This is a genomic window from Streptomyces populi, from assembly GCF_002911015.1.
Lineage (GTDB): Bacteria > Actinomycetota > Actinomycetes > Streptomycetales > Streptomycetaceae > Streptomyces > Streptomyces populi.
The window spans coordinates 1-57,094 of record NZ_KZ626853.1; the positions used below are offsets into that span (position 1 = coordinate 1).

Consider the following 57,094-nt stretch of genomic DNA (forward strand, 5'->3'; position numbering starts at 1 on the left):
GGCGCCGGCGCACCTCGTCGAGGAGTTCCGGAACAAGAGCCGCTTCATCCTGACGTAGGCGCGCGGACTCCCCGTACCGCCCCGCCCCGTGTCCCGGGAGCCCTCAGGGAGTCCAGGTGAAGCGCGGCTGCCTGCGCTCGAGGAAGGCGGCGACCCCCTCCGCGGTGTCGCCGCCGGTGCGCGCCGCCCGGGCCCAGTGGGCGTCGCGGTCGGTGCGCCCGTTCACGAACTCCTTCGCCGCCGCCTGCGTCAGCAGGGAGCGCGCGGCCAGGACGCGGGTGAACTCCGCGACACGTTTGTCGAGTTCGCCCTCGGGCAGCACCTCGTCCACCAGACCGGTGCGCAGCGCGCGCTCGGTGTCGATCAACTCGCCCGAGAACAGCAGGTACTTGGCGGCTGACGGCCCCACCAGCGCCGTCAGCCTCCGGGTGGAGGAAGCCGGATAGACGATGCCGAGCTTCGCCGGGGTCACCCCGAACAGCGAGCCCTCCTGGGCGAACCGCAGGTCGCAGGCGGCCGCGAGCTGGGACCCGCCGCCCACGCAGTAGCCCCGGATCGCGGCCAGCGTCGGCTTCGGGAACGCGGCGAGCGCCTCCTCGGCGAGCACGGCGAGGCTCTGCGCCTCGCCCGGCGACTCCCGCAGCGTCGAGATGTCGGCCCCGGCGCAGAACGTGCCGCCCTCGCCGGTGAGCACGAGCGCGTGCACGTCGGCGCGCGCTCCCAACGCCTCCAGCAGGGGCGGCAGCGCCCGCCACATCGGCGTCGTCATGGCGTTCCGCTTGGCGGGGTGGTGGATGACGACGGTGGCGACCCCGTCGCCGACGTGGTGCAACAGCTGCGGCTCCATACGCCGGATGCTATCCGCACCGCGGGCCGGATTCCGATCATGGTCCGGGGCGGCCTCGCGGGCGAGGGAGCCGCGCGGAGCGAATCGGTTCAGCAGGTGGGGCAAACCCGTACAACCCGAATAGTTTCGGAAGGCGATGCGAAAGCGACGGGAGTTGTCGTAGAAACGACTTTATTTGGCATCGGTGATCAGAAATCGGCGATAATTGCTGACTTCTGTTCAGTCAACCGGTACGGACCGGCGCATTACCAACACTCGACGTGTGGTGACAATCGAGCGCAAGGGCGGCGACCGGACGATGGAGAACCTCGGGCGGGGGTCCGACCCGAGCTCCGAAGCCGGAGTCGTGACTCCCGACGTCAGATCGCCGGGACCGCTGCCGTACGAGGGGGTGTGGCGGTTCACCGCCGCCGCCGTCGACGCCTCGGTGCCGCAGGCGCGGCACGCCGTCCGTGATCTGCTGGTCCGCCAGGCGGTGCCGGTCTCGGGCGATGTCGTTCAGGGACTGCTGTTGATCGTCTCCGAACTGGTCACGAACGCCGTCAAGCACGCGGCGCTTCTGTCGCCGATGCTCGCCGTGGAGGTCGCGGTCGGCGCCGACTGGGTGCGGGTGTCCGTCGAGGACGACCACCCCTACCGTCCGACCGCGCTGGAGGCCGATCACGGGCAGACCGGCGGCCGGGGCCTGCTGCTGGTGCGCGAGATCACCAGGGAGTTCGGCGGAGGCTGTGACGTCGAGTACACCGCGGGCGGCGGCAAGGTGATCTGGGCCGCCCTGCCGCTCGCCCCGGGCCTCTGAGCTTCCGGCGGACCGGCTACCAGCCCGCGGACGGACCCGTCAGCTCCCGCATCGCCGGACGGGCCGCGTCCAGCACCGTCATGAACCATGCCGAGAAGGGGTCCTTCGCGTGCCGCTCCGCCAGCTCGGCGGCGGTCACGAAGGCCGTCGAGCCGACCTCCTCCGGGTCGGGCCGCGGCGCGGACTGCACCATCCCGACGAACAGGTGGTTGTACTCCTGCTCCACCAGGCCCGAGTCCGGGTCCGGGTGGTTGTAGCGGACCGTGCCCGCCTCGGCGAGCAGCGTCGGCGACACCCCGAGCTCCTCGTACGTCCGCCGGGCCGCCGCCGCGAAGGGGGCCTCGCCCGGGTAGGGGTGGCCGCAGCAGGTGTTCGACCAGACGCCGGGGGAGTGGTACTTGCCGAGCGCGCGCTGCTGGAGCAGCAGCCGGCCGTGCTCGTCGAAGAGGAACACCGAGAACGCCCTGTGCAGCTGTCCCGGGGCCTGATGGGCCGCGAGCTTCTCCGCCGTGCCGATCGTGTTGCCGTCCTCGTCGACCAGCTCCAGCAAGATCGCTTCAGCGGTGCCGTTCGACGAACTGTGCGTCGCGGTGGCAGGTGTGATCGGCATGCCCATCCTTCGCATCGGTTTTCCAGCCCCAAGTCTGCCGTACGAAACCGGCACTCCCGGCACTTCGTGACTCTCCGCATGTCCCGCCCCGGATCCCGGGGCGGGACACGCGGTCGGCATGGGTCAGACGCCGAAAGCGGCCGGATACCTGATCGTGCCCGGAGCCACCGGCGCGGAACCGTCGAGGACGAGGGCCATCAGGTGTTGGGGCGGCACGTCGAAACCGGCCCGGATGCCGTGGTCGGCCGCGGGCCCGAAGCCGAACCTCGGGTAGTACCCGGGATGCCCGAGCACGAGGACGAGCCCCTCGCCCCGCGCGCGTGCCGCCTCCAGCACCGCGCGCACGACGGCCGATCCGGCGCCTTTGCGGTGCAGGTCGGGACGGACGGCCACCGGCGCCAGCGCGGCCGCCGGTACGTCGTCGACATGACAGCGGGTGATCAGGGCGTACGCCGCGATCGTGCCGTCCGGTGCCTCGGCGACGTACGACAGGCCGGGCAGCCACGCGCCGGGATCGGCGCGCAGCGCGTCCACCAGATCGGCCTCCTCCGCCCGGTCGAAGGCGGCGGCGGTCACGGCGTGCACCTCGGCGGCGTCGGCGGAGGTCTCCTGGCGGGTGTGCCAGGCGGTGCTGTGTGCTGTGTGGTCGGTCACTGTGGAAACCCTCGGATGTGATGGGCCCGGCCGACGCGTCGAAGGGAACGGCGGGTCAGCCCCGGGCCCGGGAGACGGGGACGCTGAAGTCGCTGCGCACGGCAGCGCCGGCCACGGCCGTCATCAACCCACCTCCTGGGATCCCCCGCCACGCCGGCAGCGCCCGTCCGGCGCCGCCTCCGGATTCACCGGCGCCGGCCGCGCCCGGCGCCGGGCGCGGCGGACCGTCAGTGGCAGAGCTTCGCCTCGTGCTCCGCGTGGCCGCTCGGCTCCAGCTGGAACGTGCAGTGCTCGACGTCGAAGTGGACCCCCAGGCAGCCCTGGAGCTCGTGCAGGACCTTCTCGTGGCCGATCGCGTTCAGGACGTCGGAGCTGACGACCACGTGCGCGGAGAGCACCGGCATGCCGGAGGTGATGGTCCAGGCGTGCAGGTCGTGGATGTCCTCGACGCCGTCGAGGGCCAGGATGTGGGCGCGCACCTCCGCCATGTCGACCCCCTTGGGCGCCGCCTCCAGGAGCACGTCGAGCGTCTCCTGGAGCAGCTTCCAGGCGCGCGGGACGATCATCAGCGCGATGGCGATCGAGGCGATCGGGTCGGCGGCCTGCCAGCCGGTGGTCATGATCACCACGGCGGCGGCGATGACCGCCACCGAGCCCAGCGCGTCCGCCGCGACCTCCAGGAAGGCGCCGCGCACGTTCAGGCTCTCCTTCTGCCCGCGCATCAGCAGCGTCAGCGAGACGGTGTTGGCGACCAGGCCGAACACGCCGAACGCGATCGTCAGCCCGCCGTGGGTGTCCGCGGGCGTGATGAAGCGCCGGCCGGCCTCGATCAGCACGTAGCCGCCGACGACGAACAGCAGCAGGCAGTTGGCGAGCGCGGCGAGGATCTCGGCCCGCGCGTAGCCGAAGGTGCGCTTCTCGCTCGGCGGGCGCGCCGCGAAGTGGATCGCGAGCAGGGCCATGCCCAGCCCCAGCGCGTCCGTCGCCATGTGCGCCGCGTCCGCGACGAGCGCGAGCGAATCGGCGAGGAGACCGCCGAAGATCTCGACGACCATGACGGTGAGCGTGATCGCCAGCGCGACCCGCAGCCTCCCGCGGTACGCGGCCGTCGCCGTACCGGCCGGGGCAGCGCCGTGCGCATGCCCGTGGTCGTGCCCAGCCCCCATGGAAGCAGCCTCCTGTGTTCCGCTCGGTCGTGTCAGTCAACTACGGGCGGGGGGTATCGGGCAACGCGGCACTGAACACCGTTGTCATATGCTCTGACCTGCGGAAACGATCCGCAGGTCAGAGCGTCGGGTCAGGCGCCGGTGATCTCCGGGTGGTGCAGCAGCCAGCCCCGCCAGGCCGACTCCACCATCTCGCGCACCTCTCGGCGCGCGCTCCAGCCCAGCTCGTCGGCGGCCAGGGCGGCCGAGGCGACCGCGCGGGGGGCGTCGCCGGGGCGGCGCGGTTCGACGAGGGGCCGCACGGTGTTTCCGGTGACCTCGGCGATGAGCGTCATGAGCTCCCGTACGGAGACGCCCTCGCTCCGGCCGATGTTCACCGTCAGGTCGCCGCTCGCCCCGTCCGTCAGCCGCCGGGCCGCCGCGAGGTGCGCCTCGGCGAGGTCGGCGACATGGATGTAGTCGCGTACGCAGGTGCCGTCCGGCGTCGGGTAGTCGTCGCCGAAGATCCGCGGGGCCTCGCCGCGGGTGAGGCGGTCGAACACCATGGGGACGATGTTGAAGATCCCGGTGTCGGCGAGTTCCGGCGAGGCCGCGCCCGCCACGTTGAAGTAGCGCAGGCACACCGTGGCGATGCCGTGCGCCCGGCCCGCCGCCCGCACCAGCCACTCGCCGGCGAGCTTCGTCTCGCCGTAGGGGCTCATCGGGGCACAGGGGGTGTCCTCCGTGATGAGGTCCACATCGGGGTTGCCGTAGACGGCCGCCGACGAGGAGAAGACGAACCGCTCGACGCCCGCTCCGGCCACCGCCGCCAGGAGCGTCGCGAGGCCGCCCACGTTCTCCTGGTAGTAGCGCGTCGGATCGGCCACGGACTCGCCGACCTGCTTGCGGGCGGCGAGGTGCACCACACCCGTGATCCCGTACTCCGCCAGGACCCGCTTGAGCAGATCACCGTCCAGCGACGACCCCTGGACGAGGGGAATGCTCTCCGGGAGCCGGTCCGGCATCCCGGCCGACAGGTCGTCGAGGGCGACGACGCGCTCCCCGGCCTCCGCCATCGCCCGTGCCACGTGTGCCCCGATGTATCCGGCTCCGCCTGTGATCAGCCATGTCATGGACGCTCACCCTATGCGGGGCCGGCGCCGGGTCCGGCCCGCCCCGCTCCCGTGGCGGGCGGAGTGCCGTACGTCATGCCGGGAATGTTCCGGTCCGTGGAGCCGCGCTTGTGACCCGGGCCCGGGATCCCCGATGATGACCGCGGCACCCGCCGGACAAAATCGGCTGATCGGGCCGTGAACGGGTGGTGAACACCCGCTTCCGTTCATCGGATAGCCTCTGCCGACATGCCGCCGGGGCCGCCGCCGTGGGCCGGGGGCCATCCCATCACGCACACGCCGGACGCCAGGTCGCGCCGGCACCCAGGGAGTGAGTTCGCTGCCGACCGCCATTCTCACCGGCCAGCCGGTTCCCGGATCGTCGCTCGACGGCGATCTGCGGTCGCTCGGCTTCGACGTGCGTCTCGCGTCCGACGCGGGCGAGACCGAGACGCTGCTCGCCGCCGTGCCGGCGAACGAGCGGGTCGCCGTCGTGGACGCCCGTTTCGTCGGGCACGTGCACGCCCTGCGTCTCGGTCTGACCGACCCCCGCTTCGCGGCCTCCGCCCTTCCCGGTGCCGTGTGCGTGCAGCCCGAGGCCCGGCGGGCCCTGACCCGCGCCGTGACCCGGGAGAGCGTGGCCGCCGGCAACGCCGCCGCAGCTCCGGAGGACCTCGTCGAGCGTCTCGGCGAGGCGCTCGACGAGGACGGCCTCACCGTGTACCGCCCCGAGCTCGGCACCCTCGTCGCCGCGGTCCCCGCCGACCCGCAGGAGCGCAACGGCGTCCGGCAGTCCGTCCTGGCCGTCGACGACGAGGCGGTACGGCTGCGCAGCGCGGTCAAGGCCCGCGACGGCTTCTTCACCACGTACTGCATCAGCCCCTACTCGCGCTACATCGCCCGCTGGTGCGCCCGCCGCGGCCTGACCCCGAACCAGGTCACCACCGCGTCGCTGATCACCGCGCTGATCGCCGCGGGCTGCGCCGCCACCGGCACCCGCGCCGGCTTCGTCGCGGCCGGTCTGCTGCTGCTGTTCTCCTTCGTCCTGGACTGCACGGACGGGCAGCTCGCCCGCTACTCCCTGCAGTACTCGACGCTCGGCGCCTGGCTGGACGCGACCTTCGACCGCGCCAAGGAGTACGCCTACTACGCGGGACTCGCGCTCGGCGCGGCCCGCGGCGGCGACGACGTGTGGGCGCTCGCGCTCGGCGCGATGATCCTCCAGACCTGCCGGCACGTCGTGGACTTCTCCTTCAACGAGGCCAACCACGACGCCACGGCCAACACCAGCCCCACCGCGGCCCTCTCGGACAAGCTCGACAGCGTCGGCTGGACGGTCTGGGTGCGCCGGATGATAGTCCTGCCCATCGGTGAACGATGGGCGATGATCGCCGTCCTGACGGCGCTGACGACCCCCCGTATCACCTTCTACGCGCTGCTCGCCGGCTGTGCCTTCGCGGCCACCTACACCACGGCGGGCCGGGTGCTGCGCTCGCTCACCCGCAAGGCCGGCCGTACGGACCGTGCCGCCGGGGCGCTGGTGGACCTCACCGACTCCGGCGCCCTCGCCGAGTACCTGACCCGCTTCGCGGGCCGCCTCCCGCGCACCGCCCCGGCCGTGGTCGCCCTCGTCGCCGGCGCCGTCGTCGTGACATGCGCCGCACTCGCCCCGTACGGCGGCTGGCTGCCCGTGCTCGGCGCCGTCGTGTACGTCCTGCTGTCGCCGGCGGCCCTGCTCAGGCCCCTCAAGGGCGCCCTGGACTGGCTGGTCCCGCCGTTCTACCGCGCGGCCGAGTACCTCACCGTCCTGGCCCTGGCGGTCAACGCCGGGATGAACGGCGTGCTTCCGGCGGCTTTCGGCCTGGTGGCCGCCGTCGCCTACCATCACTACGACACGGTGTACCGCATTCGCGGAAACGCCGGAGCCCCCCCGCACTGGCTGGTGCGGGCGATCGGCGGGCACGAAGGCAGGACGCTGCTGGTCACCGTTCTGGCCGCGCTGCTCACCGCCGCACAGTTCAAGGTCGCGCTCACGGCGCTCGCCGTGGCCGTGGCGCTGCTGGTGCTCATCGAGAGCATCCGCTTCTGGGTGTCCTCCGGGGCACCCGCCGTACACGACGAAGGAGAACCTGCATGATCGGCCTTGTGCTGGCGGCCGGCGCCGGACGGCGTCTGCGTCCCTACACCGACACCCTTCCCAAGGCGCTCGTGCCGGTCGGCCCCGAGGGCGCGGAGGACTCCCTCACGGTCCTGGACCTGACCTTGGGCAACTTCGCCGAGATCGGTCTGACCGAGGTCGGCATCATCGTCGGCTACCGCAAGGAAGCCGTCTACGACCGCAAGGCGGCCCTCGAGGAGAAGTACGGCCTCAAGATCACCCTGATCGACAACGACAAGGCCGAGGAGTGGAACAACGCCTACTCCCTGTGGTGCGGACGTGACGCCCTCAAGGACGGCGTGATACTCGCCAACGGCGACACCGTGCACCCGGTCTCCGTCGAGCGGACGCTGCTCGCCGCCCGCGGCGAGGGCAAGAAGATCATCCTCGCCCTCGACACGGTGAAGAAGCTCGCCGACGAGGAGATGAAGGTCGTCGTGGACCCCGAGAAGGGCGTCCAGAAGATCACCAAGCTCATGGACCCGGCCGAGGCCACCGGTGAGTACATCGGCGTGACCCTCATCGAGGGCGCCGCCGCCGACGAGCTCGCCGACGCCCTGAAGACCGTGTGGGAGACCGACCCGCAGCAGTTCTACGAGCACGGCTACCAGGAGCTCGTCAACCGCGGTTTCAAGATCGACGTCGCGCCCATCGGCGACGTCAAGTGGGTCGAGATCGACAACCACGACGACCTCGCCAAGGGACGTGAGATCGCGTGCCAGTACTGACGAGGCTCATCCCCTCGCCGGTCGTCGTCGACATCCGTCCGGGTGCCCTGGACGATCTGGCGAGCGTGCTCAGCGACGAGCGCGTCTCGCACTCGGGCAAGCTGGCCATAGCGGTCAGCAACGGCTCCGGGGCCCGGCTGCGCGAGCGGCTCGCCCCGGCGCTGCCGGGCGCCACCTGGTACGAGGTCGGCGGCGGCACGCTCGACGACGCGATCCGGCTGGCCGGTGACATGAAGTCCGGGCACTACGACGCGGTCGTGGGGCTCGGCGGAGGCAAGATCATCGACTGCGCGAAGTTCGCCGCGGCGCGGGTCGGGCTTCCCCTGGTCGCGGTGCCCACGAACCTCGCGCACGACGGTCTGTGCTCGCCGGTCGCCACCCTCGACAACGACGCGGGCCGCGGCTCGTACGGCGTGCCGAACCCGATCGCCGTGGTCATCGACCTCGACGTGATCCGTGACGCGCCGGTCCGGTTCGTCCGGGCGGGCATCGGCGACGCGATCTCCAACATCAACGCGATCGCCGACTGGGAGCTGGCCAACCGCGTCACCGGCGAGAAGATCGACGGACTGGCCGCCGCCATGGCGCGCCAGGCGGGCGAGGCCGTGCTCAGGCACCCCGGGGGTGTCGGCGACAACGACTTCCTCCAGGTCCTCGCCGAGGCGCTCGTCCTCACCGGCATCGCGATGTCGATCTCGGGCGACTCTCGGCCGGCCTCCGGCTCCTGCCACGAGATCAACCACGCCTTCGACATCCTCTTCCCCCAGCGCGCGGCGAGCCACGGCGAGCAGTGCGGTCTGGGCGCGGCCTTCGCGATGTACCTGCGCGGAGCCCACGAGGACGCGGCGTTCATGGCCGAGGTGCTGCGGCGGCACGGGCTGCCGGTGCTGCCCGAGGAGATCGGTTTCACCGTGGACGAGTTCGTGCAGGTCGTGGAGTTCGCTCCGCGGACCCGGCCCGGCCGCTACACGATCCTCGAACACCTCGACCTGAAAACCCACCAGATCAAGGACATCTACTCCGACTATGCCAAGGCCATCGGTAGCTGAACTCCGCCCCGTCGTTCATCCCCCAGGGGTGAAGGACCGGCGCAGCGGTGAGCACTGGGCGGGACGCCTGTACATGCGAGAGATCTCGCTGCGCTGCGACCGCTACCTGGTGAACACCAGGATCACGCCCAACCAGCTCACGTACCTGATGACCCTCTGCGGCGTGCTCGCGGCCCCGGCCCTGCTGGTGCCGGGGATCGCGGGCGCGGTGCTCGGTGTGGTGATGGTCCAGCTCTATCTGCTGCTCGACTGCGTCGACGGCGAGATAGCGCGCTGGAAGAAGCAGTACTCGCTCGGCGGGGTCTACCTCGACCGCGTCGGTGCCTACCTCACCGACGCGGCCGTCCTCGTCGGCCTCGGCCTGCGTGCCGCGGACCTGTGGGGCGGCGGGCGCGTCGACTGGCTGTGGGCCTTCCTCGGCACGCTGGCCGCCCTCGGGGCGATCCTGGTCAAGGCGGAGACCGACCTCGTCGGCGTCGCCCGCCACCAGGGCGGGCTGCCGCCGGTGAAGGAGTCCGCGTCCGAGCCCCGTTCGTCGGGGGTGGCGCTGGCCCGCAGGGCCGCGGCGGCGCTCAAGTTCCACCGGCTGATCCTCGGCATCGAGGCGTCCCTGCTGATCCTGCTCCTGGCCGTCGTGGACCAGATCAGGGGCGACCTGTTCTTCACCAGGCTCGGCACCGCCGTGCTCGCCGGCATCGCGCTCCTGCAGACCGTGCTGCACCTGGTGTCCATCCTCGCCTCGAGCAGGCTCAAATGAGTACGGCGACCAGGGTCGGCGCGGTGATCATCACCATGGGCAACCGCCCCGACGAGCTCAGGGCCCTGCTCGACTCCGTCGCCAAGCAGGACGGCGACCGCGTCGAGGTGGTCGTGGTCGGCAACGGGTCGCCCGTCCCGGACGTCCCCGCGGGTGTCCGGACGGTCGAGCTGCCGGAGAACCTCGGCATCCCCGGCGGCCGCAACGTGGGCATCGAGGCCTTCGGCCCCGGCGGCACCGACGTGGACGTCCTCCTCTTCCTGGACGACGACGGCCTGCTGGCCCACCACGACACGGCGGAGCTGTGCCGCCGGGCCTTCGCCGACGACCCCGAGCTCGGCATCATCAGCTTCCGCATCGCCGACCCCGACACCGGTGAGACCCAGCGCCGCCACGTCCCGAGGCTGCGCGCCTCCGACCCGATGCGCTCCTCGCGGGTCACCACGTTCCTCGGCGGCGCCAACGCGGTCCGCACGAAGGTCCTCGCCGAGGTCGGCGGGCTCCCGGACGCCTTCTTCTACGCCCATGAGGAGACCGACCTCGCCTGGCGGGCCCTCGACGCCGGCTGGATGATCGACTACCGCTCCGACATGGTGCTGTACCACCCGACGACCGCCCCCTCGCGGCACGCGGTGTACCACCGGATGGTGGCCCGCAACCGCGTCTGGCTCGCCCGCCGGAACCTCCCCGCGCCGCTCGTCCCGGTCTACCTCGGCGTCTGGATGCTCCTGACGCTGCTGCGCCGCCCCTCGCGGGCCGCTCTGCGGGCCTGGTTCGGCGGATTCGGGGAAGGCTGGAGGAGTCCGTGCGGACCGAGGCGCCCCATGAGGTGGCGCACGGTGTGGCGGCTGACCCGACTGGGCCGGCCTCCGGTCATCTGACAAGCTCGATCCTGAGAGCACCCGGACACAACCCGGTCCCGGCTCATGCCGGTGCCCGGCCGGCCGTGCGCCTCTCGAAGACGAAGGTTCCCCTTGTGAGTACGACGCATGACGGCGGCATCGCGGTGAGCGACCGACCTACGCCCGGCGACGGGCTGTCCGCGGCCGACCTGGCCGCCAAGTACGGCCTCGCGGTCAGCGGCGCCCGGCCCGGACTGATCCAGTACGTCCGTCAGCTCTGGGGCCGGCGGCACTTCATCCTCGCGTTCTCGCAGGCGAAGCTCACCGCCCAGTACAGCCAGGCCAAGCTGGGCCAGCTCTGGCAGGTGGTGACGCCGCTGCTCAACGCGGCCGTCTACTACCTGATCTTCGGGCTGATCCTGCAGGCCAACAAGGGTTTGTCGCACGACGTGTACATCCCCTTCCTGGTGACCGGCGTCTTCGTGTTCACCTTCACGCAGAGCTCGGTCATGGCGGGTGTGCGGGCGATCTCGGGCAACCTGGGACTGGTGCGCGCGCTGCACTTCCCGCGCGCCTCGCTGCCGGTCTCGTTCGCGCTCCAGCAGCTCCAGCAACTGCTCTTCTCGATGATCGTGCTGTTCGTCGTGGCGATCGGCTTCGGCAGCTATCCGGGCCTGTCCTGGCTGCTGATCGTCCCGGTGCTGTTCCTCCAGTTCCTGTTCAACACCGGCCTGGCGCTGATCGTGGCGCGGATGGGCGCCAAGACGCCCGACCTCGCCCAGCTGATGCCGTTCATCATGCGCACCTGGATGTACGCCTCCGGTGTCATGTTCTCCATCAGCACCATGCTCGCCGGCCGCCCCGAGTGGATCGCCCGGGTGCTCCAGGCGAACCCGGCCGCCGTCTACATGGACCTGATGCGCTTCGCGCTCATCGACGGCTACGGCGCCTCCAACCTGCCCCCGCACGTGTGGGCCATCGCCGTCTTCTGGGCCGTGGCCACGGCCCTGGGCGGTTTCGTCTACTTCTGGAAGGCTGAGGAGAGGTACGGCCGTGGCTGAGCTCGACAAGGGGTCGCGGATCCCGACCGTCATCGCGGACGAACTGCACATCGTCTACCGCGTGAACGGCGCCAAGACCGGCAAGGGCAGCGCCACCGCCGCCCTCAGCCGCATCCTCAAGCGCGGCGAGGAACGCGGTGTGCGCAAGGTGCACGCCGTCAGGGGTGTCTCCTTCACCGCCTACCGCGGCGAGGCCATCGGTCTGATCGGTTCGAACGGCTCCGGCAAGTCCACGCTCCTGAGGGCCATCGCCGGTCTGCTCCCCGCCGAGAAGGGCAAGGTCTACACCGACGGCCAGCCCTCGCTGCTCGGCGTGAACGCGGCCCTGATGAACGACCTCACCGGCGAGCGGAACGTCATCCTGGGCGGCCTCGCGATGGGCATGTCCCGCGAGCAGATCAAGGAGCGCTACCAGGAGATCGTCGACTTCTCGGGCATCAACGAGAAGGGCGACTTCATCACCCTGCCGATGCGGACCTACTCCTCCGGCATGGCGGCCCGGCTGCGCTTCTCCATCGCGGCGGCCAAGGACCACGACGTCCTCATGATCGACGAGGCCCTCGCCACCGGCGACCGCTCCTTCCAGAAGCGGTCCGAGGCGCGCATCCGCGAGCTGCGCAAGAGCGCGGGCACGGTGTTCCTGGTCAGCCACAACAACAAGTCGATCCGTGACACCTGCGACCGCGTGCTGTGGCTGGAGCGCGGCGAACTGCGCATGGACGGCCAGACCGAGGACGTCCTCAAGGAATACGAGAAGTTCACGGGCAAGTAGCCCGATCCGCCCAGGGCCCCGCCGGAACTCTCCGGCGGGGCCCTGCGTCTGCAAAGGAAACGCCAACTCCCGTTGGCATGAGGAATCTTGACGCCAATCGGTGTGTTGTTGTGATGTGCAGGACACCCCGGCGGAGTGTGCCGCGTTGTACAACGTAAGCTGTACCGGTGCCGAATCGCGTCAAGTAGGGCGATAATACGCGACACCCGGCACCGTCACGCCGAGCGGATCTATGGGCGGCGTGTCCGAAATGGGCAGGGTTGGGTCGGCAGTGTAGAACGGGAGATGTGACGGCAATGGCTACGGTGACTCTCCAGCTCCGCGATGCGTGCGCCGTCCTCGCGGCGGGCGGCGAGCGGTGACCCAAGCCGGGACGGCCCGCACCGGCGATCCGGAGCGCGGCACCCTCGACAAGGCCGCGGACGAGAACTTCCCCGTGGCCCCCTTCTTCCTGCCCAGGGCCTGGCGCGACGACCTCATGGCCGTGTACGGCTTCGCCCGTCTCGTGGACGACATCGGTGACGGCGATCTCGCCCCCGGCGGCGCCGACGCCCGTCTCCTCGGCGTGCCGTCCGCGGACGCCGACGACCGTCTGCTCCTGCTCGACGCCCTCGAAGCCGATCTTCACCGCGTGTTCGACTCGACCCCGCGCCACCCCCTGATGCGCCGGCTCCAGCCCACGGTCCGCCGCGCGGGCCTGACCCCCGAGCCCTTCCTCGGCCTGATCGCGGCCAACCGTCAGGACCAGCTCGTCAAGCGGTACGAGACCTGGGACGACCTGCTCGCCTACTGCGAACTGTCCGCGAACCCCGTCGGCCGCCTGGTCCTCTCCGTCACCGGGACGTCCACGCCCGAGCGGGTCCGCCGCTCCGACGCGGTGTGCACGGCGCTGCAGATCGTCGAGCACCTCCAGGACGTGGCCGAGGACCTCGGCCGTGACCGCGTCTACCTGCCCGCGGAGGACATGAAACGCTTCCATGTCGTCGAAGCGGATCTCGCCGTTCCCACGGCGGGCGCATCGGTGCGAGCGCTGGTTGCATACGAAGCAGAACGCGCCTCGAACCTCCTGAATGAAGGCACCCCCCTCGTGGGTAGCGTCCACGGCAGGCTGAAACTGCTGCTCGCGGGGTTCGTCGCGGGGGGGAAGGCGGCGGTCCGCGCGATCGCCGCCGCCGAATACGACGTACTTCCCGGCCCGCCCAAGCCCGGCAAGCTCCAGCTGCTGCGCGAGGTGGGAGTGACTCTGCGAGGAGAGGGGTGATCCGGACCGTGGAGTCGGAACAGCACGTGTCCGCACCGGTACTCGCCGCGTACAGCTACTGCGAGGCGGTGACCGGTCAGCAGGCCCGTAATTTCGCGTACGGCATCAGGCTCCTGCCGACGTCCAAGCGTCGTGCGATGTCGGCGCTCTACGCGTTCTCCCGGCGTGTCGACGACATCGGCGACGGCACGCTGGCACCGGACGTGAAGGCGGTGCGCCTGGAGGAGACCCGGGCGCTGCTCGCCCGTGTCCGCGCGGGCGACGTCGCCGAGGACGACACCGATCCGGTCGCGGTCGCCCTCGGCCACACCGCCGAGTACTTCCCGGTACCCCTCGGGGGCCTGGACGAGCTCATCGACGGCGTGCTGATGGACGTGCGCGGCGAGACCTACGAGACCTGGGACGACCTGAAGGTCTACTGCCGGTGCGTGGCCGGGGCGATCGGACGGCTCTCGCTCGGGGTGTTCGGCACCGAGCCGGGGGCGCGGGGTGCCGAACGCGCGCCGGAGTACGCCGACACGCTCGGGCTCGCGCTCCAGCTCACCAACATCCTGCGGGACGTCCGGGAGGACGCCGAGGGCGGGCGTACCTACCTGCCCGCCGACGACCTGGCCAAGTTCGGCTGCTCGGCCGGGTTCGACGGGCCGACCCCGCCGCAGGGCTCCGACTTCGCGGGCCTCGTGCACTTCGAGGTGCGGCGGGCACGCGCCCTGTTCGCGGAAGGTTACCGGCTGCTGCCCATGCTGGACCGGCGCAGCGGCGCCTGTGTCGCGGCCATGGCGGGCATCTACCGGCGTCTGCTCGACCGCATCGAGCGCGAGCCGGAGGCCGTGCTGCGCGGCCGGGTGTCCCTGCCGGGACACGAGAAGGCGTACGTCGCCGTGCGCGGCCTCTCCGGTCTCGACGCCCGGCACGTCTCCCGCCGCACGGTCCGGAGGCGTGTCTGATGGACGAGAGGGGCCGAGGCGGCGCGGTCGGCGAGAAGCGGCAGGCAACCCTCCGGAGCCGAGGGGCGTCCCTGACTTCGACGGCCTGCCGTGAATCGTTCAACCATCACGGCACGGCCGCAGGGGAGGGTGCGTGATGAGCGAGGCCGAGTCCACGGGCGACTCCGGCCGGGCCACCGCCGTGGTGATCGGCGGCGGGCTCGCCGGGATCACCGCCGCGCTCGCGCTGGCCGACGCCGGGATCCGGGTGACGCTGCTGGAGGGCCGGCCGCGCCTCGGCGGTCTGGCGTTCTCCTTCCGGCGCGGCGAACTCACCGTGGACAACGGACAGCACGTCTTCCTGCGCTGCTGCACCGCCTACCGCTGGCTCCTCGCCCGCCTCGACGCGACCGCGCTCGCGCCCCTGCAGGATCGTCTCGACGTGCCCGTTCTCGATCTGGAGGCATCGCCGGGACGACGGCTGGGCAGGATCGGCCGCAGCGCGCTGCCCGTTCCGCTGCACCTCGCGCGCAGCCTCGCCACGTACCAGCACCTCTCGCTCGCCGAGCGCGCCAAGGTCGGCCGTGCCGCGCTCGCGCTCAAGGGCCTGGACCTCACCGATCCGGCACTCGACGCGCAGAACTTCGGCGACTGGCTCGCCGGGCACGGTCAGTCACGACGTGCCGTCGAAGCACTGTGGGACCTCGTGGGGGTCGCCACCCTCAACGCGGTGGCCCAGGACTCCTCGCTCGGGCTCGCCGCGATGGTGTTCAAGACGGGTCTGCTGTCCGACCCGGGCGCGGCCGACATCGGCTGGGCGCGCGTCCCGCTGGGCGAACTGCATGACACCCTGGCCCGCAAGGCGCTCGACTCCGCGGGCGTACGTACCGAGATCCGTACACGCGTCACCTCCGTCTCCCCTTACGAGAACGGCCGTTGGAGCGTTCAGGTTCCCGGCGAGCGCATCGAGGCCGACACCGTCGTGCTCGCCGTGCCCCAGCGCGAGGCGCACGACCTGCTGCCCCAGGGAGCCCTCGACGCCCCCGGGCGGCTCCTGGACATCGGCACCGCGCCGATCCTCAACATCCACGTCGTCTACGACCGCACGGTCATGACCGCGCCCTTCTTCGCGGCCCTCGGCTCCCCGGTGCAGTGGGTCTTCGACCGCACCGAGGCCTCGGGGCTGCGGGAGGGGCAGTACCTGGCGCTGTCGCAGTCGGCCGCGCAGAACGAGATCGACGAGCCCGTCGCCGTGCTCCGGGAGCGGTACCTGCCGGAGCTGGAACGGCTTCTGCCCGGTGCGCGCGGCGCCGGGGTGAAGGACTTCTTCGTGACCCGGGAGCGCACCGCGACGTTCGCCCCCGCCCCGGGCGTCGGGCGGCTGCGGCCCGGCGCCCGTACCAAGGCCCCCGGCCTGTACCTGGCCGGAGCGTGGACCGCCACAGGGTGGCCCGCGACCATGGAGAGTGCGGTTCGCAGTGGAGTCGGTGCGGCTGACGCCGCGCTGGACGCCCTGGGCCGGCCCCGCGACCACCTCCTCGGACTCTTCGAGGAGGCGGCATGACGCTCGACCGGAGCATGGCAGGCCCCCGCACCCCCGGTATTGCAACAAGAGGAGAGATTGTGCCCACTGTGCCCCCGGCCGAAGCGGCTGCCGACGCGGTGGACGTGACCGCGCTCCTGGAGCGCGGCCGGACCCTGGCCACCCCGGTGCTCAAGGCGGCCGTCGACCGCCTGGCGCCGCCCATGGACACCGTCGCCGCCTACCACTTCGGCTGGATCGACGCCCAGGGCAACCCCGCGGACGGCGACGGCGGCAAGGCGGTGCGTCCCGCGCTCGCCGTGCTCTCCGCGCAGGCCGCCGGCGCCGCCCCCGAGGTGGGCGTCCCCGGCGCCGTCGCCGTCGAACTGGTGCACAACTTCTCGCTGCTGCACGACGACCTGATGGACGGCGACGAACAGCGCCGTCACCGTGACACCGTCTGGAAGGTGCACGGCCCCGCCCAGGCGATCCTGGTCGGCGACGCCCTGTTCGCGCTGGCCAACGAGGTCCTCCTGGAACTCGGCACCGTCGAGGCCGGCCGGGCCGCCCGCCGTCTGACCACCGCCACCCGGGCCCTCATCGACGGCCAGGCCCAGGACATCTCCTACGAGCACCGCGACCGCGTCAGCGTCGAGGAGTGCCTGGAGATGGAGGGCAACAAGACCGGCGCCCTGCTCGCCTGCGCCTGCTCCATCGGCGCGGTCCTCGGCGGTGCCGACGACCTCACCGCCGACACCCTGGAGCGCTACGGCTACCACCTCGGCCTCGCCTTCCAGGCCATCGACGACCTCCTCGGCATCTGGGGCGACCCGGAGGCCACCGGGAAGCAGACCTGGAGCGATCTGCGCCAGCGCAAGAAGTCCCTGCCGGTCGTGGCCGCGCTCGCCGCGGGCGGCCCCGCCTCCGAGCGCCTCGGCGACCTGCTCGCCGAGGACGCCAAGGCCAGTGACTTCGAGAACTTCTCCGAGGAGGAGTTCGCGGCGCGCGCCGCGCTCATCGAGGAGGCGGGCGGCCGCGAGTGGACCGCGCAGGAGGCGCGCCGCCAGCACGCGATCGCCCTCGAGGCCCTGGACGCCGTGCCGATGCCCGAGCAGGTGCGCGCCCAGCTCGTGGCGCTCGCCGACTTCGTCGTCGTGCGGAAGAGATGATCGTTATCGGTCGAATAAACCTCGCGTAGTCGCCGGCCGGTGCCTTCCCCGAGCTTCGAACCTCGTTCGAGCGGGGGGATGTCCATCCGAACGAACGCACCGGCCGACGGCGGACCCACAGCAGAGACACACCACTGCACGAAGGGGAAGCCATGACAGCGACGACCGACGGAAGCACCGGGGCACTTCCTCCCCGCGCTGCCTCGGCCAGCGAAAGCGAGCACGAGACGACTCCCGAGGCGGCCGGGACAGTCGAGACCCGAGACGCCGCCACGCGCGCCATGGAGCGCGCCACGGACTTCCTGCTCGCGCGGCAGGACGCCCAGGGCTGGTGGAAGGGCGACCTCGAGACGAACGTCACTATGGACGCCGAGGACCTGCTGCTCCGCCAGTTCCTGGGGATCCGTGACGAGCCGACCACCCGCGGCGCGGCGCTGTTCATCCGCGGAGAGCAGCGCGACGACGGCACCTGGGCCTCGTTCTACGGCGGTCCGGGCGAACTGTCCACCACCATCGAGGCGTACGTCGCCCTGCGGCTGGCCGGGGACTCCCCGGACGACGCCCACATGGCGAAGGCGGCCGCGTGGATCCGCGAGCGCGGCGGCATCGCCGCGGCCCGTGTCTTCACCCGGATCTGGCTCGCCCTCTTCGGCTGGTGGAAGTGGGACGACCTCCCCGAACTCCCGCCGGAACTCATCTACCTGCCGAAGTGGATGCCGCTGAACATCTACGACTTCGGGTGCTGGGCGCGGCAGACGATCGTGCCGCTCACCATCGTCTCGGCGAAGCGTCCGGTGCGGCCCGCGCCGTTCCCGCTGGACGAACTGCACACCGAGGTCCGTCGCCCCAACCCGGTCAGGCCCCTCGCCCCCGTGGCCAGTTGGGACGGCTTCTTCCAGCGCCTGGACAAGGTCCTGCACCAGTACCGCAGGGTCGCGCCGCGCGCGCTGCGCAGAGCGGCGATGAACACGGCGGGCCGCTGGATCATCGAGCGCCAGGAGAACGACGGCTGCTGGGGAGGCATCCAGCCTCCGGCCGTCTACTCGGTCATCGCCCTGCACCTGCTCGGCTACGACCTCGAACACCCGGTGATGCGTGAGGGGCTGGCCTCGCTAAACCGTTTCGCCGTGTGGCGCGACGACGGCGCCCGGATGATCGAGGCCTGCCAGTCACCGGTGTGGGACACCTGCCTGGCGACCATCGCGCTGGCCGACGCGGGCGTGCCCGCCGACCACCCGCAACTCGTCAAGGCCGTGGACTGGATGCTCGGGGAGGAGATCGTCCGGCCCGGCGACTGGTCGGTCAAGAGGCCCCAACTCCCGCCGGGCGGGTGGGCGTTCGAGTTCCACAACGACAACTACCCCGACATCGACGACACCGCCGAGGTCGTCCTCGCGCTGCGTCGCGTCCGGCACCACGACCCGGACCGCGTCGAGAACGCCATCGGACGCGGGGTCCGCTGGAATCTCGGCATGCAGTCCAAGGACGGCGGCTGGGGCGCGTTCGACGTCGACAACACCAGCCCCTTCCCCAACCGGCTGCCGTTCTGCGACTTCGGGGAGGTGATCGACCCGCCTTCCGCGGACGTCACGGCGCACGTGGTGGAGATGCTGGCGGTCGAGGGACTCGCGCACGACCCGCGCACCCGCAGGGGCATCGAGTGGCTGCTCTCCCACCAGGAGCCGGACGGCTCCTGGTTCGGGCGCTGGGGCGTCAACTACGTCTACGGAACGGGGTCGGTGGTCCCGGCGCTCGTGGCGGCGGGACTGCCCGGCTCCCACCCGGCGATCCGCCGGGCGGTCGCCTGGCTGGAGTCCGTCCAGAACGAGGACGGCGGCTGGGGCGAGGACCTGCGCTCCTACGACGACACCGCCGGCTGGAGCGGACGCGGCGCCTCGACCGCCTCCCAGACCGGCTGGGCATTGCTCGCCCTGCTGGCCGCGGGGGAGCGCGACTCCAAGGCCACCGAGCGCGGGGTGGTCTGGCTCGCGGAGACCCAGTTGCCCGACGGCACCTGGGACGAGCCGTACTTCACGGGGACCGGCTTCCCGTGGGACTTCTCGATCAACTACCACCTCTACCGCCAGGTCTTCCCGCTCACCGCGCTCGGCCGCTACGTCCACGGCGAGCCCTTCTCCGCGGCCGAGGGGGGCTGATGGACAGGCTGCCGGCCCCGGACCCGCTCCTGATCGCCTGCGCGCTCGGCATCGAGCACCTCGCCCTGCGCCTCGGTGACCGGAGCGGCGCCGGCGGGCCGGTCACCGTGCTGCGTACCGGCATGGGGCCCAGGGCCGCGGACCGGTCGGTCACCCGGGCGCTCGCCGACCCGGCGCTGGCCACGGCGGCCGTGCTGGCCACCGGCTTCTGCGCGGGGCTCGCCCCGGGCATGCACCCCGGTGACCTGGTCGTCGCCGAGGAGACCCGGGACCCGGCCGGCACCACGCCGTGCGTGGGCACCGATCTGCTGGTCAAGGAACTCGCCCGTACCGTGCCGGGCCGCACCGTCCACACGGGGCCGCTCACCGGCTCCGATCACGTGGTCCGCGGTCACGAGCGTTCCGCCCTGTTCGCCACCGGCGCCATCGCCGTCGACATGGAGTCGGCTGCCACGCTGCTCGGCGCCGTCCGTCCGGGCCCCCGTCCCGTTGCGGCCGTCCGGGTGGTCGTGGATGCTCCAGAACATGAACTCGTCCGAATCGGTACGTTCCGCGGTGGAATATCAGCCTTCCGCGTTCTTCGTGCCGTGCTTCCCGCTTTTTTCGAATGGCACCGTTCTTTGTCGCTCCCTCGGAGGTGAGCCGTATGGCCATGCCGCTTCGGCAGTCCATGAAGGTCGCTGCGTACCTGTTTGAACAGAAGCTCCGGAAGCGGGACAAGTTCGCCCTGCTCGTCGAACTGGAGCCGCTCTTCGCGTGCAACCTCGCGTGCGAGGGCTGCGGCAAGATCCAGCACCCCGCCGGTGTGCTCAAGCAGCGCATGCCGGTCGCCCAGGCCGTGGGCGCGGTCCTCGAATCCGGTGCGCCGATGGTGTCCATCGCCGGCGGCGAGCCGCTGATGCACCCTCAGATCGACGAGATCGTACGGCAGTTGGTGGCGAAGAAGAAGTTCGTCTTCCTCTGCACCAACGCGATGCTGATGCGCAAGAAGATGGACAAGTTCAAGCCCTCGCCGTACTTCGCCTGGGCCGTGCACATCGACGGGCTGCGCGAGCGGCACGACGAGTCCGTCGCGAAGGAGGGCGTCTTCGACGAGGCCGTCGAGGCGATCAAGGAGGCCAAGCGGCGCGGCTTCCGGGTCACCACGAACTCGACCTTCTTCAACACCGACACCCCGCAGACCGTCATCGAGGTGCTGAACTACCTCAACGACGACCTCAAGGTCGACGAGATGATGCTCTCGCCCGCCTACGCCTACGAGAAGGCCCCCGACCAGGAGCACTTCCTCGGCGTCCAGCAGACCCGGGAACTGTTCAAGAAGGCCTTCGCCGGCGGCAACCGGCGCCGCTGGAGGCTCAACCAGAGCCCGCTGTTCCTGGACTTCCTGGAGGGCAAGGTCGACTTCCCGTGCACCGCGTGGGCGATCCCGAGCTACTCGCTCTTCGGCTGGCAGCGGCCCTGCTACCTGATGAGCGACGGGTACGTGCAGACGTACAAGCAGCTCCTGGAGGAGACCGACTGGGACTCCTACGGCCGCGGCAAGGACGACCGGTGCGCCAACTGCATGGCGCACTGCGGCTACGAGCCGACCGCGGTCCTCGCCACCATGGGCTCCCTCAAGGAGTCGATCCGCGCCGCCCGCGAGACCTTCACGGAAAGCCGCGGGTGATGTCATGACCGCCGTTTCCCTGGGCCTCCCGGAGGTACCGGTCCGGCCGATCGCGGAGCGCCGCGTCTCGCGGCGGATCCAGGTCGGGCCGGTGGCGGTCGGCGGCGGGGCGCCCGTGTCCGTCCAGTCGATGACGACCACGCGCACGTCGGACATCGGCGCCACGCTCCAGCAGATCGCCGAGCTGACCGCGTCCGGCTGCCAGATCGTGCGGGTCGCCTGTCCCACGCAGGACGACGCCGACGCGCTCGCCACCATCGCCAAGAAGTCCCAGATCCCCGTCATCGCGGACATCCACTTCCAGCCGAAGTACGTGTTCGCCGCGATCGAGGCCGGCTGCGCGGCCGTGCGCGTCAACCCCGGCAACATCAAGCAGTTCGACGACCAGGTCAAGGAGATCGCGCGGGCCGCGAAGGACACCGGCACCCCGATCCGCATCGGCGTCAACGCGGGCTCGCTCGACAAGCGGCTGCTCCAGAAGTACGGCAAGGCGACGCCCGAGGCGCTGGTGGAGTCCGCGCTGTGGGAGGCCTCCCTCTTCGAGGAGCACGACTTCCACGACATCAAGATCTCGGTCAAGCACAACGACCCGGTCGTGATGGTCAACGCCTACCGTCAGCTCGCCGCCGCCTGCGACTATCCGCTGCACCTCGGTGTCACCGAGGCCGGTCCCGCCTTCCAGGGCACCATCAAGTCGGCCGTCGCCTTCGGCGCCCTGCTCTCCGAGGGCATCGGCGACACCATCCGGGTCTCGCTGAGCGCGCCGCCCGCGGAGGAGGTCAAGGTCGGCATCCAGATCCTGGAGTCGCTCGGACTGCGGCAGCGGCGTCTGGAGATCGTCTCCTGCCCGTCCTGCGGCCGCGCCCAGGTCGACGTGTACAAGCTGGCCGACGAGGTCACGGCCGGTCTGGAGGGCATGGAGGTGCCGCTCCGCGTCGCCGTCATGGGCTGTGTCGTCAACGGTCCCGGCGAGGCCCGCGAGGCCGACCTGGGCGTCGCCTCCGGCAACGGCAAGGGGCAGATCTTCGTCAAGGGCGAGGTCATCAAGACCGTCCCCGAGTCGAAGATCGTGGAGACCCTCATCGACGAGGCGATGAAGCTCGCCGAACAGATGGAGAACGACGGCGTCGCGTCCGGGGAACCGGCCGTCACCGTGAGCTGATCAGCACGGACCGAGAGGGGGCCCGACGTGACGATTCTGGAGAACATCCGGGGACCACGCGACCTGAAGGCGCTGTCCGAGGCGGAAATCGGTGAACTGGCCGAAGAGGTGAGGGAGTTCCTGGTGCACGCGGTCGCCAGGACCGGAGGCCACCTCGGACCCAACCTGGGAGTGGTGGAGCTGTCCATCGCCCTCCACCGGGTCTTCGAGTCACCGGTCGACCGCATCCTGTGGGACACCGGCCATCAGAGCTACGTGCACAAGATGCTGACGGGACGTCAGGACTTCTCCAAGCTGCGCGGCAAGGGCGGCCTGTCCGGCTATCCCTCCCGCGAGGAGTCCGAGCACGACGTCATCGAGAACAGCCACGCCTCCACGGCGCTCGGCTGGGCGGACGGGCTCGCCAAGGCCCGGCAGGTGCAGGGCGGGAAGGGCCACGTCGTCGCGGTCATCGGCGACGGCGCGCTGACCGGCGGCATGGCGTGGGAGGCGCTGAACAACATCGCCGCGGCCAAGGACCGGCCGCTGATCATCGTCGTCAACGACAACGAACGCTCGTACGCCCCCACCATCGGCGGGCTCGCGAACCACCTCGCGACCCTGCGGACGACCGACAGCTACGAGCAGGTGCTCGCCTGGGGCAAGAAGGTCCTGCTGCGCACCCCCCTGGTCGGCAACACCGTCTACGAGTCGCTGCACGGCGCGAAGAAGGGCTTCAAGGACGCCTTCGCGCCGCAGGGCATGTTCGAGGACCTCGGGCTCAAGTACGTGGGCCCGATCGACGGGCACGACGTCGGAGCGGTGGAGTCCGCGCTGCGCCGCGCCAAGCGCTTCCACGGCCCGGTGCTCATCCACTGTCTGACGGAGAAGGGGCGCGGCTACGAACCGGCGATCGCGCACGAGGAGGACCACTTCCACACCGTCGGGGTGATGAACCCGCTCACCTGCGAACCCCTCACACCCTCCAACGGGCCCTCCTGGACCTCGGTGTTCGGCGACGAGATCGTCAGGATCGGCGAGGAGCGGGCGGACGTCGTGGCCATCACGGCGGCCATGCTGCATCCGGTCGGGCTGGGGAAGTTCGCCGAGAGATTCCCCGACCGGGTGTGGGACGTCGGCATCGCCGAGCAGCACGCCACGGTCTCCGCGGCCGGACTCGCGACCGGCGGTCTGCATCCCGTCGTCGCGGTGTACGCGACCTTCCTCAACCGCGCCTTCGACCAGCTCCTCATGGACGTCGCCCTGCACCGCTGCGGGGTGACCTTCGTCCTCGACCGGGCCGGGGTCACCGGGGTCGACGGCGCCTCGCACAACGGCATGTGGGACATGTCGATCCTCCAGGTCGTGCCCGGCCTCAGGATCGCCGCGCCGCGCGACGCCGACCAGCTGAAGGCCCAGCTGCGGGAGGCGGTCGCCGTGGACGACGCGCCGACCTTGATCCGCTTCCCCAAGGAGTCGGTCGGGCCGGTGGTCCCCGCGGTGGACCGGGTCGGCGGGCTCGACGTCCTGCACCGCGGCGAGCGCCCCGAGGTCCTGCTCGTCGCGGTCGGCGTGATGGCCCCGGTCTGCCTCCAGGCCGCCGACCTGCTGGAGTCCCGTGGCGTCGGCTGCACCGTCGTCGACCCGCGGTGGGTCAAGCCCGTCGACCCGGAGCTGCCCCGCCTCGCCGCCGGGCACCGGCTCGTCGCCGTCGTCGAGGACAACAGCCGGGCCTCGGGCGTCGGCGCCGCCGTCGCGCTGGCCCTCGGGGACGCCGAGGTCGACGTGCCCGTACGGCGGTTCGGCATCCCCGAGCAGTTCCTCGCCCATGCCAAGCGGTCCGAGGTGCTCGCCGACATCGGGCTCACGCCCGTGGAGATCGCCGGCCGGATCAGCGCCGCCCTGGCCGTCCGGGACGAGCGGGCCAAGGCCGACCACGAGCCGTCAGGGGCCGCCGACCGGCCGGCCGAGGAAGAGCCGTCCAAGGAGAAACAGGAATGACCGACCCTGCCCCGAAGGGCGAGTTCGACCTCGGCGCGCTCCTCGCCGAGCGCGGAGCCGAGCGCTACGAGCTGCACACGAAGTACCTGAACCACCAGCTCCCGCGCATGCTGCACACCATCGGCTTCGACAAGGTCTACGAGCGGGCCGAGGGCGCCCACTTCTGGGACGCGGACGGCAACGACTACCTCGACATGCTCGCCGGCTTCGGGGTGATGGGCCTCGGCCGCCACCACCCCGTCGTCCGGCAGGCGCTCCACGACGTCCTCGACGCCTCGCTCGCCGACCTCACCCGCTTCGACTGCCAGCCGCTGCCCGGACTGCTGGCCGAGAAGCTGCTCACCCACAGCCCGCACCTGGACCGGGTGTTCTTCGGCAACAGCGGCACGGAGGCGGTCGAGACCGCGCTGAAGTTCGCCCGGTACGCCACGGGCAGGCCGAGGGTCCTGTACTGCTCGCACGCCTTCCACGGGCTGACCACCGGCTCCCTGTCGGTCAACGGCGAGGACGGCTTCCGCGACGGCTTCGCCCCCCTGCTGCCCGACACGGCCGTGCCGCTCGGCGACCTCGACGCCCTGGCGAGGGAGCTGAGGAAGGGCGACGTCGCCGCGCTCATCGTGGAGCCGATCCAGGGCAAGGGCGTCCACGAGTCCCCGCCCGGATATCTGCGCGCCGCCCAGGAACTCCTGCACCGGCACAAGGCCCTGCTCATCGCGGACGAGGTGCAGACCGGTCTCGGCCGCACCGGGGACTTCTACGCCTACCAGCACGAGGACGGCGTCGAACCGGATCTGGTGTGCGTGGCCAAGGCACTCTCCGGCGGCTACGTCCCGGTGGGCGCGACCATCGGAAAGGACTGGATCTTCAAGAAGGTCTACTCCTCCATGGACCGCGTGCTCGTGCACTCGGCGAGCTTCGGCTCCAACGCGCAGGCCATGGCGGCGGGCCTCGCCGTGCTCTCCGTGATGGAGGACGAGCAGACCGTCGCCCACGCGCGGATCACCGGTGAACTGCTGAAGTCCAGGCTGACGGCCCTGGTCGACCGGTACGAGCTGCTCAGCGAGGTGCGCGGCCGGGGTCTGATGATCGGCATCGAGTTCGGCCGGCCCGCGTCGCTCAAACTGCGCAGTCGCTGGACCATGCTCCAGGCCGCGCGCAAGGGTCTGTTCGCGCAGATGGTCGTCGTGCCGCTGCTCCAGCGGCACCGGATCCTCACCCAGGTCTCCGGAGACCACCTGGAGGTGATCAAGCTGATCCCGCCGCTGGTCGTCGACGAGCGGGACGTCGACCGGTTCGTGGAGGCCTTCACCGCGGTGATGGAGGATGCGCACAACGGCGGCGGGCTGATGTGGGACTTCGGGAAGACGCTGGTGAAGCAGGCGGTGGCGAACCGCTGAGAGCCGCGCGCGGCGGTGGCCCGCGGAGGACGGACCCCGTCGGACGTGCCGTGCGCACCGAGACTTTTGCCTCCGGGGCAAGAAAATTGCCCCGGGGGTAATTGTTTGGCTCAATGGTCCCATGAGCCCTGCCGAACCGGGGGCGGCCGACGAGCCGTCCGCCGAGCTGCACGCCGTGGCGCCCCGGCTCCGTGCCCTGCGCCGCAGCGCCTCCCTCACGCTGGAGGCCGCCGCCCGCGCCGCCGGGCTCTCGCCCGCCCACCTCTCCCGTCTGGAGACCGGGCAGCGCCAGCCCTCGCTGCCGATGCTGCTCACGCTGGCCCGCGTCTACGGTACGACGGTCTCCGAACTGCTCGGCGAGGCGGTCCCCGACCGTGACGCGATCGTACGGGCCGCCGACATGGAGCCGGCCCCGGCGGGCGGCTGGACCTACTGGCAGGCGGGCTCCGCGGGCCGCGGGATGCAGGCGCTGCGCGTGCGCGTCCCGTACGGATCGCAGGGCGACATCGTGCGTGTCCATCCGGGCGAGGAGTGGCTGTACGTCCTCCAGGGGCGGCTCAGCCTGCGCCTCGGGGACACCGCGCACGTCCTCGCGCCGGGGGACAGCGCCCATTTCGACTCGCTGACCCCGCACCGTATCGCCGCCGCCGAGCGCGGCGGAGCCGAGCTCCTCTTCGTGCACACCCTGTTGCAGAGTCCCGTCGCCGCGCTGTGCCTCGGCACGGCGACGGGCCACCCCACCCCGGGAGAGACGTCATGACCGAACCCACGCAGCCCCGCCGGTCCATGGAGGACAGGTTCCCGCGCGCCCTGTGGGTGCGGCTGATCATCTACGTCGCCGTCGGCCACCTCTTCGCGGCCTTCATCTACCTGCTCTTCACGCTGGGCGCGCAGAACCAGTAGAGCCCGGCCCCGGCGCGCGGCTCAGTCCAGGAGCCGCGCGCGCAGGCGTTCCCGCAGCTCCGGCGTCAGCCCCAGCCCCTGCTCCAGGTAGGCCTCGACGCCGCCCCAGGTGGCCTCGATCGTCTCGAACGCGGCCGTCAGGTACTCGGCGCGCGCGTCGAACAGCGGGCTGAGCAGTTCCATCACCTCGGGGGAGTAGGCGCCGGACGAGGAACCGTTGCGGTGGACCTTGTAACGGCGGTGCGTGGCGTTCGACTCCAGGTAGTCGGCCACGATCGCCTCGCGCTCGACGCCGAGGGCGAGCAGGGTGACCGCGATGGACAGCCCGGCGCGGTCCTTGCCCGCCGCGCAGTGCATCAGCGCGGGCACGCTGTCGTCGGCCAGGGCGTGCAGCACCTGGGAGTGCTCGGCCGTGCGCTCCTCGATGATCCTGCGGTAGGAGTTGATCATCCGGTTCGCGGCCTTGCCGTCGCCGAGGATCCCGCGAAGCTGGTCGATCTCGCCGTCGCGGACCATCTTCCAGAACTCGCTGCCGTCCGCCGGGTCGCTCAGCGGGAGGTTCACGTTCCGCACGCCCGGCAGTTCGACGTCGGGGCCCTCCAGCTTCTGGTCCGCCGCATTGCGGAAGTCGAAGATCGTGTGGAGTCCCAGGGAGGCGAGGAACGCGGCGTCCTCCTCCGTGGCGTGCGCGAGGTGACCACTGCGGAACAGCTGCCCGTAGCGCACGCGCCGGCCGTCCACGGTGGGCAGTCCGCCCACGTCGCGGAAGTTGCGCACTCCGCCGAGCTCGGGCTCGGTCGACGGGATCTGCTGCGTCACGGGGGGCTCCTCCCATTCGGCCGTCGGCGTCACCGGGCTGGAGTCGGCGCCGCTCGTCGGCAGTTGTACCGGCTCGCGCTCTCGACGATACGACATGGGTTCCTCGGGCAATGAGTTGTCCACAGGCACCGGCCTCGGACGGGACGCGCCTGGTGACACCGTTCCGGAGACACATGTAATCGAATTTGCGTTCGAGTTGACCGAGTGCCCGATCGCGGAGCCGGGTCAGGTGGGTGTCGTGGGTGAATCACGCGGAAATGGGGCATTGGGGGGTGCCGTTTCAGGTGTCGCTCCACATGAAAAGTCGAATGCGCCGGATATCCATCCCTGTCGCATCTGACTGTTCTGTCCGAATAAGCACCTTCGTTACAACTGGCCCTGGAATAAGGGGCCCTGGGGCGAGTCGCGTGAGGAGCGTCATATTCGTGACGATGCGTTGCCGTCCTCGCTTCTCGACGTGCCGGTGTTTCCAGGCGAGTTGAGATGTCCGGAAGATCCTCGTTCCACGGAGGGTGACGGTTATCTCCGCATGGATCAAGAAAGACGAGCGCACAGAAACCGCACATAGTTGTCGACGCGCTCTCATCTCGCCTACGTTCTGCCTCAATCCGGACGGACGCCCAATCCTGCCGCCGCCCGGAATCCGCACACTCACCCGTACACGGCAGGAGCGGGGGACCCACAGGTTCCGTGCCTGGTCCGGTTCCCGGAACAGGCTTGGGGTACAGCCGCGCAGCAGCGCGGCCGGGCATCTCCAGCCCGCACCCGACAGCTCACCCCGCAGGCGCCGGAGAGGAATTCGCCATGCCCGCGAAGGGTAAGCATCGCCGTCCCAAGTCCCCTCGTTTCAGCCGCTCGATCGCCGTGGCCGGAACCGGTGGCGCCGCACTCGCGCTGCCCCTGATGGGAGCCACGGGCGCCCACGCCGCGACCCAGGCGACCGCCGTCGCGCACCACGTCGAGAAGGCCCCGGCCACCGCCCCCGCCAAGAAGGCGGCCCCGGCCACCACGACGAAGACCTACGCGGTGAGGTCCGGCGACTACCTCTCGAAGATCGCCGACGAGCAGAACGTCAGCGGCGGCTGGAAGAAGATCTACTCGGACAACCGCTCCGCCATCGGCGAGGACCCGTCGCTGATCCACCCCGGTCTGAAGCTGTCGCTCGGCGGGAAGGCCGCCCCGGCCGCCCACTCCGCCACGCACGCGTCCGCCAAGGCGACCACCTCGGCGAAGCCCGACCGGGCGACCACCGAGGCGAAGCCCGCTCAGGCGACCCCGGCCACCGACACGGCCGCGTCCGACTCCGCTTCCGCCAACGGCTCTTCCGGCTACACTCTGCCGGTCGCCGCCAGCTCCGTCGGCACCGGCTACAAGGTGGCGGGCAGCATGTGGTCCAGCGGTTACCACACGGGCGTGGACTTCGTGATCCCGACCGGCACCACGCTCAAGTCCATCGCCGCGGGCACCGTCGTCTCCGCGGGCTGGGGCGGCGCCTACGGCAACCAGGTCGTCATCCAGCACGCCGACGGCAAGTACTCCCAGTACGCCCACATGTCGTCGCTGTCCGTCTCCGCCGGGCAGACCGTGACCGAGGGGCAGCAGATAGGTCTCTCCGGCGCGACCGGCAACGTGACCGGACCGCACCTGCACTTCGAGATCCGCACCACGCCGGACTACGGCTCCGACGTCGACCCGGTCGCGTACCTGCGCTCGCACGGTGTCGCGGTGGGCTGACCCCCGCTCCTCCTGCTCCTGACGGCAGGAAGATCTCCGAAGGCCGGACCCCGCGATCCCCCGGGTCCGGCCTTCGGTGGTCCCGTGGCGCGGGTTTCTGGGTGATCGCTGCCTCAACATCCCTGATGCGAGCCTTATTCCAGAGTTGACCAATGCTTGGCGAGTGGCTTATCTCACCGTCAGTCAACCCTTCCCTACGGTCGCGTAGCTCACATCGAAAGGTGAATCATGGCTCGATGTGGCAGACGATTCGAAGAGTGACAACAGATCAGTGATCGGGTCGTACGTGGCGGTGGGGGACAGCTTCACCGAGGGCGTCGGCGACCCTGGGCCCGACGGGGCGTTCGTCGGCTGGGCCGACCGGTTCGCCGTACTTCTCGCGGACCGCAGGCCCGAAGGCGATTTCGACTACACCAATCTCGCGGTGCGCGGCAAACTGCTCGACCAGATCGTCGAGACCCAGCTCCAGCGGGCCAAGGAACTCGGCCCGGACCTGGTCTCGTTCTGCGCCGGTGGCAACGACATCATCCGTCCCGGCACCGATCCCGACGAGGTCGCGGAGCGCTTCGAGCGCGCGGTCGCCGACCTCACCTCCGCCGTCGGCACCGTCATGGTGACCACCGGCTTCGACACCCGTGGCGTCCCCGTGCTCAAGCATCTGCGCGGCAAGATCGCCACCTACAACGGACACGTGCGGGCCATCGCGGACCGCTACGGCTGTCCCGTGCTCGACCTCTGGTCGCTGAAGACGGTCCAGGACCGCCGGGCCTGGGACGGCGACCGGTTGCACCTCTCGCCCGAGGGGCACACCCGGGTGGCGCTCCGTGCCGGACAGGTGCTCGGCCTCGAGGTCCCCGCCGACCCGGACCAGCCCTGGCCGCCCCTCCCGCCGCGCGGCACGCTGGAGGTGCGCCGCGACAACATCCAGTGGGCGCGCGAATACCTGGTTCCGTGGATCGGACGCCGGCTGCGCGGCGAGTCCTCGGGCGATCACATCTCGGCCAAGGGCGCCCTCTCGCCGGACGACATCAAGCTGCGCATCGAGTCGGTGGCCTGAGAGTGCCCTGAGGCGGGACCGGCCCGGTCGGTCGTGCTGGGAGCGCTGGTCGCTCCGGCGAGATCCGGGACGACCGTTCTTGCGGCGGTCCACGGAACCGACAGTGGACGAAGCGGAGCGCGGGGGCCGGACGCCGTACCCCCGCGCTCTCGTGTCCCTAGCGCACCGCGGCCATCAACGCCTCGCGCTCCAGCCCCAGTTCGCGGGCGAGGGCCTCGTCCACCCACTCCTGGGTCCGCGCCCGCGAGACCGCTCCGGAGTACGCCGTCATCTGGACGGCCAGTCCGTCCAGCAGCGCCGTGAGCCTGAGGACCGCACCCGCCGGGTCCGGGCAGCGGAACTCGTCGGCGGCCACCCCCTCCGCGATCACCTCGGTCATCGCGGCCTTCCACTGCCGGTCGAGATCACGGGTGACCTCGCGCAGCGCGGGCTCGCGCAGGGCGACCGCCCAGCCCTCGATCCACAGGCGCCAGCCCTTCGCCTGCCCCGTCGGGGCGTACCAGCGCACGGCGGCCCGAAGGCGCCGCAGCGCCGTGGTGCGGCGGCCCAGCAGCTTGCGCAGATGGGCGAGGTCGTCCTCGGCGGCGTAGGTGAACGCGGCGGCGACCAGCTTCTCCTTCGTCGAGAAGTGGTACAGCACCAGCGCGTTGCTCACGCCGAGGGCCGAGGCCACGTCGGCGATCCTCACCGCCGCCACGCCCCGCGCCTCGATCTGTTCGACGGCGGCCCGCAGCAACTCCTCGCGCCGCTCCGCCACGCTCAACCGGACTCTCGCCACGCGGCAACCCTACACAGCCCTTTCGGGGGAGGCCCGGTGACGGCCGACGTCTTTCCCGGCGTCCAGGGCCCGTCCGGTCCGCCCCCGGCGAGGACGGCCCCGCCCGCCGTCAGTCGACGAACTGGTAGTCGGCCTTGATGCGGCCCTCCCCGTCCAGGACGAGGAACTCCAGCCCACCGCCCGTGACCCGCCCCTCCCCGGTGTGGAAGGACTCCCAGCGGAACGTGATCACGTCGTCCAGCCTGCGGGCGGACTCCCGGATCCTGAAGACGTACGTCCCGGGCGCCACGAACTCCTCGTAGGCACGCGTCACGCGCGCGTGCAGCTCGGCGTGCCCCCGGGCCTCCAGCACGGCGGTGCCGAAGCCGAGGGACACCGCCCTGTCGTGCATCTCCTGCGGGGGACGCAGGAGATGCACGCCGTCCTCGGCCCACAGCTCCCGCACGGTCTCGCGGCGGACCGCGGGGTCGGGTTCGTTCCAGACGCCGATGTAGTGCTCGATCAGGTCCTGCGCGTCGATGGCGGACATGATGCTCCTCGTGCGGGTCGGTGCGCGCTCTCGCGCGGTTCCTGTGACGTCACCGACTCTGCTCCGGCCCGGCCCGCTCCTCAATTCCCGCCGGGGAATCGCCGTACCCCGCGCGGTTCCCCTCCCGGAGCGGACGCCCGGTGACCCCGCCCCTCAGCGGTACCAGCCGAACCGCTCCGCGATGACCGGCAGCCGGTCGGTGACGATGGCGTGGGCGGCGGCCCGCGGGGTCGTCCCGTCGGCCTCCGCGCGCGCGAGCGTCCGGTCGATCAGGGCGCGCATGGAGCGCCGGGTGTGGGCGAACGCCTCGTCCGCGTCGGCGCCGATGTCGCCGAACAGGGTCCACCACCACCAGGCGTTCGTACCGGAGTTGACCACGACGTCCGGCAGGACGGTGACCCCGCGTGCCGCGAGCAGCCGTTCCGCGTCCTCCAGGACGGGCATGTTGGCCGCCTCGACGATCCAACGGGCCTTGATCTCCCGCTGGTTCGCCGTGTCGATCGCGTACGAGACCGCGGCGGGCACCAGCACCTCCGCGTCGACGGACAGCCAGGCGTCACCGGGGAGTTCGCGGTCGGCCGGGCGCAGCACCGCGCGGTCGACCGTTCCGTACGCGTCCCGTGCCGCGAGCAGCGCCTCGACGTCGAGGCCGTCCGGGTTCACGACGGTTCCCTTGACGTCGGCGACGGCCACGATCCTGAGTCCCGCGCGCGCGAGGAAGCGCGCGGTGGCCCCGCCCATGGTGCCGAGCCCCTGCACGGAGACACGCGTTCCCGCGTACGGCGTCCCGGCCCGGTCCAGGGCGGCGAGCACCGACTCGGCGACCCCGCAGCCGCCGACCAGCTCGTCGAGGCCGATGCCGTCCACCTCGACCGCGAAGGCGTCCGCGAGCCGTTTCCGGGCCGCCGCCTCGTCGTCGAGCAGCGGGTACACGGCCTGGATGGAGGAGACGAGGCCGGCCTCCTCGGCGGCCCGGTCGACCAGGTCCTGGCTGAGCCCGAGGTCCTCGCCGGTGGTCCAGAAGGACTCGATGTAGGGACGCATGGCGCGCAGGTAGCGCACCAGCAGGCCGTACGCGTCCGGGTCCTGGGGGTCACAGTCGATCCCGCCCTTGGCGCCGCCCAGCGGGACGTACCGGCCCTCCGGGTTGTAGTGCAGGGCTTCCTTCATGGTCATGCCGCGGGCGAGCCCGGCGACCTCCTCCAGCGTGCAGCCGGGCCGCATCCGCAGACCGCCGCTGGAGACGCCCCGTACGAGCCGGTCGACGACGAGGAACCCCGGACGGCCGGTGACGTGGTCCGTCCAGGTGAGCGTCATCAGAGGGGCGGCGGTCATGGGGTCTCCTCGGGGACGGCGATCAGGGTGGGGCCGGGGGTGCGCAGTGCCTCGGCGAGCGCGGCGCTCAGCTCGTCCGGGCCGTACGCGTGCGTGCCCTGTCCTCCGTAGGCGCGGGCCAGGGCGGGCAGGTCGACCGGAGCGAGGTCGACGGCCATGGGCGTGTCGCCCCGGGCCGCCATCTCGTCGCGGATCTCCCCGTAGCCGCCGTTGTCGAAGACCACGACGGGCAGCGGGAGGCGGAGCTGTGCCGCGGTCGCCAGTTCCTGCACGGTGAACTGGAGGCCGCCGTCCCCGCTGAGCGCCACCACCTCGCGGCCGGGGCACGCCGCCTTGGCTCCGATCGCCGCGGGCAGAGCGTAGCCGAGCGTGCCGTAGCCGGTCGGATGAAGATAGCGGCCCGCGGGTCCGAGCGGGAGGTGGGGAAGCGCCCCGTAGTAGCAGCACCGGGCGCTGTCCGAGGTGATCACGGCGTCCTCGGGGAGGACGGAACGGATCGCCCGCAGGTACGGGATCCAGCGGGCGTCGCGCTCGGCGGTCCCGGCGTTCCGCGCGGCCCGCAGCGCTCCGGCGCGCCGGACGGGGTCCTCGCCGGGCACGCGCGCGTGCCGGGGTGTGCCGCCGGGCTCCCGTACCGCGGCGAGCAGGGCCGTCAGGGAGAGCCGCGCGTCACCGACGACGGCGACGTCCGCGGCGAGGCCCGCGTACATCTGGTCCGGGTCCAGGTCCACGCGGACCAGCGTGCCGTTCAGGGCGGGCGGCGCGGACCAGAAGTCGGACTCGGCGAGTTCGGTGCCCACGGCGAGCACGGTGTCGCAGTCCGCGAGCCAGTTCCGGACCGGGGGACTGTGCAGCGACACGCCGAGGGCCAGCGGATGGGTCTCCGGGACGATCCCCTTGCCGTTGGCCGTGGTGAGGACGGGAGCGCCCAGTTCCTCGGCGAGGGCCAAGGCCGGGGCGGCCGCGCCGCGCGCTCCGCCGCCGAGCACGAGTGCCGGACGGCGCGCCTCGAGCAGCGCCTCGGCGGCCCGCTCCAGGGCGGGGGTGGCCGGGGCGGGGGGAGCGACGGGAGGGGCGACGCGGACGGGGCCGGTCTCCTCGACGGCCTCCAGCAGATCGAGCGGGACCTCGATGTGCGCGGGCCGCGGCCGGCCGGTGCGGAAGAGGGTGAAGGCGCGTGCCACCGCCGCGTCGATCTCGGCGACCGAGGACACGCGGTGGCTGAACGCGGCCACGCCCCGCAGGGCCTCGGTCTGACTGCGCGTCTCGTGCAGCAGGCCGGTGGCGAGCCGTGGGTGGCGCAGGGGCGTGCCGGGGGAGACGACGAGCAGCGGCACGCTGTCCGAGTAGGCCTGGCCGACGGCGGCCGCCGCGTTCAGCAGGGCGGGTCCGGTCGTGGTGATCACGACACCCGGGCGTCCGGTCACGCGCGCGTAGCCGTCGGCGGCGTACCCGGCGCCCTGTTCGTGGCGCGTCAGGACGTGCCGGATGCCGTACGCGGACAGGTGGCGGTAGATCTCCAGGTTGTGCGTACCGGGGATGCCGAAGACCCGGGTCACGGCGTGTCCGGACAGCGCGCGGACGAGGGCCTCGCCGCCGGTGAGCGTCTCGCCCATCACAGGCTCCGCGTGACGGCGCGCCGCACGGTGCCCGAGACGCCCTCGGCCGGTGCCGGTGCCGGTGCCGGTGCCGGTTCGGCAGGGAGGTCGGACACGGTGTCTCCAGACGTGGACGGGCCGGTACGGCCGCCGGGCCGCCGGGACGAATACCTGACTACTGAATCATGAGTCAGTATCGGAATGAGTGCCGGGTCATGTCAACGCACCGGATCGACCGTCGTCGGAGGCGCCGGGGCGGCCGGGTGCGACGGGCCGGACCCGGCCCGCGGGACCGGCCCGCACCCGGAGGACGGCCGTCCCGGGACGACCCGTCGGCGGTCGCCGGGGGTGCGGGGCGCGGTGGCGCCCGGAGGAGCCCGCCCGGCGCGGAAGAAGCGGGGGTGCGGCGGGGTTGAGTGGTTACGGGCCCGGGCCGCGGACGTCGTGCCGTGACCGGGCGCCCCGGTGTTGCCGGGGGCGACGACCATAATGAAAGCCTGACCGACTCCATCTGGAGGTATCCGTGACCGGTTTCCGTACCCTGAGCTCCGGGCTCCGCGCGCTGCGGCCCGCCGCCTTCGGCGCGGATCCGGCCGGTGCGCGCATGCGGCGCATCCGCAACTCGCCGAACTTCGCGGACGGAGTCTTCCAGAACCCGGAGACCGCCCGTACCCGCCCCGACGGCTCGATGGTGGAGTTCGCCAAGGTCTACTTCCGCAGGGAGGAGCGCGCCCACCGCTCCCCGGCCGGGACCGTGCCGGTGCACGCGACGACACTCGCCGACCTGGCCAGGCCCGCCGCGACCGGACTGCGGCTCACCTGGATGGGGCACTCCAGCGTCCTCGCCGAGATCGACGGCCACCGTGTGCTGTTCGACCCGGTCTGGGGCGAGCGCTGCTCCCCGTTCGCCTTCGCCGGCCCCAGGCGCCTGCACCCGGTGCCCCTGCCGCTGGCCGCGCTCGGCCCGGTCGACGTCGTGGTGATCTCGCACGACCACTACGACCACCTCGACATGCCCACGATCAAGGCGCTGGGCGGAACGGACACGGTGTTCGCCGTGCCGCTCGGCGTCGGAGCCCATCTGGAGCACTGGGGCATCTCGGCCGGCCGCATCCGCGAGCTGGACTGGAACGAGTCGACCCGGGTCGGCGGGATCACCCTGACGGCGACACCGGCACGCCACTTCTGCGGGCGCGGTCTGCGCAACACCCAGCACACCCTCTGGGCCTCCTGGGTCGCCGAGGGCGACGAGCACCGCGTCTACCACAGCGGTGACACCGGCTACTTCCAGGGCTTCAAGGAGATCGGTGCCGCCCACGGACCGTTCGACGCCACGATGATCCAGATCGGTGCGTACAGTGACTTCTGGCCCGACATCCACATGACGCCCCAGGAGGGGATGCGCTCCCACCTGGACCTCCAGGGCGGGCGGCCCGCCGGGGTGATGCTGCCGATCCACTGGGGGACGTTCAACCTCTCCACCCACGCCTGGGCCGACCCGGGCGAGGGCACGCTGGCCGCCGCCCGCGCGGTGGGCGCGCGCGTCGCGCTGCCCCGCCCCGGTGAGCCCTTCGAACCCACGGCCGAGACCGTTCCCTCCGAGCCCTGGTGGCGTGGTGCGGCCCGTGCGCCGAAGGGCGGCTGGCCGACCTTCGAGGAGGCCGTCGCCGACACGCCGGGTGACATCGCCGACGGCTCGACGGAGGACACCGGAGAGCCCGAGGCGGTGCCCGCGGGCTGATCCGCCGATCCCTGGCGAGGGCCGGAGAGCGAAACGCTCTCCGGCCCTCGCTGTTTGCCTGTGACCACTTCTGACCAGCTCCGATCGGATCCGGAGCCTGGCGTGAACGCGCGCCCGGCGGTGTTATCGGTCAGTCGTGCGACGCCTCATACCAGAGCGGGACGCCACCTGGGGGAGTTTGTCAACAGCCCACCGCACATGATGCGTTGGCGACTACTGTCAGTTGCCGACGGGCGACGCAGGGCCGTTTTTTTCGGCTCTCTCGACCGGCACCGCGATGGCACACGCCCGAGTCGCGCAGACCCGCGGGAGCTCCGTGCCCCCGACGCATCCAGTACGAGGACGCAGATGTCTCACCTCCGCGCACCGGCCGCACGCGCAGACCGCCGTGAGGGCGGGCGGCACGGTCGGCCGGCCCCCCGCGCCACCCTCGCACCCCCCGAGACGCATCTGCGGCCACAGCTGCTGCGCCTCGCGGTCCTGCCGCCGACCGCCGTGGCCCTCAGCGCGTGCGCCGCCGTACTGTTCACCGTCCGCTCCACCGGCGCCCGGCCCGGCCCCGTCCTGTGGGCCGTCCTCGCCGGGGCGGCGGGCGTGGCCCTGGCCGGCATCCTGATCGCCGCCGTCGCCGCCGACCGCGCCGCCACGTCCGTACGGGAACGCATAGGAGCCCTGCGCCGTACGAGCGCCCGCACCGAGACCGATCTGCTCGCCGTCGTCGAGGGGCTGCGCCGCGGCGAGGACCCGCCCGCGCGCAGGACGCGCCGCCGCCTTCCCGCGGACGCCGACGACTTCGAACTGCTCGCCGCCGACCTCTCCCGCGCCCACGACGGCGCCGTCGCGGCCGTCGTGCAGGCCTCGCAGCTCTCCAGCCAGGCGGGCAGCGAACAGAAGGTCGAGGTCTTCGTCAACCTGGCCCGACGGCTTCAGTCCCTCGTGCACCGCGAGATCTCCATCCTCGACGACCTGGAGAACGAGATCGAGGACCCGGACCTCCTCAAGGGCCTCTTCCACGTCGACCACCTGGCCACCCGCATCAGACGCCACGCCGAGAACCTGGCCGTGCTCGGCGGCGCCGTCTCGCGCCGCCAGTGGAGCAACCCCGTCTCCATGACCGAGGTGCTGCGCTCCGCGATCGCCGAGGTCGAGCAGTACTCACGGGTCAAGCTGGTGCCCCCGACCGAGGGCACCCTGCGCGGTCACGCGGTCGCCGACGTCATCCACCTGCTCGCCGAACTCGTCGAGAACGCCACCTTGTTCTCCGCCCCGCACACCCAGGTGCTGCTGCGCGTCGACCACGTCACCTCGGGACTGGCCATCGAGGTGGAGGACCGGGGACTCGGCATGCAGGCGGCCGAACAGGACCGGATGAACGCCCTGCTCGCCGACCCGGACCAGGTCAACGTCGCCGGTCTGCTCCAGGACGGGCGCATCGGCCTGTTCGTGGTCTCGCAGCTCGCCCGTCGGCACGGCATCCACGTACGGCTCCAGAGCAACATCTACGGCGGGGTCCAGGCCGTACTCGTGGTCCCGCAGGGGCTGTTGGGCTCACGGCCGGATCCCGTCGAGGACGGCGGCGCGACGCAGGCGCCGCAGCACGGCACGGACGCCGGTCACCGGCCGGCCCTCGGCCCCGGGGCCACGCGGCCGCCGTCGGCGCAGGTCCCGGTGTTTCCCGGTGGCCGTCCGACGGCCCCCGTGCCCCGGCAGTCGCCGCGTGAGCCGGTGCCCGAGCGGACGCGGGGGACGCGGACGCCTCCGCTTGTCGCGCCGGGCACGTCGGCCGGGGGGCACGGCGACGCCACGCCGCTCCCGGTGCGCGGCGCCCACGCCGAGCGGCCCAACCCGGCCGAGGCCGTACCCGGGATCCGCCCTGAGGACCGGTTCGCCGCCGCCGAGAACACGGCCATGCCGCCCGCACCGCGCGCCGGTGTGGTGCGCGGCACCATGGGCAAGCCCAACCTGCCCAAGCGGCGCGCCCAGGAGCACATCGTCCCGCAACTGCGCGAAGGACAGGCGCCCCGCCCGGACCCGGAGCACCTCGTCGGGCACGACCCGGGTCTCATGGCGGCGTTCCAGCGCGGGATCGGGCTCGCGGAGGCCGCCCACGCGGAGCCGGGGGGCCGGGAGCGCCCGGAGCCGCCCCGGGGCCCGTCGGCGACGGCCGGGCAGGCCGCCCCGGCCTCGTTCCCGGACCGGGCACGGCTGGAGGCGCCCCGTGGCGACGGCACGGCCCGGGTCCGCGGGGAACTGCCCGCGGGCATCTCCGTCGGCGGCCTCCTGGACGTCCCCCAGGGAGACGGCACACCGGCGGCCCGCCCGGACGCGGCCCGCCCGGCACACGCGCAGGCACCCCAGGGGGTCCACGACCCCGCGCCCGGCCCCGGCCCCGACCACACCGTCCGGCACGACGGGAGCACACCCGCCGGATGACGACCTCCACCCCCCTCCCCACCGCTCCCGCAGACCTTCGTACCTCAAGGAGTCGATCCCCCATGGCGAGCGATGCGCCGACCGGCCACGTGTCCGATCTCGACTGGCTGATGAGCGGCCTGGTCCAGCGCGTACCCCACACCACGAGCGCGGTGCTGCTCTCCAGCGACGGGCTCGTGAAGGCGGTCCACGGCCTCGACCCGGACAGCGCCGACCACATGGCGGCGCTCGCCTGCGGCCTCTACGCCCTCGGGCGCAGCGCGGGCGTGCGTTTCGGGGACGGCGGCGAGGTGCGCCAGGTCGTGGTCGAACTCGACTCGACCCTGCTGTTCGTCTCCACGGCGGGCTCCGGCACCTGTCTCGCCGTGCTCGCGGGCCGCGAGGCGGACGCGGCCGTCCTCGGCTACGAGATGGCGATGCTGGTCAAGAGCGTCCGGCCCTACCTGGTCACCCCGCCCCGGCAGCACGCCGCCGAACCGCCGGCGATGAGGTCTTGAAGGGGGCCGCGGCCGGCGACGGGCCCTGGCTCGACGACGCGGCGGGACGCCTGGTGCGCCCCTACACCGTCAGCGGCGGCCGGACCCGGCCGAGCACCACGCTCGACCTCATCTCCCAGGTCATGGCCACGGGAGCCACACCCCTCGGTCACCTCGGCCCCGAACACGGCCAGGCGCTCGAACGCTGCCGGGTGCCCGTCTCCGTCGCGGAGGTCGCCGCCCATCTGAAGCTGCCGGCGGCGGTCACCAAGGTGCTGCTGTCGGACCTCGTCGACTGCGGGGCGCTGACCACGAAGCCCCCTCGGTTCCACCACAACCCCACTGACCGATCCCTTCTGGAGGCAGTGCTCGATGGATTACGACGGCAGCTCTGACCCCTTCCCCACCGCGCTGAAGATCCTGGTGGCGGGAGGGTTCGGCGTCGGCAAGACGACGTTCGTCGGCGCGGTGAGCGAGATCGCGCCGCTCAGCACGGAGGAACTGCTGACCACGGTCAGCGCCTCGACCGACAGGCTCGACGGGATCGAGAACAAGGTCGAGACGACCGTGGCGATGGACTTCGGCCGCATAACCCTGGACGCGGAACACGTGCTCTACCTGTTCGGCACACCCGGGCAGGAGCGGTTCTGGTTCATGTGGGACGAGCTCTCCGACGGCGCGCTCGGCGCGGTGATCCTCGCCGACACGCGGCGCCTGGAGGACTGCTTCGCGGCCGTCGACTTCTTCGAACAGCGCGGTCTCGCGTTCATCGTCGCGGTCAACGAGTTCGACGGCTCGTACCGCTACGACCCGGCCGAGGTGCGGGCGGCCATCGACCTCGACCCCCGGATCCCCGTCGTGTGCTGCGACGCCCGGATCTCCAGCTCGGGGGTGCAGACCCTGCTCACCCTGGTCCGTCACCTCCTCGCCCACGCGCCCGCCCACTCCCCGAGTCATGGAGCCCGTACATGAGTCACGAGCCGCGGCCGGCCGGTCGTCTGCTGCTGACACCCCAGGACAAGGACGCTCCGGCCCGGGTGCGGCGGCTGCGCGGGCTGGGTCTCGGGGAGCGCTCCGAGCCCGCCCTCGACGCCTTCGCGGACCGCCTCGCGCACGTCGCCTCGGCGCCGTACTCGATGGTCAACTTCATCGACGAGCGACAGCAGTTCTTCGCGGGTCTGCACACCCCGGACGGCGGTGCCAGGGGCACCGGTCCCATGGCCGGCACGGCCGGGAACGAGCTCGAGCCGAGCCGTTACATGGCCCGGGACCACGGTTTCTGCCCGCACGTGGTGGTGCGCCGCAAGGCGCTCGTCCTGGAGGACGTCCGCGACTACCCGCGCTTCGCCGGGAACCCGGTCGTCGACGGGTTCGGCGTCCGTTCCTACCTCGGCGCCCCCCTGCTCGACCGCAGCGGCATCGCCCTCGGCACGATCTGCGTCGTGGACGTCCGGCCGCGCCCGTGGGGAAGGGCGGGCCTGGAGACCATCAAGGCGATGGCGGCCGAGCTGGCGGGGCAGCTCGAACGGCGGGAAGAGGTCCACGGGATCTGACGACGCGCCGGGGCGCGGGTGCGGACTTGTCGGCCGCCCGGGACCCATCCTTTGACTTATGCCGGGATCCATCCTTGAGGTGTGCGACGAGCCCCCGTGGAACGGGGGTCACGCATGTCCGCGTAGCCGTACCTGATGCCACCGCCCCTCCTCACCTCTCACCCCTCCGTCCCGCCCGGCCGCCCCGCCGACCCGGCGACCTGCCCCGGACGGAGCGGGGGACGCGGGCGTGAAGGAAAGCTGGGGCCGCGCTTAAGAAATCCTCGATGGACCCAGGGCACCGTCGTACGGCAGATTCCTGGGTGAATTCACCCCTCTCCCCGGTACGGGTCCGCTTCGGCGTGCCCGCTCCCGGGCCGCACGCACAGGAGCCGTACGAGTGAAGGCGCTGGTCAAGGAGAAGGCGGAGCCCGGACTCTGGCTCAAGGACGTCCCGGAGCCCGAGGCCGGACCCGGCGACGTGCTGATCAAGGTCCTCAGGACCGGGATCTGCGGCACCGACCTGCACATCCGCAACTGGGACGGCTGGGCGCAGCAGACCATCAAGACGCCCCTCGTGCTCGGCCACGAGTTCGTCGGCGAGGTCGTCGAGACCGGCCGCGACGTCGCCGACATCAACGTCGGCGACCGTGTCAGCGGCGAGGGCCACCTGGTCTGCGGCAAGTGCCGCAACTGTCTCGCCGGACGCCGTCACCTCTGCCGGGCCACCGTCGGCCTCGGCGTCGGCCGTGACGGCGCGTTCGCCGAGTACGTCGTGCTGCCCGCCTCCAACGTGTGGGTGCACCGCGTCCCGGTCGACCTCGACGTCGCCGCGATCTTCGACCCGTTCGGCAACGCCGTCCACACCGCGCTGTCCTTCCCGCTGGTAGGCGAGGACGTCCTGATCACGGGCGCCGGCCCGATCGGCCTGATGGCCGCCGCCGTGGCCCGTCACGCGGGTGCCCGCAACGTCGTCATCACCGACGTCAGCGAGGAGCGCCTGGAGCTGGCCCGCAAGATCGGTGTCAGCCTCGCCCTCAACGTCGCGGGCTCGACGATCGCCGACGGACAGCGGAAGCTCGGCCTGCGCGAGGGCTTCGACATCGGTCTGGAGATGTCCGGCCGCCCCGAGGCGATGCGCGACATGATCGCCAACATGACCCACGGCGGGCGGATCGCGATGCTGGGTCTGCCGTCCCAGGAGTTCCCGGTCGACTGGGCCCGGATCGTGACCTCGATGATCACGATCAAGGGCATCTACGGCCGTGAGATGTTCGAGACCTGGTACGCGATGTCGGTCCTCCTGGAGAGCGGCCTCGACCTCATGCCCGTGATCACCGGCCGCTACGGGTTCCGGGACTACGAGGCGGCGTTCGACGACGCGGCCGGCGGCCGCGGCGGCAAGGTCATTCTCGACTGGACCCTCTGAGGACTTAAGGAACTGATGATGTTCGACTCCGTCCGTGACGACCTGCGCACCACCCTCGACGAGATCCGCGCCGCCGGGCTGCACAAGCCCGAGCGGGTCATCGGCACCCCGCAGTCCGCGACCGTGAACGTCACCGCGGGCGGCCGCCCCGGTGAGGTCCTCAACTTCTGCGCGAACAACTACCTCGGTCTCGCCGACCACCCCGAGGTCGTCGCCGCCGCCCACGCGGCGCTCGACCGCTGGGGCTACGGCATGGCCTCCGTGCGCTTCATCTGCGGTACGCAGGAGGTGCACAAGGAGCTGGAGGCGCGCCTGTCCGCGTTCCTCGGCCAGGAGGACACGATCCTCTACTCCTCCTGCTTCGACGCCAACGGCGGTGTCTTCGAGACCCTCCTCGGCGCCGAGGACGCGGTCATCTCCGACGCCCTCAACCACGCCTCGATCATCGACGGCATCCGGCTGTCCAAGGCGCGCCGCTTCCGGTACGCCAACCGGGACATGGCCGACCTGGAGGCCCAGCTCAAGGAGGCCTCCGGCGCGCGCCGCCGTCTGATCGTCACCGACGGCGTGTTCTCGATGGACGGCTACGTCGCCCCGCTCCAGGAGATCTGCGACCTCGCCGAGCGTTACGACGCGATGGTCATGGTCGACGACTCGCACGCCGTGGGCTTCGTCGGCCCCGGTGGCCGCGGCACCCCCGAACTGCACGGGGTCATGGACCGCGTCGACATCATCACCGGCACCCTCGGCAAGGCCCTCGGCGGAGCCTCCGGCGGTTATGTCGCGGCCCGCGCCGAGATCGTGGCCCTGCTGCGCCAGCGCTCCCGTCCGTACCTCTTCTCGAACACGCTCGCCCCGGTGATCGCCGCGGCCTCCCTGAAGGTCCTCGACCTGCTGGAGTCCGCCGACGACCTGCGGGTGCGGCTGCGGGAGAACACGGCGCTGTTCCGCTCCCGGATGACCGAGGAGGGCTTCGACGTCCTCCCCGGCGACCACGCCATCGCCCCCGTCATGATCGGTGACGCCTCCGTCGCCGGCCGCATGGCGGAGCTGCTCCTGGAGCGTGGCGTGTACGTGATCGGCTTCTCGTACCCGGTCGTCCCGCAGGGGCAGGCCCGCATCCGGGTCCAGCTGTCCGCGGGGCACTCCACCGAGGACGTGAACCGGGCCGTGGACGCCTTCGTGACGGCGCGGGCGGAACTCGCCGCCTGACGGCGGACGCGCCCCTCGCGACGGGGGCGCACACCGGCCGGATGGCCGGAAAGCGCGTGTGACCTGAGAGAATCGGTCGCATGATCGAAGCGCGGCGGCTCCACATCCTCCGTGCGGTGGCCGACCACCGCACGGTGACGGCGGCGGCCGCCGCGCTCTACCTCACGCCATCGGCGGTCTCGCAGCAGCTGACCGCCCTGGAGCAGGAGACGGGCCACCGGCTCGTCGAGCGCGGCGCCAAGGGCGTACGGCTGACGCCCGCCGGTGAGATCCTGCTCGGCCACACTCATGCCGTCCTGGCCCAACTGGAGCGTGCGGAGGCCGAGTTGGCGGCGTACAGCTCGGGTTCCGCCGGTACGGTCACCGTGGCCTCCTTCGCGACCGGCATCGGCCTGGTGGTGGCCCCCGCCCTGGCCCGCCTCGCCGACACCTCGCCCGGCATCCTCGTCCGCGTCCAGGACGCCGAGGGGGACGCCAGCCTCCCGATGGTGCTCGACCGGCAGGTCGACGTCGCGGTCGCCGTCGAGTACCGGGGCGCCCCGGACGCGGACGATCCGCGCCTGACGCACGTCCCGCTCTACGCCGAGCCCTTCGACGCGGTCGTGCCCGTCACCCACCGGCTGGCCGACGCCGATGAGGTCCCCCTCGCCGAACTGGCCAAGGACCCGTGGATCGGCCCGTACCCGGGCAACCCCTGTCACGACGTGGTCGTCCTGGCCTGCGAGAACGCCGGATTCCAGCCGCGTCTCGAGCACTCCTCGGACGACTTCCGCGCCGTCGTTGCCCTCGCCTCCGCGGACGCGGGCGTCGCCCTCGTCCCCCGGTCGGCGCTGCGCGGCATGGAGTTCACGGGCGTGGTCGTGCGCCCCGTGGACGGCGTCGCCCCCACCCGCCGGGTCTTCGCCGCGGTACGCCGCGGCGCCGAGAACCATCCGCTGATCCGGCCCGTCCTGGACGCGCTGACGCGAGCGGCCGCGGTCGTCTGAGCCCTCCCGTTCCCCCGTCCGGCGTGCCGGCGGGAGCGACGGCACCCCGCGGCCCCAGAACCGCAAAGAGTTCTTCGCGAACAAGTCTTTGCGAAGAACTCTTCGCGGTCTATGGTGCGGAACATGACTGACGCGAGCACGGGGCCGGACGGCCCCGAAACCGGAGTGGACGCGGTCGTACTGGACGCCAAGGGGCTGCGCGCCCTGGCGCATCCGGTACGGGTGCAACTGGTGAGCCTGCTGCGGAGGTACGGCCCGTCGACCGCGACCCGTCTCGCGGAGCGGCTCGGCGTGAACTCCGGTACGGCCAGCTACCACCTGCGCCAGCTCGGCGCCGCGGGCTTCGTCGAGGAGGACGCGGAACGCGGCAACGCGCGGGAGCGCTGGTGGCGTTCGGTGCACCAGATCACGGAGCTCGACGCCCCGGAGCTGGCCGACCGGGAGCCCGAGGCCGCGCTCGCCTACCTGCAGTCCGTCGTGGCGGCCTACACCCTTCGCGTGCAACGGGCGGTCAACGAGTTGCAGACGATGCCCCGCGCCTGGCGGGACTGCTTCGACATGAGCGACCTGCCCCTGCGCCTCACACCCGAGGAGGCCACCGCGCTGGGCCAGGAGCTCAGGGCGGTCCTCTCCCGCTATCGCAGGGACACGCCCGAGGCGGCGGCGACGGCCCCCCGGGGAGCCGAGCGGGTCGCCGTCATCACGCACCTCCTGCCCGAACCGGACACGCCCGCCCCGCCGGACGCCCGTTCCGGTCCCGGTGGGGCGACAGGGACGGAGCCGTCGTGAGGGGCGACGGGCCGCCCGTCCCGGACGGCGACGGCATACCCGGCAAGCGGTCCGTGCGGCCGCTGGGCGGGGTCCTGGCGGCCGTCGCCGTGTCGCAGACCGGTACGCGGATCTCGGCCGTCGCGCTGCCCTGGTTCGTGCTGGTCACGACCGGCAGCGCCACCCGGACCGGACTGATCGCGTTCTGCGAGATGGCCCCCTACGTGGTGGTCAAAGCGTTCACCGGGCCCCTGGTGGACCGGATCGGGCCGCGGGCCGTCTCCTGGACCACCGATCTGGCGAGCGCGACCGCCGCGGCCCTGATCCCGCTGCTCCACGCCCTGGACCTGCTCTCCTTTCCGCTCCTGTCGGCCCTGGTCGCGCTGATCGGCGCGGCCCGCGGTCCCGGCGACCTGGCCAAGGAGGTGATGGTCCCGGAAGCCGCCGAGCGCGGCTCGGTGCCGCTGGAGCGGGCCACCGGCCTGTGCGGCGTGACCGAACGGCTCGCCTCCACCATCGGCCCGGCGGCCGGCGGCGCCCTGGTCGCGCTGCTCGGCCCCCTGACGGGACTCGTCGTCGACGCGGGCTGCTTCGCCCTCGGATCGGTGATCGTCGCGGTGGTGCTGCCCCGCGGGACGGGGCGTGCGGTCGGGGAAGCCCCCTTGCCGGCCGGGGAGACGGAGCCGGGGTACTGGCGACGGTTCGGCGAGGGATTCACCTTCCTGCGCGGCGAACCGCTGCTGCTGACCGTCATCGTCATGATCGCGGTCACCAACCTGCTGGACGCCGGGTTCGGCACGGTGCTCATGCCCGTCTGGGCCAGGGAGTCCGGCAACGGACCGACCGCGATCGGTCTGATGGGCAGTGCCTTCGGAGCGGCGGCGGTCGCGGGGAGCCTGATCGCCGCGGTGGCCGCCCACCGGCTGCGGCGCCGTGCGGTGTTCTTCTCCGGGTTCCTGCTGGCCGGGGCGCCGAGATTCCTGGTCCTCGCCTGCGACGCGCCGATGTGGGCGGTGCCGGCCGTGTTCGCCGTGGGCGGGTTCGGTGCGGGCTTCCTGAACCCGGTGCTGGGGGCCGTCCTCTTCGAGCGGGTGCCGCGCCGGATGCTGGGCCGGGTCAACGCCCTCGGCGACTCGCTGGCCTGGGCCGGTATCCCGCTCGGCGGACTGGTCGCCGGGGCGGCGGTGGCCTCCGCCGGACTCGCTCCGGTGCTCCTCGCCGGCGGGGCCGTGTACTTCCTCACCACGAACCTGACCGGGCTGCGGCCGGAGTGGCGCGAGATGGACCGCCCGGGCGGGCGGGTCCCGGGACCTGCCTGACGGTCCCCGTCCGCCCGGGACGACGCGGCTCCGGGACGGGACGGGCGATCCGGTGGTCCGCACGCCGGTCCGGGTGCCGTACGCGGCCCCGTGACGTCGTGCTTCGCCGCGTCGATGTCAGTGCCGTTGGCTACCGTGCGTCTCATGCCGGATGCCGAAGACGTACGCCGTATCGCCCTTTCCCTGCCGGACACGACGGAGAAGACCGCCTGGAGCATGCCCACCTTCCGGGTCGCGGGAAAGATGTTCGCCACGCTGCCCGAGGAGGAGACCTCCATCGCCGTGCGGTGCCCGAAGGAGGAGCGCGACGAACTGGTCCTGGCCGAACCGGAGAAGTTCTGGATCGCGGGCCACGAGGCGGGTTTCGCCTGGGTCAGGGCCCGGCTCGCCGCCCTGGAGGACGACGACGAACTGCGCGCCATCCTCGCCGACTCCTGGCGCCAGGCGGCCCCGCCCCGACTCATCGACGCCCACCCCGAGTTGGGCCCGCCGTCCGCCGACTGAAACACCTCCTGAGCCGCCGGCGCCCCGTGGCATGATCCGGACCCGGATCCGCAGTGATCCGGGAACGGGGAGCGAGGCGCGGAGCGGGCGGCTTCGTGGGGGAGCCGCCGGGACAGGGGAGGGGCACGAACGGGATGACCGTGACGTCGTCGGACGAGCAGCCACCGGACGGAGAACCGTCGGACCGTACGGCCGGGAGCCCCACGACGGACGAGTGCGCCGCGGGCGGCGGTCCGGCGGGCGGCGGGCACGGACGGGGCCGCTCCGGCCGCGAGGGCCACGAACGCGACGACCCGGCGGACGAGTGTGCCGCGGGCGGCGGGGGCCGGGTCGCGGACGGCGGCTTCGCCGGGGGCACCCCGGCCGCGCGCCGCGGCGGGCCGCCGGGCCCGGACCCCGCCCGCCCGGGCCCCGTCGCCGAGCGGGCGCCCCGGCCCGTCTGGTCGCGGGACTTCGCCCTGTTCTTCGTCGCGCGCGCCCTCGCCCGGCTCGGCGAGACCATGCTGCCGGTGGCTCTCGCCGCGGGACTGCTGCGGTACGGGTACGGAGTCGGGGCCGTCGGCCTCGCCATGGCCGCGTCGGCCGCCCCCTTCGCCGGACTGGTCGTCTTCGGCGGAGTGATCGCCGACCGGTTCAGCACCCGGAGGCTGATGATCGGCGCCGACCTCGTGCGGCTCGTGGCCCAGTCGATCGCCGCCGCCCTCTTCTTCGCCGGCCACGTGGTCCTCTGGCAGATCTGCGTGATCGGCGCGGTCAACGGCGTGGCCGGTGCCGTCTTCCAGCCCGGCGTCGCCAGCACCGTGCCGCGTCTGGCCTCCGACATACAGGGGGCCAACGGCGCCATCCGGATCGCCGAGTCCGCCGCCCAGCTCGCCGGCCCCGCCCTGGCGGGACTGCTGGTCGCGTTCGCCTCCGCCGGAGGGGTCTTCGTGGCCCACGCCGGCACCTTCGCGCTGAGCGCCCTGTGCCTCCTGCTGCTCCGCCTGCCCCCGGCCGCCCCGGGAAGCCGGAACCACGGCGGCGGCTTCAGGGCCGACCTCGTCGAAGGGTGGCGGGAGTTCAGGTCCCGCACGTGGCTGTGGGCTGTCATCGTGATCTGGTGCGTCTACATGATCTCCGTCTGGGGCCCGACCGTCCCCCTGGTCGCGACCGAGGTGGTGCAGCAGCACGGCCCGCGCGCCTACGGCCTGGTCAACTCCGCCCTCGGCGCGGGCACGGTCGTCGGCGGGCTCGCCGCGCTGCGCCTGCGTCCGCGTCGCATGCTGCGCGCCGGTTCCGTCGCCCTGGTGGCCTTCGCCTGCTTCCCCGCGTCCGTGGGCGCGGGGCTCGGCGTGGCCGCCGTGTCGGCGGCCGCGGTGATCGCCGGAGCGGGCACGTCGTTCTGGGGCGTGATGTGGGCGACCAGCGTGCAGACGCAGGTCGCGCCCGACGTCCTCAACCGCATCCACGCCTACGACGTCGCGGGCTCCCTGACGATGATGCCCGTCGGCCAGGCGCTCGCGGGGCCCGCCGCCTCGGCCCTCGGCGCCGACAACGTCCTCCTCGTGGCCGGGGTCATGTCCCTCGTCGTCTCCGGGGCCCTGCTCTCGGTGCCCGCGGTACGCGACCTGGTGCGGGCCGACGGCCCCGCGCCCCTGTCGCGGAACACCGCCGGCGCACCGCTCGGACGGGCCCGTCGGCCGCCCGGGCCGCGTAAAACGGGTGCGCGACCACCGGTGTGAGTGCGGTATTGTTTCCGTGCGCGTCCAGCCAGGGGAAACCCCAGGTCAGACGGGCACCGGGACGTGGCGCAGCTTGGTAGCGCACTTGACTGGGGGTCAAGGGGTCGCAGGTTCAAATCCTGTCGTCCCGACTGGAGTCTTCTCCGTAGTCGCAGGTCCGAGGCCGTCCTCTCATCCGAGAGGGCGGCCTTCGGCGTTCTCCGGGTCTTCTCGGATCCGCGCTTCCTACGGTGTCCCCGCCCCGACGGGCGCGTGCCGCTCCGGCATCGACGGCGGTGACGACGGGACGAGGTCCTGTTCGGCCCAGATCGCCTTGCCCCGCCTGTCCCCCCGGACGCCCCAGCGGCGGGTGAGCTGTGCGGTGATGAAGAGCCCGCGCCCGTGCTCGTCCGTGTCCAGGGCCCGGCGCAGGTGCGGGGCGGTGCTGCTGTCGTCGGCGACTTCACAGGTGAGGGTGTCACCGAGGATCAGGCGCAGCCGGATCGTGCCCTTGGCGTACCGGACGGCGTTGGTCACCAGCTCGCTGACGATGAGCGCGGTGTTGTCGACGAGGTCGGCGTCGACGCCCCAGCGGGTCAGTTGGTCGGTCGCGGCCTTGCGCGCCATGGACACGATCGCGGGGTCGTTGGGGAAGGTCCAGGTGTTGGTCTGCTCCGGACCGAGGGCGCGGGTGCGGGCCAGGAGCAGGAAGGCGTCGTGGCCGAGCCGGTCGGGGCCCAGGTCGAGGGCGAGCGAGTCGCACAGCGACTGGAGGGAGAGGCCGGGTGCGGCCTCGGCGATCCGGCTCGGCAGCGACTGTGCCATGACCGGCTCGGCCAGGAGGGCGGTGTTGTAGAGCAGCAGGGTGCTGCCCGTCGGCAGGGCGCGTTCGGTCGACCGGTACTGGGCGATGTCCTGGCCCAGCGGGGGGCCGGGGGCGACGTCGAGGGTTTCGACGTCCCCGCCCGGATGTACCAGGAAGGGTGCCGGGTGCCCCGCGCTCGCTGCCGTGCACAGACGGGTGACCGGGTCGTAGACGACGTAGAGACAGCTCGCCGGGGAGGTGTCGGGCGATGGGAGGCCGGGGGAGCCGGACGGGAACGGCTGGGGGCGGCTGGTGAGATCGTGCAGGCGCTCCAGGATCTCGTCGGGCGGCAGGTCGAGGTCGGACAGGGCTTCGATCGCGGCCCGCAGTTCGCCCATGGCCACGGGGTCGGCGTCGTCCGCTTCCGCGGCCGCGTCCCCGGCGACGAGCGCGATCCTGGCGCCGGACAGGGGGATGACGTCGAACCACGCGCCGCCCGTCCCGGCGGGCAGGTAGGTGTGGGCGAGGTCGACCGCGGCGGCTCCGGGCGTCTCGGGATGAGCGAGCCGGCCGGTGAGGATGCGGGCCGTGGAGCGCTCGCGTCCGTACTGGCGGGCGTTGTCCAGGCAGAGCGCGGCATGGGTGATGAGCTGTTCCGCCAGGACCAGGTCCTTGTCGTCGAACGGGGTCGGATTGCGCCACCGGTAGAAACAGGCGAGTCCGAGCACCAGACCACGGGCCCGGATGGGGACGAGCAGCATCGAGTGCACCCCGGCGGCCAGGATCCGGGCATCGCGCCGCCGGTCGGGGTCGAGCCAGGAGGTGTCCGGGCCCAGCCGGCCGATCAGCCTGGGCGCCAGGGTGTCCAGGGCCGCCCGGTAGGGCGTGGCGGGCGGATAGGTGGTGACCTCGCCGACCCTGGGTACGCCCTGGTACTCGGTACCGGCCGCGGAGCGGAATCCCGCACGCCGCAGGACAGCCCCCTGGTCGCGGGACTCCGGCGTGGGCGCGTGGCCCCGTACGACGGTGTCGTAGACGTCGACGGTCACGGTGTCGGCCAGACGGGGGACGGCGAGGTCGCCGAACTCCGCGGCGGTGCGGAACACGTCCAGAGTGGTACCGACCCGGGTGGCCGCTTCGTTCAGCAGCCGCAGGTCCGCCTCGGCCCGTACGCGGGCGGTGACGTCGGTCAGCGCGGCGGCGACCCCGAGGACGGTTCCGTCGGTGCCCTGGAGCCGGAGAACGGTGGCCGAGGTGACCACCTCGACGGTGGGCTCGCGCCGGCTGCGGAGCCGGACGGCCAGGTCGAACACGGGTCTGCCGGACTCCAGCACCCGCCGGGCGGTCCGCTCGACGGAGCCGCGGTCGGAGATGTCGAAGGCCCGGAGTATCTCGGACAGGGAGCACCCGACCATGCGGTCGACAGGGAAGTCGCGCATCATGCGCGCGGCGGTGTTCACCCGTACGAGCCGCAGGTGCCGGTCGTAGATGTGCAGACCGGCCGGAGAGCGGGAGAACAGCGCGTCCAGGAGCGCGTCCTCCAGCTCCTCGTCCGCGGAGCCTGCCTTCGAACCGTATCCATCCGTCACGACGGAACACCTCGATGAGTCGGTAACGTCCGTCGCACCGATCCAACCCCCGCAGGCGGGCTCCTGCCACCGGAGCGGGGCCGCCGGTGGCCGAGAAAAACGCTTGGACCGCGTGGCCGTCGTCACGGGACGATGTCATTCCTGGCCCGCCATATCCGGACATCGACGTCCTGGTGAACCACGGACGGCGCGGCGGGCCGCCGTACGACGACACAGGGCTGTGATGGCATCTCCTGAATCGCGCAAGGCATTGCCGGGCAGGGGCCCGGTGCTCCTCGCACTTCGTTATTACGGAAGGGAGCTGCGCAGACTCCGGTGGCTGACCGTGACCGGCATGCTGATGCCGGCGCTGGGCAACACCGGCATCAGCTACGTCGCGCCGCTCGTCGTCGCGAAGCTCGTCGGCCGTATCGCGGCCGACGGCAGCGGTGTCTCCGCCGGTGACGCCCTGCCGTACGTCCTCGCCTTCGGCGGCGTCCTGCTCCTCGCGGAGGCGTTCTGGCGTCTCGGTCTGCACTGCCTGAACCGCCTGGACGCACTCGGCATCGAGCGGCTGTACGTGATCGGCATGGACGAACTGTTCGCCAAGGACGCCTCGTTCTTCCACGACAACTTCGCCGGCTCGCTGACCAAACGGGTGCTGAGCTTCGCCTCCCGGTTCGAGGAGTTCGTCGACACGATGACGTTCCAGGTCATCGGCAGCCTCGTGCCGCTCGTCTTCGGGTCGGTGGTGCTGTGGCGCTACGAACCGCTGCTCGTCGTCGGACTCCTGGTGATGATCGCCGTGACGGCGGTGTGCGTGGTGCCGCTCATCCGCCGCCGCCAGGCGCTCGTCGACCAGCGGGAGGAGGCGATCGCCCGGGTCTCGGGCCATGTCGCGGACAGCCTGATGAACATGGACACCGTCCGGGCCTTCGCCGCCGAGGAGCGCGAGGCGGCGGAGCACCGCTCCCGGGTCGCGGCGTCGCGGCGGCTGACCCTGCGGTCGTGGGACTACGGCAACCTGCGCATCGACACGCTCGTCGCGCCGATGTCCGTCCTGACCAACGCGCTCGGCCTGCTGCTCGCGATCACGCTCGGCGGGGGCGGGCACGGTGTGGAGGCGGTCGTGGTCGCCTTCACGTACTACGCCAACGCGACCCGGATCATGTTCGAGTTCAACCAGATCTACCGGCGACTGGAAAGCGCGATGACGGAGGCGGCCCAGTTCACCGAGCTGCTGATGACACCGCCGACCGTGCTGGACCCCGTCGCTCCGGAGCCGCTGCGGCCCCGCGCCGCCGACGTCCGCTTCGAACGGGTGACCTTCACCCACGGCGGCGCGAAGCCGCTCTTCACCGGGCTCGAACTGGCCGTCCCCAGCGGAGCGAAGATCGGTCTGGTCGGCCGGTCGGGCGGGGGGAAGACCACGCTCACCCGGCTGCTGCTGCGGATGACGGACATCGACGGCGGCCGCATCCTGATCGGCGGCCAGGACATCAGCAGGCTGCGCCAGGCCGACCTGCGCAGCCTGATCGCCTACGTGCCGCAGGACCCGGCGATGTTCCACCGCACGCTGCGGGACAACATCGCCTTCGCCCGTCCGGACGCCACCGAGGCGGAGATCCGCCGCGCGGCCGAGGCGGCCCACGTGACGGAGTTCGCCGACGCGCTGCCGGACGGTTTCGCGACCATGGTCGGAGAGCGTGGCATCAAGCTGTCCGGCGGCCAGCGCCAGCGGGTCGCCCTCGCCCGCGCGATCCTGCGCGACGCGCCGATCCTGCTGCTCGACGAGGCGACCAGCGCCCTGGACTCCGAGAGCGAGATCCTCGTCCAGGAGGCGCTGTGGCGGCTCATGGAGAGACGTACGGCGCTCGTGGTGGCGCACCGGCTGAGCACGGTCGCCGGCATGGACCGGCTCGTCGTCCTCGACCGCGGGAAGATCGTCGAACAGGGCACGCACCAGGAGCTGCTCGCGTCGGAGGGTGCCTACGCGAAGCTGTGGCGCCACCAGTCCGGCGGCTTCATCGACGACAGCCCGGCCCCGGCCGACCGGCACTGAGCACGAACGGGCCCGGAACCGGGTCCGGGCCGCGCGCGGGGGCGGGACGACGGCGCCCGGGTGCGAGGCGGGTCAGGCCGGGTGGTCGTGGCGCAGCGGCACCGTCCACTCCAGGACGGTGCCGCTCGGCTCGTTGGCCGTCAGGGCGCAACTGCCGCCGAGGTGCTCGGCGCGGGTGCCGATGTTGCCGAGACCGCTGCGCCGGGTGACGTCGGGGCCGATGCCGCGGCCGTTGTCCGCCACCCGCAGCCGCAGCGTGTCGGCGGTGGCCTCGGCGGTGACCTCCACGGCCGTGGCACGGGCGTGCCGGGCCGCGTTGGACAGGGCCTCGCGCAGGACCGCGAGCACGTGTTCCCGCTGCTCGTCGGAGACGTCGGTGTCCAGCAGTCCGCTCATGCGCAGCGCGGGGGTGAAGCCGAGCGTCTCGGCCGCGCGGCCCACCTCGGTGACGAGCCGGGCGCGCAGACCGGCGGTGGCGTCCGACCGGTCGCTCTCCCGCAGGGCGTAGATCGTCGAGCGTACGACCTTGATCGTGTCGTCGAGGTCGTCCACCACCCGCTGGACGCGTTCGGCCACCTCGGGCCGGTCGGCGAGCCGGTTGAGGACCGACTGAAGGCTGAGCCCGCCCGCGAAGAGCCGCTGGATGGCCAGGTCGTGCAGGTCGCGCGCGATGCGGTCACGGTCGTTGAGGACGAGCAGCTGTTCCGCGTCGCGGCGGTGTTCGGCGATCTCCAGGGCCAGCGCCGCGTGGCCGGCGAATCCGGCGATCATGTCGATGGTGGCGTCGGGGAACGCGGGGCCGCCCTGCCGGTTCGCGACCTGGAGGACGCCGCGCACCCGTTCCTGGGTGCCGAGCGGGATCACGAACGCGGGACCGAGGTCGAGGACCGAGGCGCTGCCCGTCCCGGTGCGCGGGTCCTGGCTGAGCGAGGGGCTGACGATCCGCTCGCCGGAGGCGTACACCTTGGCCGCCAGACTCGTCCCGTCGGGCAGGGTCAGCCCCCGCACCTGGTCGGCGTCGTGTCCCTCGGCGGACTCGATGACCAGGTCCGTGGTCCCGGTCAGCGGCAGCGCCAGGGTGACCAGATCCGCGTCGGACAGCTCCCGGACCGTCGCCGTGAACGCGTGCAGGACGTCGGCCGGGTCGGCGCCCGACAGCAGGGTGCGGGTCAGCTCGCTGCTCGCGGCCAGCCAGCGCTCGCGGCGCCGGGCGTCGTCGTACAGCCTGGCGTTGTCGATGGCCACACCGGCCGCCGCGCCGAGCGTGCGCAGCACCGCCTCGTCCTCGGCGTCGAACTCGGCCCCACCGTGCTTCTCCGTGAGGTACAGGTTGCCGAAGATCTTGTCGCGGACCTGCACGGGCGTGCCGAGGAACGTGGTCATCGGGGGGTGGCCGGGCGGGAACCCGACGGAGTCCGGGTGGTCGCTCAGGACGGGGAGCCGCAGCGCGTGCGGCTCGCGGATGAGCAGGCCGAGGATGCCCTCTCCCCGGGGGTAGTGACCGATGCGGGCGATGGTCTCCTCGTCGATGCCCACCGTGATGAACTGCTTGATGCCGCCCTCGTCGCCGAGGACGCCGAGCGCCCCGTAGCGGCAGTCGACGAGCTGCACCGCGGACTCCACTATCTGCCGCAGGACCACGTCGAGGTCCAGGTCGCTGCCTATCGCGAGAACCGCCTCGAGAAGGGTGTGCACCCGGTTCTGGGTGCCGCGCACACGCTGCACCTGCTCCTGCAGGTCCTCCAGCAGGGCGTCCAGCCGGAACTGCGGGGCCGACGGCTCCTCCGGAAGGTGCGCGCTCTGGTCCATTCGAGATCCCTCCACTTGCCGCCCGTCGAAGCCATGATGCCCGACCGCCCGTGCCCGGGGTCGGGCACCTGCGCGGATCGCGGCGACGGTTTCGGGGACGGAAGGGAGGAACAGGCGCGAATGGTTCAGGAGAGCCGCGGTGCGGAGGATCCCGGGCGGGCCGGCGGAGCACGATGACCGGACGGGCGGCGCCCGTGACGGCCGGGTCCCGGGGCGTCCGTACGTCCGCCGGCCATCCCGGGCACGGCTCAGTGTCCGGCCATCCACCGGGGGTCGGTCAGCCGTGCGGCGTGCCGCTCGACGGGGAGGGTGTCGTCGATACGGAACGTCAGACCGCTCATGACCCCGACGACACCGTCGACCCGCCAGGTCAGCCGGATCGCCTCCGGGATCCGGCTGCGGTGCTGCAACTGCCCCTCCAGCGTCACCACGCCGTCGTCGACCGAGACGGTCACGGAGTGCGGCGGCAGCGACAGCGCGTGCACCAGCACGTCGTCGGCGACCTCCCGGCGGATCTCCTCGTCCGTCCGTAGGAAGACCCGCAGCAGGTCGCTGCGAGTGGCGATCCCGATCAGCCGGTCCTCCTCGTCCACCACCGGCAGCCGTTCGACGCGATGCCGCTCCATGATCCGGGCGGCATCGGCGACCCGCTGCTCCGGATGCACGGTGATCGCGGGCGTCGACATCAGCTGCCCCACGGTCGTGGCGCGGGCGCCCCCGGTCCGGGCGGCCTTCGCGCCGCGCACCCTCCGCCCCGGACGGGACGGCGTGCGGCGCGATGACGGCAGCCACCCGGGCCGTCCCGCTCCCCGGCCGGACCGGGCCGCCTGTAGCCGCAGCAGATCGGTCCCCGAGATCACGCCCACGACCTTGTCGTCGTCGTCCACGACCGGCAGTCCGCTGATCCGGTGCCGGTCCAGCAGCCGGGCCACCTCCTTGAAGGACATCTCCCGGTGCGCCCCGACGACCTCGCTGGTCATCACCTGCCCGACGATGAGGGTCATCTCGCCATCTCGCTTCCTGCTCCGACGGCTTCCCAGGGTTCCCCTCCGGCGCCCCCGGCGGCAGGGGCCGACCGTCCCGGCCGACGGGTCGAAGGGCCCGGGCCGGACACCCGCGGCCCCGGCACTCACCGGCTCTTGAGGCCGACCCCGCCGTACAGCGACACCGGCTCGTCGCCGATCGGGGACTCGCCCTCCGCGAGCTCGGGACGCCAGTCCTTCACCGAGACGACACCGGGCTCGACCAGGTCCAGCCCCTCGAAGAAACGGCTCACCCCGGCGTGCGAGCGGCCCACCAGGGTGACGCCGCCGCGCGCGTACGCCTCGATGCCCCGCCGGACCTCCTCCGGCTCGAAGTCGGCGGTCATCGTGGACAGCGACAGGAAGCTGCCCGGCGCCAGCGCGTCGACCAGGGTCCCGACCAGTTCGTACGCGCCGTCGTCGTCGGCGACGAAATGCATCAGCGCGATCAGCGACAGGGCCACGGGACGGCCGAGGTCGAGCACGCGCGCGGCCTCGTCGAGGATCTTCCGCGGCTCGCGCACGTCCGCGTGGACGTACTCCGTCCTGCCCTCGTCGGTGCCGCGCAGCAGCGCCTCGGCGTGGGCGAGGACGATCGGGTCGTTGTCGACGTACACCACCCGTGCGTCCGGGGCGGTGCTCTGCGCGATCTGGTGGAGGTTGGGCTCGGTGGGAATGCCGGTGCCGATGTCCAGGAACTGGCGGATTCCCGCCGTACGGACCAGATGGCGGGTGGCGCGCTGCATGAACCAGCGGTTGCTGCGCGCGGCCCGTCTGGCCCCGGGATCACGCGCCGTGATCTGCTGCCCGAGCCGTTCGTCCACCGGGTAGTTGTCCTTGCCGCCCAGGTACCAGTCGTACACCCGCGCCGGATGCGGCCTGCTGGTGTCGATCCCGTCCGCGGCGGACCCCGTCCCCGTCATACGACAACTCCCTGCTTCGCTCGGCCTGTTCACCTCGCCGGCCCGGGTCCGGCGGAGGCGCGCGAGCAGTCTGCCATCCGCGCGGAGGGCGGAGCGGACGGCCGTCGATCCTCGGCCACCGCCCCGGCCGCCCGGCCGTGGAGCGATCCCGTACGGACCGGGGCGCTCGGGACGGACGGACAACGGCCGCAGGGGGATCTTCCCAAGGGCTCGGCGCGGGGATATAGTCCAAAACTAGCAGTGCTAATTAATGTCGGCGCTGGCTTGTGCTCACCA

The 57,094-nt window shown here is 72.0% G+C and carries 51 protein-coding genes, 1 tRNA gene and 1 riboswitch; of the genes, 38 read left to right on the top strand and 14 right to left on the bottom strand.

Annotation, left to right across the window (positions count from 1 at the left end; translation table 11 throughout):
- Nucleotides 1–103: 103 nt before the first annotated feature.
- Nucleotides 104–847: an enoyl-CoA hydratase/isomerase family protein gene (locus tag CW362_RS09990; protein WP_103549036.1), complete on the bottom strand. Its 744-nt coding sequence runs from the start codon at nucleotides 845–847 to the stop codon at nucleotides 104–106.
- 298 nt (nucleotides 848–1,145) lie between these two features.
- On the opposite strand from CW362_RS09990, the gene CW362_RS09995 reads away from it, so the two are divergent.
- The gene (locus tag CW362_RS09995) at nucleotides 1,146–1,646 is read left to right on the top strand and encodes an ATP-binding protein (RefSeq protein WP_103549120.1); all 501 of its coding nucleotides are present in this window, start codon (nucleotides 1,146–1,148) and stop codon (nucleotides 1,644–1,646) included.
- Between the two features lie 16 nt (nucleotides 1,647–1,662).
- Here the strand turns inward: CW362_RS09995 and idi are convergent, their stop codons facing one another.
- From idi to galE, 4 genes are all read right to left on the bottom strand, one after another.
- A complete protein-coding gene (gene idi / locus CW362_RS10000) occupies nucleotides 1,663–2,256 on the bottom strand; it encodes an isopentenyl-diphosphate Delta-isomerase (protein WP_103549037.1) in 594 nt (197 codons plus the stop codon).
- Between the two features lie 123 nt (nucleotides 2,257–2,379).
- Nucleotides 2,380–2,910, bottom strand: a complete 531-nt coding sequence (locus CW362_RS10005; protein WP_103549038.1) for a GNAT family N-acetyltransferase — start codon at nucleotides 2,908–2,910, stop codon at nucleotides 2,380–2,382.
- A 227-nt stretch (nucleotides 2,911–3,137) separates the two neighbouring features.
- Nucleotides 3,138–4,076, bottom strand: a complete 939-nt coding sequence (locus tag CW362_RS10010) for a cation diffusion facilitator family transporter (protein WP_103549039.1) — start codon at nucleotides 4,074–4,076, stop codon at nucleotides 3,138–3,140.
- A 131-nt stretch (nucleotides 4,077–4,207) separates the two neighbouring features.
- The gene (gene galE / locus CW362_RS10015; protein ID WP_103549040.1) at nucleotides 4,208–5,188 is read right to left on the bottom strand and encodes a UDP-glucose 4-epimerase GalE; all 981 of its coding nucleotides are present in this window, start codon (nucleotides 5,186–5,188) and stop codon (nucleotides 4,208–4,210) included.
- Nucleotides 5,189–5,507: 319 nt separating this feature from the next.
- Between galE and CW362_RS10020 the strand changes: the two genes are divergently transcribed.
- The 20 genes from CW362_RS10020 (at nucleotide 5,508) to CW362_RS10110 (ending at nucleotide 26,679) form a co-directional block, all read left to right on the top strand.
- Nucleotides 5,508–7,304: a DUF5941 domain-containing protein gene (locus CW362_RS10020; RefSeq protein WP_103549121.1), complete on the top strand. Its 1,797-nt coding sequence runs from the start codon at nucleotides 5,508–5,510 to the stop codon at nucleotides 7,302–7,304.
- A complete protein-coding gene (locus tag CW362_RS10025; protein ID WP_103549041.1) occupies nucleotides 7,301–8,053 on the top strand; it encodes a phosphocholine cytidylyltransferase family protein in 753 nt (250 codons plus the stop codon). The genes CW362_RS10020 and CW362_RS10025 overlap by 4 nt, the downstream gene beginning before the upstream one ends.
- Entirely contained in the window at nucleotides 8,041–9,102 is a 1,062-nt protein-coding gene (locus CW362_RS10030) for an iron-containing alcohol dehydrogenase family protein (RefSeq protein ID WP_103549042.1), read from the top strand. The genes CW362_RS10025 and CW362_RS10030 overlap by 13 nt, the downstream gene beginning before the upstream one ends.
- Complete coding sequence (locus CW362_RS10035; RefSeq protein WP_103549122.1) at nucleotides 9,080–9,859, top strand: CDP-alcohol phosphatidyltransferase family protein; 780 nt, start codon at nucleotides 9,080–9,082, stop codon at nucleotides 9,857–9,859. Before CW362_RS10030 ends, CW362_RS10035 begins: the two co-directional genes overlap by 23 nt.
- A complete protein-coding gene (locus tag CW362_RS10040) occupies nucleotides 9,856–10,740 on the top strand; it encodes a glycosyltransferase family 2 protein (protein ID WP_103549043.1) in 885 nt (294 codons plus the stop codon). The genes CW362_RS10035 and CW362_RS10040 overlap by 4 nt, the downstream gene beginning before the upstream one ends.
- A gap of 95 nt (nucleotides 10,741–10,835) precedes the next feature.
- Complete coding sequence (locus tag CW362_RS10045) at nucleotides 10,836–11,762, top strand: ABC transporter permease (RefSeq protein ID WP_376449980.1); 927 nt, start codon at nucleotides 10,836–10,838, stop codon at nucleotides 11,760–11,762.
- Nucleotides 11,755–12,534, top strand: coding sequence for an ABC transporter ATP-binding protein (locus tag CW362_RS10050; protein ID WP_103549044.1), 780 nt, complete (start codon nucleotides 11,755–11,757; stop codon nucleotides 12,532–12,534). The genes CW362_RS10045 and CW362_RS10050 overlap by 8 nt, the downstream gene beginning before the upstream one ends.
- Before the next feature lie 358 nt (nucleotides 12,535–12,892).
- Nucleotides 12,893–13,795, top strand: a complete 903-nt coding sequence (gene hpnC, locus CW362_RS10055; protein WP_103549045.1) for a squalene synthase HpnC — start codon at nucleotides 12,893–12,895, stop codon at nucleotides 13,793–13,795.
- Nucleotides 13,792–14,742, top strand: coding sequence for a presqualene diphosphate synthase HpnD (hpnD, locus tag CW362_RS10060; RefSeq protein ID WP_103549046.1), 951 nt, complete (start codon nucleotides 13,792–13,794; stop codon nucleotides 14,740–14,742). Before hpnC ends, hpnD begins: the two co-directional genes overlap by 4 nt.
- Nucleotides 14,742–14,879: a DUF6380 family protein gene (locus CW362_RS45590; RefSeq protein ID WP_376449982.1), complete on the top strand. Its 138-nt coding sequence runs from the start codon at nucleotides 14,742–14,744 to the stop codon at nucleotides 14,877–14,879. Before hpnD ends, CW362_RS45590 begins: the two co-directional genes overlap by 1 nt.
- The gene (gene hpnE / locus CW362_RS10065; RefSeq protein WP_103549047.1) at nucleotides 14,879–16,285 is read left to right on the top strand and encodes a hydroxysqualene dehydroxylase HpnE; all 1,407 of its coding nucleotides are present in this window, start codon (nucleotides 14,879–14,881) and stop codon (nucleotides 16,283–16,285) included. The genes CW362_RS45590 and hpnE overlap by 1 nt, the downstream gene beginning before the upstream one ends.
- A 59-nt stretch (nucleotides 16,286–16,344) precedes the next feature.
- Nucleotides 16,345–17,412: a polyprenyl synthetase family protein gene (locus CW362_RS10070; protein WP_162684028.1), complete on the top strand. Its 1,068-nt coding sequence runs from the start codon at nucleotides 16,345–16,347 to the stop codon at nucleotides 17,410–17,412.
- Between the two features lie 152 nt (nucleotides 17,413–17,564).
- Nucleotides 17,565–19,568 (top strand): squalene--hopene cyclase, encoded by a 2,004-nt coding sequence (gene shc / locus CW362_RS10075; protein ID WP_103549048.1) that lies wholly within the window; start codon nucleotides 17,565–17,567, stop codon nucleotides 19,566–19,568.
- Nucleotides 19,568–20,209, top strand: a complete 642-nt coding sequence (locus CW362_RS10080) for a phosphorylase family protein (RefSeq protein WP_103549049.1) — start codon at nucleotides 19,568–19,570, stop codon at nucleotides 20,207–20,209. The genes shc and CW362_RS10080 overlap by 1 nt, the downstream gene beginning before the upstream one ends.
- Nucleotides 20,210–20,214: 5 nt before the next feature.
- Nucleotides 20,215–21,237 carry an adenosyl-hopene transferase HpnH gene (gene hpnH, locus CW362_RS10085; protein ID WP_103549050.1) on the top strand — a complete coding sequence of 341 codons (1,023 nt, stop codon included), beginning with the start codon at nucleotides 20,215–20,217 and terminating at the stop codon, nucleotides 21,235–21,237.
- 4 nt (nucleotides 21,238–21,241) lie between these two features.
- On the top strand, nucleotides 21,242–22,399 hold the full coding sequence (gene ispG / locus CW362_RS10090; RefSeq protein WP_103549051.1) for a flavodoxin-dependent (E)-4-hydroxy-3-methylbut-2-enyl-diphosphate synthase: 1,158 nt from the start codon (nucleotides 21,242–21,244) through the stop codon (nucleotides 22,397–22,399).
- 27 nt (nucleotides 22,400–22,426) lie between these two features.
- Entirely contained in the window at nucleotides 22,427–24,379 is a 1,953-nt protein-coding gene (gene dxs, locus CW362_RS10095) for a 1-deoxy-D-xylulose-5-phosphate synthase (RefSeq protein ID WP_103549052.1), read from the top strand.
- Nucleotides 24,376–25,776, top strand: coding sequence for an aspartate aminotransferase family protein (locus CW362_RS10100; protein WP_103549053.1), 1,401 nt, complete (start codon nucleotides 24,376–24,378; stop codon nucleotides 25,774–25,776). Before dxs ends, CW362_RS10100 begins: the two co-directional genes overlap by 4 nt.
- Nucleotides 25,777–25,897: 121 nt before the next feature.
- Complete coding sequence (locus CW362_RS10105) at nucleotides 25,898–26,536, top strand: helix-turn-helix domain-containing protein (RefSeq protein WP_103549054.1); 639 nt, start codon at nucleotides 25,898–25,900, stop codon at nucleotides 26,534–26,536.
- 26 nt (nucleotides 26,537–26,562) lie between these two features.
- A complete protein-coding gene (locus tag CW362_RS10110) occupies nucleotides 26,563–26,679 on the top strand; it encodes a DUF6126 family protein (RefSeq protein ID WP_037618597.1) in 117 nt (38 codons plus the stop codon).
- A gap of 21 nt (nucleotides 26,680–26,700) precedes the next feature.
- Here CW362_RS10110 and CW362_RS10115 read toward each other — a convergent pair whose 3' ends face one another.
- Complete coding sequence (locus CW362_RS10115) at nucleotides 26,701–27,498, bottom strand: tyrosine-protein phosphatase (RefSeq protein ID WP_103549055.1); 798 nt, start codon at nucleotides 27,496–27,498, stop codon at nucleotides 26,701–26,703.
- Nucleotides 27,499–28,140: 642 nt separating this feature from the next.
- A riboswitch (cyclic di-AMP (ydaO/yuaA leader) is annotated at nucleotides 28,141–28,298 on the top strand.
- Nucleotides 28,299–28,302: 4 nt separating this feature from the next.
- Between CW362_RS10115 and CW362_RS10120 the strand changes: the two genes are divergently transcribed.
- Nucleotides 28,303–29,232 carry a M23 family metallopeptidase gene (locus tag CW362_RS10120; protein WP_103549056.1) on the top strand — a complete coding sequence of 310 codons (930 nt, stop codon included), beginning with the start codon at nucleotides 28,303–28,305 and terminating at the stop codon, nucleotides 29,230–29,232.
- Nucleotides 29,233–29,503: 271 nt separating this feature from the next.
- Nucleotides 29,504–30,289 (top strand): SGNH/GDSL hydrolase family protein, encoded by a 786-nt coding sequence (locus tag CW362_RS10125; RefSeq protein WP_103549057.1) that lies wholly within the window; start codon nucleotides 29,504–29,506, stop codon nucleotides 30,287–30,289.
- Nucleotides 30,290–30,446: 157 nt separating this feature from the next.
- Here the strand turns inward: CW362_RS10125 and CW362_RS10130 are convergent, their stop codons facing one another.
- The 4 genes from CW362_RS10130 to CW362_RS10145 all read right to left on the bottom strand — a co-directional run bounded on the left by CW362_RS10130 (nucleotide 30,447) and on the right by CW362_RS10145 (nucleotide 34,547).
- Nucleotides 30,447–31,067 (bottom strand): TetR/AcrR family transcriptional regulator, encoded by a 621-nt coding sequence (locus CW362_RS10130; protein WP_103549058.1) that lies wholly within the window; start codon nucleotides 31,065–31,067, stop codon nucleotides 30,447–30,449.
- A gap of 109 nt (nucleotides 31,068–31,176) precedes the next feature.
- Entirely contained in the window at nucleotides 31,177–31,596 is a 420-nt protein-coding gene (locus CW362_RS10135) for a hypothetical protein (RefSeq protein WP_103549059.1), read from the bottom strand.
- Nucleotides 31,597–31,749: 153 nt separating this feature from the next.
- Nucleotides 31,750–32,931 (bottom strand): glutamate dehydrogenase, encoded by a 1,182-nt coding sequence (locus tag CW362_RS10140; RefSeq protein WP_103549060.1) that lies wholly within the window; start codon nucleotides 32,929–32,931, stop codon nucleotides 31,750–31,752.
- Complete coding sequence (locus CW362_RS10145) at nucleotides 32,928–34,547, bottom strand: 5-guanidino-2-oxopentanoate decarboxylase (protein WP_103549061.1); 1,620 nt, start codon at nucleotides 34,545–34,547, stop codon at nucleotides 32,928–32,930. Before CW362_RS10145 ends, CW362_RS10140 begins: the two co-directional genes overlap by 4 nt.
- A gap of 505 nt (nucleotides 34,548–35,052) precedes the next feature.
- Between CW362_RS10145 and CW362_RS10150 the strand changes: the two genes are divergently transcribed.
- The 14 genes from CW362_RS10150 (at nucleotide 35,053) to CW362_RS10215 (ending at nucleotide 48,781) form a co-directional block, all read left to right on the top strand.
- Nucleotides 35,053–36,270, top strand: coding sequence for an MBL fold metallo-hydrolase (locus CW362_RS10150; protein WP_103549062.1), 1,218 nt, complete (start codon nucleotides 35,053–35,055; stop codon nucleotides 36,268–36,270).
- 348 nt (nucleotides 36,271–36,618) lie between these two features.
- Nucleotides 36,619–38,703, top strand: coding sequence for a sensor histidine kinase (locus CW362_RS10155; RefSeq protein ID WP_103549063.1), 2,085 nt, complete (start codon nucleotides 36,619–36,621; stop codon nucleotides 38,701–38,703).
- A 62-nt stretch (nucleotides 38,704–38,765) separates the two neighbouring features.
- A complete protein-coding gene (locus tag CW362_RS10160; RefSeq protein ID WP_103549064.1) occupies nucleotides 38,766–39,200 on the top strand; it encodes a roadblock/LC7 domain-containing protein in 435 nt (144 codons plus the stop codon).
- Entirely contained in the window at nucleotides 39,197–39,574 is a 378-nt protein-coding gene (locus tag CW362_RS10165) for a DUF742 domain-containing protein (protein ID WP_103549065.1), read from the top strand. The genes CW362_RS10160 and CW362_RS10165 overlap by 4 nt, the downstream gene beginning before the upstream one ends.
- Nucleotides 39,552–40,151: a GTP-binding protein gene (locus tag CW362_RS10170; RefSeq protein WP_103549066.1), complete on the top strand. Its 600-nt coding sequence runs from the start codon at nucleotides 39,552–39,554 to the stop codon at nucleotides 40,149–40,151. The genes CW362_RS10165 and CW362_RS10170 overlap by 23 nt, the downstream gene beginning before the upstream one ends.
- Nucleotides 40,148–40,732 carry a GAF domain-containing protein gene (locus tag CW362_RS10175; protein ID WP_103549067.1) on the top strand — a complete coding sequence of 195 codons (585 nt, stop codon included), beginning with the start codon at nucleotides 40,148–40,150 and terminating at the stop codon, nucleotides 40,730–40,732. Before CW362_RS10170 ends, CW362_RS10175 begins: the two co-directional genes overlap by 4 nt.
- A 379-nt stretch (nucleotides 40,733–41,111) precedes the next feature.
- Complete coding sequence (gene tdh / locus CW362_RS10180; RefSeq protein WP_103549068.1) at nucleotides 41,112–42,140, top strand: L-threonine 3-dehydrogenase; 1,029 nt, start codon at nucleotides 41,112–41,114, stop codon at nucleotides 42,138–42,140.
- A gap of 18 nt (nucleotides 42,141–42,158) precedes the next feature.
- On the top strand, nucleotides 42,159–43,352 hold the full coding sequence (locus CW362_RS10185; protein ID WP_103549125.1) for a glycine C-acetyltransferase: 1,194 nt from the start codon (nucleotides 42,159–42,161) through the stop codon (nucleotides 43,350–43,352).
- 80 nt (nucleotides 43,353–43,432) lie between these two features.
- Nucleotides 43,433–44,338 carry a LysR family transcriptional regulator gene (locus CW362_RS10190; protein WP_103549069.1) on the top strand — a complete coding sequence of 302 codons (906 nt, stop codon included), beginning with the start codon at nucleotides 43,433–43,435 and terminating at the stop codon, nucleotides 44,336–44,338.
- A 123-nt stretch (nucleotides 44,339–44,461) separates the two neighbouring features.
- Entirely contained in the window at nucleotides 44,462–45,127 is a 666-nt protein-coding gene (locus CW362_RS10195; RefSeq protein ID WP_103549126.1) for an ArsR/SmtB family transcription factor, read from the top strand.
- Complete coding sequence (locus CW362_RS10200; protein WP_206300919.1) at nucleotides 45,124–46,425, top strand: MFS transporter; 1,302 nt, start codon at nucleotides 45,124–45,126, stop codon at nucleotides 46,423–46,425. The genes CW362_RS10195 and CW362_RS10200 overlap by 4 nt, the downstream gene beginning before the upstream one ends.
- A gap of 144 nt (nucleotides 46,426–46,569) precedes the next feature.
- On the top strand, nucleotides 46,570–46,929 hold the full coding sequence (locus tag CW362_RS10205) for an MmcQ/YjbR family DNA-binding protein (RefSeq protein ID WP_162684029.1): 360 nt from the start codon (nucleotides 46,570–46,572) through the stop codon (nucleotides 46,927–46,929).
- 134 nt (nucleotides 46,930–47,063) lie between these two features.
- Nucleotides 47,064–48,650 (top strand): MFS transporter, encoded by a 1,587-nt coding sequence (locus CW362_RS10210; RefSeq protein ID WP_240657740.1) that lies wholly within the window; start codon nucleotides 47,064–47,066, stop codon nucleotides 48,648–48,650.
- A 57-nt stretch (nucleotides 48,651–48,707) separates the two neighbouring features.
- Nucleotides 48,708–48,781, top strand: a tRNA-Pro gene (locus CW362_RS10215).
- Between the two features lie 94 nt (nucleotides 48,782–48,875).
- Here the strand turns inward: CW362_RS10215 and CW362_RS10220 are convergent.
- Nucleotides 48,876–51,023 (bottom strand): SpoIIE family protein phosphatase, encoded by a 2,148-nt coding sequence (locus CW362_RS10220; protein ID WP_162684030.1) that lies wholly within the window; start codon nucleotides 51,021–51,023, stop codon nucleotides 48,876–48,878.
- Nucleotides 51,024–51,246: 223 nt separating this feature from the next.
- On the opposite strand from CW362_RS10220, the gene CW362_RS10225 reads away from it, so the two are divergent.
- A complete protein-coding gene (locus tag CW362_RS10225) occupies nucleotides 51,247–53,064 on the top strand; it encodes an ABC transporter ATP-binding protein (RefSeq protein ID WP_103549071.1) in 1,818 nt (605 codons plus the stop codon).
- 72 nt (nucleotides 53,065–53,136) lie between these two features.
- Here the strand turns inward: CW362_RS10225 and CW362_RS10230 are convergent, their stop codons facing one another.
- The 3 genes from CW362_RS10230 to CW362_RS10240 all read right to left on the bottom strand — a co-directional run bounded on the left by CW362_RS10230 (nucleotide 53,137) and on the right by CW362_RS10240 (nucleotide 56,818).
- Nucleotides 53,137–54,873, bottom strand: coding sequence for a GAF domain-containing sensor histidine kinase (locus CW362_RS10230; RefSeq protein ID WP_103549072.1), 1,737 nt, complete (start codon nucleotides 54,871–54,873; stop codon nucleotides 53,137–53,139).
- Between the two features lie 248 nt (nucleotides 54,874–55,121).
- Nucleotides 55,122–55,877 (bottom strand): CBS domain-containing protein, encoded by a 756-nt coding sequence (locus CW362_RS10235; RefSeq protein ID WP_162684031.1) that lies wholly within the window; start codon nucleotides 55,875–55,877, stop codon nucleotides 55,122–55,124.
- A gap of 125 nt (nucleotides 55,878–56,002) precedes the next feature.
- The gene (locus tag CW362_RS10240) at nucleotides 56,003–56,818 is read right to left on the bottom strand and encodes an SAM-dependent methyltransferase (protein WP_103549073.1); all 816 of its coding nucleotides are present in this window, start codon (nucleotides 56,816–56,818) and stop codon (nucleotides 56,003–56,005) included.
- Nucleotides 56,819–57,094 lie beyond the last annotated feature (276 nt).

Bases quoted from the DNA above. Each gene is read 5' to 3' on its own strand.
- CW362_RS09990 (WP_103549036.1), bottom strand. From the start codon at position 847: ATGGAGCCGCAGCTGTTGCACCACGTCGGCGACGGGGTCGCCACCGTC.
- CW362_RS09995 (WP_103549120.1), top strand. From the start codon at position 1,146: ATGGAGAACCTCGGGCGGGGGTCCGACCCGAGCTCCGAAGCCGGAGTC.
- idi (WP_103549037.1), bottom strand. From the start codon at position 2,256: ATGCCGATCACACCTGCCACCGCGACGCACAGTTCGTCGAACGGCACC.
- CW362_RS10010 (WP_103549039.1), bottom strand. From the start codon at position 4,076: ATGGGGGCTGGGCACGACCACGGGCATGCGCACGGCGCTGCCCCGGCC.
- galE (WP_103549040.1), bottom strand. From the start codon at position 5,188: ATGACATGGCTGATCACAGGCGGAGCCGGATACATCGGGGCACACGTG.
- CW362_RS10025 (WP_103549041.1), top strand. From the start codon at position 7,301: ATGATCGGCCTTGTGCTGGCGGCCGGCGCCGGACGGCGTCTGCGTCCC.
- CW362_RS10035 (WP_103549122.1), top strand. From the start codon at position 9,080: ATGCCAAGGCCATCGGTAGCTGAACTCCGCCCCGTCGTTCATCCCCCA.
- CW362_RS10040 (WP_103549043.1), top strand. From the start codon at position 9,856: ATGAGTACGGCGACCAGGGTCGGCGCGGTGATCATCACCATGGGCAAC.
- CW362_RS45590 (WP_376449982.1), top strand. From the start codon at position 14,742: ATGGACGAGAGGGGCCGAGGCGGCGCGGTCGGCGAGAAGCGGCAGGCA.
- hpnE (WP_103549047.1), top strand. From the start codon at position 14,879: ATGAGCGAGGCCGAGTCCACGGGCGACTCCGGCCGGGCCACCGCCGTG.
- shc (WP_103549048.1), top strand. From the start codon at position 17,565: ATGACAGCGACGACCGACGGAAGCACCGGGGCACTTCCTCCCCGCGCT.
- CW362_RS10080 (WP_103549049.1), top strand. From the start codon at position 19,568: ATGGACAGGCTGCCGGCCCCGGACCCGCTCCTGATCGCCTGCGCGCTC.
- hpnH (WP_103549050.1), top strand. From the start codon at position 20,215: ATGGCCATGCCGCTTCGGCAGTCCATGAAGGTCGCTGCGTACCTGTTT.
- ispG (WP_103549051.1), top strand. From the start codon at position 21,242: ATGACCGCCGTTTCCCTGGGCCTCCCGGAGGTACCGGTCCGGCCGATC.
- CW362_RS10100 (WP_103549053.1), top strand. From the start codon at position 24,376: ATGACCGACCCTGCCCCGAAGGGCGAGTTCGACCTCGGCGCGCTCCTC.
- CW362_RS10105 (WP_103549054.1), top strand. From the start codon at position 25,898: ATGAGCCCTGCCGAACCGGGGGCGGCCGACGAGCCGTCCGCCGAGCTG.
- CW362_RS10110 (WP_037618597.1), top strand. From the start codon at position 26,563: ATGGAGGACAGGTTCCCGCGCGCCCTGTGGGTGCGGCTGATCATCTAC.
- CW362_RS10120 (WP_103549056.1), top strand. From the start codon at position 28,303: ATGCCCGCGAAGGGTAAGCATCGCCGTCCCAAGTCCCCTCGTTTCAGC.
- CW362_RS10135 (WP_103549059.1), bottom strand. From the start codon at position 31,596: ATGTCCGCCATCGACGCGCAGGACCTGATCGAGCACTACATCGGCGTC.
- CW362_RS10140 (WP_103549060.1), bottom strand. From the start codon at position 32,931: ATGACCGCCGCCCCTCTGATGACGCTCACCTGGACGGACCACGTCACC.
- CW362_RS10145 (WP_103549061.1), bottom strand. From the start codon at position 34,547: ATGGGCGAGACGCTCACCGGCGGCGAGGCCCTCGTCCGCGCGCTGTCC.
- CW362_RS10155 (WP_103549063.1), top strand. From the start codon at position 36,619: ATGTCTCACCTCCGCGCACCGGCCGCACGCGCAGACCGCCGTGAGGGC.
- CW362_RS10160 (WP_103549064.1), top strand. From the start codon at position 38,766: ATGGCGAGCGATGCGCCGACCGGCCACGTGTCCGATCTCGACTGGCTG.
- CW362_RS10170 (WP_103549066.1), top strand. From the start codon at position 39,552: ATGGATTACGACGGCAGCTCTGACCCCTTCCCCACCGCGCTGAAGATC.
- CW362_RS10175 (WP_103549067.1), top strand. From the start codon at position 40,148: ATGAGTCACGAGCCGCGGCCGGCCGGTCGTCTGCTGCTGACACCCCAG.
- CW362_RS10185 (WP_103549125.1), top strand. From the start codon at position 42,159: ATGTTCGACTCCGTCCGTGACGACCTGCGCACCACCCTCGACGAGATC.
- CW362_RS10190 (WP_103549069.1), top strand. From the start codon at position 43,433: ATGATCGAAGCGCGGCGGCTCCACATCCTCCGTGCGGTGGCCGACCAC.
- CW362_RS10195 (WP_103549126.1), top strand. From the start codon at position 44,462: ATGACTGACGCGAGCACGGGGCCGGACGGCCCCGAAACCGGAGTGGAC.
- CW362_RS10205 (WP_162684029.1), top strand. From the start codon at position 46,570: ATGCCGGATGCCGAAGACGTACGCCGTATCGCCCTTTCCCTGCCGGAC.
- CW362_RS10210 (WP_240657740.1), top strand. From the start codon at position 47,064: ATGACCGTGACGTCGTCGGACGAGCAGCCACCGGACGGAGAACCGTCG.
- CW362_RS10225 (WP_103549071.1), top strand. From the start codon at position 51,247: ATGGCATCTCCTGAATCGCGCAAGGCATTGCCGGGCAGGGGCCCGGTG.
- CW362_RS10230 (WP_103549072.1), bottom strand. From the start codon at position 54,873: ATGGACCAGAGCGCGCACCTTCCGGAGGAGCCGTCGGCCCCGCAGTTC.
- CW362_RS10235 (WP_162684031.1), bottom strand. From the start codon at position 55,877: ATGACCCTCATCGTCGGGCAGGTGATGACCAGCGAGGTCGTCGGGGCG.
- CW362_RS10240 (WP_103549073.1), bottom strand. From the start codon at position 56,818: ATGACGGGGACGGGGTCCGCCGCGGACGGGATCGACACCAGCAGGCCG.